Annotated in this window: 53 protein-coding genes (1 of these 53 cut by a window edge); 23 read left to right on the top strand and 30 right to left on the bottom strand. The window is 72.4% G+C overall.

Annotated features, from left to right (window positions below; all coding sequences use genetic code 11):
• A protein-coding gene (gene metH, locus E0504_RS26410) for a methionine synthase (protein WP_112104616.1) crosses the window boundary here: on the top strand, positions 1-2,054 show its 3' portion. Its footprint begins 1,720 nt before the window's first position; 2,054 of the gene's 3,774 nt are visible here — the last part of the coding sequence; its start codon lies beyond the left edge, outside the window; its stop codon occupies positions 2,052-2,054.
• Positions 2,055-2,178: 124 nt separating this feature from the next.
• Here metH and E0504_RS26405 read toward each other — a convergent pair whose 3' ends face one another.
• Together E0504_RS26405 and E0504_RS26400 are read right to left on the bottom strand one after the other, a co-directional pair.
• Positions 2,179-3,564 (bottom strand): permease prefix domain 1-containing protein, encoded by a 1,386-nt coding sequence (locus tag E0504_RS26405; protein WP_112104617.1) that lies wholly within the window; start codon positions 3,562-3,564, stop codon positions 2,179-2,181.
• Entirely contained in the window at positions 3,561-3,935 is a 375-nt protein-coding gene (locus E0504_RS26400) for a PadR family transcriptional regulator (protein ID WP_071060168.1), read from the bottom strand. Before E0504_RS26400 ends, E0504_RS26405 begins: the two co-directional genes overlap by 4 nt.
• A gap of 251 nt (positions 3,936-4,186) precedes the next feature.
• Here E0504_RS26400 and E0504_RS51410 point away from each other — a divergent pair, with 251 nt between their 5' ends.
• Positions 4,187-4,672, top strand: coding sequence for a hypothetical protein (locus E0504_RS51410; RefSeq protein ID WP_200835118.1), 486 nt, complete (start codon positions 4,187-4,189; stop codon positions 4,670-4,672).
• Positions 4,673-4,747: 75 nt separating this feature from the next.
• Positions 4,748-5,020 carry a hypothetical protein gene (locus tag E0504_RS54340; protein ID WP_373693938.1) on the top strand — a complete coding sequence of 91 codons (273 nt, stop codon included), beginning with the start codon at positions 4,748-4,750 and terminating at the stop codon, positions 5,018-5,020.
• Here the strand turns inward: E0504_RS54340 and E0504_RS26390 are convergent.
• Positions 4,998-5,333 (bottom strand): EthD family reductase, encoded by a 336-nt coding sequence (locus E0504_RS26390; RefSeq protein WP_112104618.1) that lies wholly within the window; start codon positions 5,331-5,333, stop codon positions 4,998-5,000. The two genes, E0504_RS54340 and E0504_RS26390, sit on opposite strands and share 23 nt — an antisense overlap.
• Before the next feature lie 56 nt (positions 5,334-5,389).
• Positions 5,390-6,211, bottom strand: coding sequence for an AraC family transcriptional regulator (locus E0504_RS26385; RefSeq protein ID WP_235013553.1), 822 nt, complete (start codon positions 6,209-6,211; stop codon positions 5,390-5,392).
• A gap of 176 nt (positions 6,212-6,387) precedes the next feature.
• On the opposite strand from E0504_RS26385, the gene E0504_RS26380 reads away from it, so the two are divergent.
• A complete protein-coding gene (locus E0504_RS26380) occupies positions 6,388-6,864 on the top strand; it encodes a ferritin-like domain-containing protein (protein WP_112104620.1) in 477 nt (158 codons plus the stop codon).
• A 22-nt stretch (positions 6,865-6,886) separates the two neighbouring features.
• Here the strand turns inward: E0504_RS26380 and E0504_RS26375 are convergent, their stop codons facing one another.
• Positions 6,887-8,437 (bottom strand): NAD(P)/FAD-dependent oxidoreductase, encoded by a 1,551-nt coding sequence (locus E0504_RS26375; RefSeq protein WP_112104621.1) that lies wholly within the window; start codon positions 8,435-8,437, stop codon positions 6,887-6,889.
• 130 nt (positions 8,438-8,567) lie between these two features.
• Between E0504_RS26375 and E0504_RS26370 the strand changes: the two genes are divergently transcribed.
• Positions 8,568-9,248 (top strand): TetR/AcrR family transcriptional regulator, encoded by a 681-nt coding sequence (locus E0504_RS26370; RefSeq protein WP_112104622.1) that lies wholly within the window; start codon positions 8,568-8,570, stop codon positions 9,246-9,248.
• A 100-nt stretch (positions 9,249-9,348) separates the two neighbouring features.
• Here the strand turns inward: E0504_RS26370 and E0504_RS26365 are convergent, their stop codons facing one another.
• The 5 genes from E0504_RS26365 to E0504_RS26345 all read right to left on the bottom strand — a co-directional run bounded on the left by E0504_RS26365 (position 9,349) and on the right by E0504_RS26345 (position 13,648).
• Positions 9,349-10,158: an adenylate cyclase gene (locus E0504_RS26365; protein WP_112104623.1), complete on the bottom strand. Its 810-nt coding sequence runs from the start codon at positions 10,156-10,158 to the stop codon at positions 9,349-9,351.
• Between the two features lie 228 nt (positions 10,159-10,386).
• Positions 10,387-10,581, bottom strand: coding sequence for a ferredoxin (locus E0504_RS26360; RefSeq protein WP_071060280.1), 195 nt, complete (start codon positions 10,579-10,581; stop codon positions 10,387-10,389).
• A 122-nt stretch (positions 10,582-10,703) separates the two neighbouring features.
• Positions 10,704-11,537, bottom strand: a complete 834-nt coding sequence (locus tag E0504_RS26355) for a TauD/TfdA family dioxygenase (RefSeq protein ID WP_071060161.1) — start codon at positions 11,535-11,537, stop codon at positions 10,704-10,706.
• Positions 11,538-11,610: 73 nt separating this feature from the next.
• Positions 11,611-12,183 (bottom strand): carboxymuconolactone decarboxylase family protein, encoded by a 573-nt coding sequence (locus tag E0504_RS26350; RefSeq protein WP_112104624.1) that lies wholly within the window; start codon positions 12,181-12,183, stop codon positions 11,611-11,613.
• Between the two features lie 562 nt (positions 12,184-12,745).
• Positions 12,746-13,648 (bottom strand): NAD(P)-dependent oxidoreductase, encoded by a 903-nt coding sequence (locus tag E0504_RS26345; protein WP_131626032.1) that lies wholly within the window; start codon positions 13,646-13,648, stop codon positions 12,746-12,748.
• A 268-nt stretch (positions 13,649-13,916) separates the two neighbouring features.
• Here E0504_RS26345 and E0504_RS26340 point away from each other — a divergent pair, with 268 nt between their 5' ends.
• Complete coding sequence (locus E0504_RS26340; protein ID WP_131626025.1) at positions 13,917-15,575, top strand: carotenoid oxygenase family protein; 1,659 nt, start codon at positions 13,917-13,919, stop codon at positions 15,573-15,575.
• 13 nt (positions 15,576-15,588) lie between these two features.
• Here the strand turns inward: E0504_RS26340 and sigJ are convergent, their stop codons facing one another.
• Together sigJ and E0504_RS26330 are read right to left on the bottom strand one after the other, a co-directional pair.
• Positions 15,589-16,491: an RNA polymerase sigma factor SigJ gene (sigJ, locus tag E0504_RS26335; protein ID WP_112104626.1), complete on the bottom strand. Its 903-nt coding sequence runs from the start codon at positions 16,489-16,491 to the stop codon at positions 15,589-15,591.
• Between the two features lie 21 nt (positions 16,492-16,512).
• Positions 16,513-17,208 (bottom strand): NAD(P)-dependent oxidoreductase, encoded by a 696-nt coding sequence (locus tag E0504_RS26330; RefSeq protein ID WP_112104627.1) that lies wholly within the window; start codon positions 17,206-17,208, stop codon positions 16,513-16,515.
• A 277-nt stretch (positions 17,209-17,485) separates the two neighbouring features.
• Between E0504_RS26330 and E0504_RS26325 the strand changes: the two genes are divergently transcribed.
• Positions 17,486-17,704, top strand: a complete 219-nt coding sequence (locus E0504_RS26325; protein WP_112104628.1) for a hypothetical protein — start codon at positions 17,486-17,488, stop codon at positions 17,702-17,704.
• Positions 17,705-17,815: 111 nt separating this feature from the next.
• Here the strand turns inward: E0504_RS26325 and E0504_RS26320 are convergent, their stop codons facing one another.
• The 4 genes from E0504_RS26320 to E0504_RS26305 form a co-directional block, all read right to left on the bottom strand.
• Complete coding sequence (locus E0504_RS26320) at positions 17,816-19,084, bottom strand: acyl-CoA dehydrogenase family protein (protein ID WP_071060155.1); 1,269 nt, start codon at positions 19,082-19,084, stop codon at positions 17,816-17,818.
• The gene (locus E0504_RS26315; RefSeq protein WP_071060154.1) at positions 19,081-20,220 is read right to left on the bottom strand and encodes an acyl-CoA dehydrogenase family protein; all 1,140 of its coding nucleotides are present in this window, start codon (positions 20,218-20,220) and stop codon (positions 19,081-19,083) included. Before E0504_RS26315 ends, E0504_RS26320 begins: the two co-directional genes overlap by 4 nt.
• A gap of 245 nt (positions 20,221-20,465) precedes the next feature.
• Positions 20,466-20,864: a PPOX class F420-dependent oxidoreductase gene (locus E0504_RS26310; RefSeq protein WP_071060153.1), complete on the bottom strand. Its 399-nt coding sequence runs from the start codon at positions 20,862-20,864 to the stop codon at positions 20,466-20,468.
• Positions 20,865-21,082: 218 nt separating this feature from the next.
• On the bottom strand, positions 21,083-21,982 hold the full coding sequence (locus E0504_RS26305; protein ID WP_112104629.1) for a hypothetical protein: 900 nt from the start codon (positions 21,980-21,982) through the stop codon (positions 21,083-21,085).
• A gap of 387 nt (positions 21,983-22,369) precedes the next feature.
• Here E0504_RS26305 and E0504_RS26300 point away from each other — a divergent pair, with 387 nt between their 5' ends.
• Genes E0504_RS26300 through E0504_RS26290 form a run of 3 tightly spaced genes read left to right on the top strand, consistent with a single transcriptional unit; the run spans position 22,370 to position 24,787 of the window.
• Positions 22,370-23,290 (top strand): enoyl-CoA hydratase, encoded by a 921-nt coding sequence (locus E0504_RS26300; protein WP_112106008.1) that lies wholly within the window; start codon positions 22,370-22,372, stop codon positions 23,288-23,290.
• 8 nt (positions 23,291-23,298) lie between these two features.
• On the top strand, positions 23,299-24,060 hold the full coding sequence (locus tag E0504_RS26295) for an alpha/beta fold hydrolase (protein ID WP_235013905.1): 762 nt from the start codon (positions 23,299-23,301) through the stop codon (positions 24,058-24,060).
• Positions 24,053-24,787, top strand: a complete 735-nt coding sequence (locus tag E0504_RS26290; protein ID WP_112106006.1) for a methyltransferase domain-containing protein — start codon at positions 24,053-24,055, stop codon at positions 24,785-24,787. The genes E0504_RS26295 and E0504_RS26290 overlap by 8 nt, the downstream gene beginning before the upstream one ends.
• Here the strand turns inward: E0504_RS26290 and E0504_RS26285 are convergent.
• Both E0504_RS26285 and E0504_RS26280 read right to left on the bottom strand, forming a co-directional pair.
• Complete coding sequence (locus E0504_RS26285) at positions 24,765-25,151, bottom strand: LysR substrate-binding domain-containing protein (protein WP_368672066.1); 387 nt, start codon at positions 25,149-25,151, stop codon at positions 24,765-24,767. The two genes, E0504_RS26290 and E0504_RS26285, sit on opposite strands and share 23 nt — an antisense overlap.
• Positions 25,152-25,207: 56 nt before the next feature.
• A complete protein-coding gene (locus E0504_RS26280; RefSeq protein ID WP_112106011.1) occupies positions 25,208-26,413 on the bottom strand; it encodes an RNA-guided endonuclease TnpB family protein in 1,206 nt (401 codons plus the stop codon).
• A 204-nt stretch (positions 26,414-26,617) separates the two neighbouring features.
• Here E0504_RS26280 and E0504_RS26275 point away from each other — a divergent pair, with 204 nt between their 5' ends.
• Positions 26,618-26,956: a nuclear transport factor 2 family protein gene (locus E0504_RS26275; RefSeq protein ID WP_112106010.1), complete on the top strand. Its 339-nt coding sequence runs from the start codon at positions 26,618-26,620 to the stop codon at positions 26,954-26,956.
• A 77-nt stretch (positions 26,957-27,033) separates the two neighbouring features.
• On the opposite strand, the gene E0504_RS26270 is transcribed toward E0504_RS26275, so the two are convergent.
• The 5 genes from E0504_RS26270 to E0504_RS26250 form a co-directional block, all read right to left on the bottom strand.
• A complete protein-coding gene (locus E0504_RS26270; protein ID WP_112106009.1) occupies positions 27,034-28,254 on the bottom strand; it encodes a low temperature requirement protein A in 1,221 nt (406 codons plus the stop codon).
• A 181-nt stretch (positions 28,255-28,435) separates the two neighbouring features.
• Complete coding sequence (locus E0504_RS26265) at positions 28,436-29,890, bottom strand: cell wall metabolism sensor histidine kinase WalK (protein WP_131626024.1); 1,455 nt, start codon at positions 29,888-29,890, stop codon at positions 28,436-28,438.
• Positions 29,883-30,644: a response regulator transcription factor gene (locus E0504_RS26260; protein ID WP_071060276.1), complete on the bottom strand. Its 762-nt coding sequence runs from the start codon at positions 30,642-30,644 to the stop codon at positions 29,883-29,885. Before E0504_RS26260 ends, E0504_RS26265 begins: the two co-directional genes overlap by 8 nt.
• Positions 30,645-30,763: 119 nt before the next feature.
• Positions 30,764-32,101: a DUF1501 domain-containing protein gene (locus E0504_RS26255; protein ID WP_131626023.1), complete on the bottom strand. Its 1,338-nt coding sequence runs from the start codon at positions 32,099-32,101 to the stop codon at positions 30,764-30,766.
• A gap of 97 nt (positions 32,102-32,198) precedes the next feature.
• On the bottom strand, positions 32,199-33,554 hold the full coding sequence (locus E0504_RS26250; protein WP_243657625.1) for a DUF1800 family protein: 1,356 nt from the start codon (positions 33,552-33,554) through the stop codon (positions 32,199-32,201).
• Between the two features lie 111 nt (positions 33,555-33,665).
• On the opposite strand from E0504_RS26250, the gene E0504_RS26245 reads away from it, so the two are divergent.
• The 3 genes from E0504_RS26245 to E0504_RS26235 all read left to right on the top strand — a co-directional run bounded on the left by E0504_RS26245 (position 33,666) and on the right by E0504_RS26235 (position 37,140).
• Complete coding sequence (locus E0504_RS26245; RefSeq protein WP_112106002.1) at positions 33,666-34,427, top strand: SDR family NAD(P)-dependent oxidoreductase; 762 nt, start codon at positions 33,666-33,668, stop codon at positions 34,425-34,427.
• A 294-nt stretch (positions 34,428-34,721) separates the two neighbouring features.
• Positions 34,722-35,888 carry an acyl-CoA dehydrogenase family protein gene (locus E0504_RS26240; protein WP_071060145.1) on the top strand — a complete coding sequence of 389 codons (1,167 nt, stop codon included), beginning with the start codon at positions 34,722-34,724 and terminating at the stop codon, positions 35,886-35,888.
• 37 nt (positions 35,889-35,925) lie between these two features.
• Positions 35,926-37,140, top strand: coding sequence for a CaiB/BaiF CoA-transferase family protein (locus E0504_RS26235; protein WP_131626022.1), 1,215 nt, complete (start codon positions 35,926-35,928; stop codon positions 37,138-37,140).
• A gap of 62 nt (positions 37,141-37,202) precedes the next feature.
• Here the strand turns inward: E0504_RS26235 and E0504_RS26230 are convergent, their stop codons facing one another.
• Positions 37,203-38,066 (bottom strand): alpha/beta hydrolase, encoded by an 864-nt coding sequence (locus E0504_RS26230; protein ID WP_131626021.1) that lies wholly within the window; start codon positions 38,064-38,066, stop codon positions 37,203-37,205.
• A gap of 16 nt (positions 38,067-38,082) precedes the next feature.
• Positions 38,083-38,934 (bottom strand): alpha/beta fold hydrolase, encoded by an 852-nt coding sequence (locus E0504_RS26225; protein ID WP_071060143.1) that lies wholly within the window; start codon positions 38,932-38,934, stop codon positions 38,083-38,085.
• A 308-nt stretch (positions 38,935-39,242) separates the two neighbouring features.
• Between E0504_RS26225 and E0504_RS26220 the strand changes: the two genes are divergently transcribed.
• Positions 39,243-40,307, top strand: coding sequence for a helix-turn-helix domain-containing protein (locus tag E0504_RS26220; protein ID WP_131626020.1), 1,065 nt, complete (start codon positions 39,243-39,245; stop codon positions 40,305-40,307).
• A 73-nt stretch (positions 40,308-40,380) separates the two neighbouring features.
• On the opposite strand, the gene E0504_RS26215 is transcribed toward E0504_RS26220, so the two are convergent.
• Positions 40,381-41,955, bottom strand: coding sequence for a WS/DGAT domain-containing protein (locus tag E0504_RS26215; protein WP_131626019.1), 1,575 nt, complete (start codon positions 41,953-41,955; stop codon positions 40,381-40,383).
• 658 nt (positions 41,956-42,613) lie between these two features.
• Between E0504_RS26215 and E0504_RS26210 the strand changes: the two genes are divergently transcribed.
• The 3 genes from E0504_RS26210 to E0504_RS26200 all read left to right on the top strand — a co-directional run bounded on the left by E0504_RS26210 (position 42,614) and on the right by E0504_RS26200 (position 46,962).
• A complete protein-coding gene (locus E0504_RS26210) occupies positions 42,614-45,118 on the top strand; it encodes a CoA transferase (protein WP_243657624.1) in 2,505 nt (834 codons plus the stop codon).
• 184 nt (positions 45,119-45,302) lie between these two features.
• Complete coding sequence (locus tag E0504_RS26205) at positions 45,303-45,833, top strand: SigE family RNA polymerase sigma factor (protein ID WP_112107933.1); 531 nt, start codon at positions 45,303-45,305, stop codon at positions 45,831-45,833.
• Positions 45,826-46,962, top strand: a complete 1,137-nt coding sequence (locus E0504_RS26200) for a hypothetical protein (protein ID WP_131626018.1) — start codon at positions 45,826-45,828, stop codon at positions 46,960-46,962. The genes E0504_RS26205 and E0504_RS26200 overlap by 8 nt, the downstream gene beginning before the upstream one ends.
• Positions 46,963-47,222: 260 nt before the next feature.
• Here the strand turns inward: E0504_RS26200 and E0504_RS26195 are convergent, their stop codons facing one another.
• From E0504_RS26195 to E0504_RS26180, 4 genes are all read right to left on the bottom strand, one after another.
• Positions 47,223-47,519, bottom strand: coding sequence for a hypothetical protein (locus E0504_RS26195; protein ID WP_112107935.1), 297 nt, complete (start codon positions 47,517-47,519; stop codon positions 47,223-47,225).
• The gene (locus tag E0504_RS51405; RefSeq protein ID WP_112107936.1) at positions 47,516-47,932 is read right to left on the bottom strand and encodes a hypothetical protein; all 417 of its coding nucleotides are present in this window, start codon (positions 47,930-47,932) and stop codon (positions 47,516-47,518) included. The genes E0504_RS26195 and E0504_RS51405 overlap by 4 nt, the downstream gene beginning before the upstream one ends.
• 102 nt (positions 47,933-48,034) lie before the next feature.
• The gene (locus tag E0504_RS26185; RefSeq protein ID WP_165938614.1) at positions 48,035-49,276 is read right to left on the bottom strand and encodes a CaiB/BaiF CoA-transferase family protein; all 1,242 of its coding nucleotides are present in this window, start codon (positions 49,274-49,276) and stop codon (positions 48,035-48,037) included.
• Positions 49,277-49,381: 105 nt separating this feature from the next.
• Positions 49,382-50,404, bottom strand: a complete 1,023-nt coding sequence (locus E0504_RS26180) for a phosphotransferase (RefSeq protein WP_112107955.1) — start codon at positions 50,402-50,404, stop codon at positions 49,382-49,384.
• A 1,199-nt stretch (positions 50,405-51,603) separates the two neighbouring features.
• Between E0504_RS26180 and E0504_RS26175 the strand changes: the two genes are divergently transcribed.
• The 5 genes from E0504_RS26175 (at position 51,604) to E0504_RS26155 (ending at position 57,276) form a co-directional block, all read left to right on the top strand.
• Positions 51,604-52,866 carry a thiamine pyrophosphate-dependent enzyme gene (locus tag E0504_RS26175; protein ID WP_131626016.1) on the top strand — a complete coding sequence of 421 codons (1,263 nt, stop codon included), beginning with the start codon at positions 51,604-51,606 and terminating at the stop codon, positions 52,864-52,866.
• Positions 52,867-52,877: 11 nt separating this feature from the next.
• A complete protein-coding gene (locus tag E0504_RS26170; RefSeq protein ID WP_112107956.1) occupies positions 52,878-53,855 on the top strand; it encodes an alpha-ketoacid dehydrogenase subunit beta in 978 nt (325 codons plus the stop codon).
• A gap of 4 nt (positions 53,856-53,859) precedes the next feature.
• Positions 53,860-55,287, top strand: a complete 1,428-nt coding sequence (locus E0504_RS26165; RefSeq protein ID WP_112107939.1) for a dihydrolipoamide acetyltransferase family protein — start codon at positions 53,860-53,862, stop codon at positions 55,285-55,287.
• A 59-nt stretch (positions 55,288-55,346) separates the two neighbouring features.
• On the top strand, positions 55,347-56,300 hold the full coding sequence (pheA, locus tag E0504_RS26160) for a prephenate dehydratase (RefSeq protein WP_112107940.1): 954 nt from the start codon (positions 55,347-55,349) through the stop codon (positions 56,298-56,300).
• A gap of 202 nt (positions 56,301-56,502) precedes the next feature.
• Entirely contained in the window at positions 56,503-57,276 is a 774-nt protein-coding gene (locus E0504_RS26155; RefSeq protein WP_112107941.1) for a hotdog domain-containing protein, read from the top strand.
• Positions 57,277-57,307: the final 31 nt, after the last annotated feature.

Genomic DNA, 57,307 nt, shown 5'->3' with positions numbered 1-57,307 from the left:
ACGCGCTGCCGCTGATCAAGCAGCGCTGTCCCGGGGTGCACATCAGCGGCGGCATCTCGAACCTGTCGTTCTCCTTCCGCGGCAACGACGTCGTCCGCGAGGCGATGCACTCGGCGTTCCTCTTCTACGCCGTGCAGGCCGGGCTCGACATGGGCATCGTGAACGCCGGCCAGCTCGCGGTCTACCAGGACATCCCCGCGGACCTGCTCGAGCTCGTCGAGGACGTGCTCTTCGACCGGCGCGACGACGCCACCGACCGGCTCGTCTCGTTCGCCGAGACGGTGACCGGCAGCGGCACGAAGCGCGTCGTGGACCTGTCCTGGCGCGAGGGGCCGGTGGAGCAGCGGCTCTCCCACGCGCTCGTGCACGGCATCGTCGACTTCATCGAGGCCGACACGGAGGAGGCCCGCGCCGGCGCGGCCCGCGCCCTCGACGTGATCGAGGGCCCGCTGATGGACGGCATGAAGATCGTCGGGGACCTGTTCGGCTCCGGGAAGATGTTCCTGCCGCAGGTCGTGAAGAGCGCCCGGGTGATGAAGCGCTCCGTCGCCTACCTGGAGCCGTTCATGGAGGCCGAGAAGCAGCAGGCGCTGCTGGACGGCACCGCCAACACCGACCGCAGCGGTAACGGCAAGGTGGTGATGGCGACGGTCAAGGGCGACGTCCACGACATCGGCAAGAACATCGTCGGCGTGGTCCTGGGCTGCAACAACTACGAGGTGATCGACCTGGGGGTGATGGTCCCCGCGAAGGTCATCCTCGACACGGCGGTGGCCGAGAGCGCCGACGCGATCGGCCTGTCCGGCCTGATCACCCCGTCACTGGACGAAATGGTCTCGGTGGCCACCGAGATGCAGCGCCGCGGGCTGAAGCTGCCGCTGCTGATCGGCGGCGCGACCACCTCACGCCAGCACACCGCCGTGCGCATCGCCCCCGCCTACGACGCCACCACCGTCCACGTGCTGGATGCCTCCCGTGTCGTCGGTGTGGTCTCCGACCTGCTGGACACCGACCGGGCCGCCGACCTCGCCGTCCGCAACCGGGACGAGCAGCAGCACCTGCGCGAGCAGCACGAGAAGCGCCAGCAGCAGCCGCTGCTCACCCTCGCCCAGGCGCGGGCGAACCGCGAGCAGGTCGCCTTCGACGAGCTGCCCGTGCCGGCGTTCACCGGCGTCCGCGTCGTCACGCCGGAGCTCACCGCGCTGCGCGAGATGATCGACTGGCAGTTCTTCTTCCTCGCCTGGGAGCTGAAGGGCAAGTACCCGGCGATCCTCGACCAGCCGGTCGCCCGCGAGCTGTTCGACGAGGGCAACACGCTGCTCGACCAGATCATCGCGGACGGCTCCCTGCGGGCCGAGGGCGTCTACGGCTTCTGGCCGGCCAACTCGGACGGCGACGACATCCTGATCGATCTCGGTGGTGGCGCTGACGCTGGCCCCGGTGCCGACGCGGCGGGCCGGCTGCGGGTGCCGATGCTGCGCCAACAGACCGCCAAGCCCGCGGGACGCCCGAACCGCAGCCTCGCCGACTACGTGGCCCCGGCCGGCGACCACCTCGGCGGGTTCGCGGTGGCCATCCACGGCGCGGACACGCTGGCGGCCGGTTTCGAGGCCCGCCAGGACGACTACCGGTCGATCATGGTCAAGGCCCTCGCCGACCGGCTGGCCGAGGCGTTCGCCGAGTACGTCCACCTCGAGGCGCGCCGCGCCTGGTTCGAGCCGGGGTCCGAACCGGCGCTGGCGGACCTGCACGCCGAGCGGTTCCGCGGCATCCGCCCCGCCTTCGGCTACCCGGCGAGCCCCGACCACAGCGAGAAGCAGGCCCTGTTCGACCTGCTGGACGCCGGCCAGGTCGGCCTGGGCCTGACCGAGTCCTTCGCGATGACCCCGGCCGCGGCCGTCAGCGGGCTGATCTTCGCCAGCCCGGCGTCGCGGTACTTCACCGTCGGGCGCATCGGCCGCGACCAGGTTGAGGACTACGCCACGCGACGCGGCCTGACGGTCGGCGACGTCGAGCGCTGGCTGCGCCCGAACCTCGCCTACGACCCCGAGTAGGGATCTCGTCCCGCGCGGCCGGCCAGAACCCGGCCGCGCGGGGCGCACCCCGTCTCTCTCCCCGCCTTACCTCGTCCTGCCTTCCCTTGTTCCGCCTTCGACGGCGGGCCCGGCGATGCCTCGGTCAGGCATAGCCGAACAACGGAGGAAAGGCGAGGACCACGATCCAGGCCCAGACGGCGTACACCGGCAGGTAGGAGGTCTGCCAGCGTTCGAGCGCCGCGAATGGCGTGTGCCGGCGGACCAGCCTCAGCAGGAGCCACGCCGACCAGGCGAGGTTCGCCAGCAGGATGACGTTCTCCCCGAGTGCCGCGGCCTTGTTGGGCGTGGTGCCGTACTCGGTGATGCGCCCGGTGATTGCCAGTAGGACCAGCACGTCGATGGCCAGCGCGCTTACCACCAGGGCGAGCTGCATTTTGTCGAACAGGTCGGGCGGGGCCAGCGGATCGCGGGCTGACATCGAGTAGAGCAGCAGCCCCAGGACGACGACCAGCAGCAGGTCGAACAGGATCAGCGCGTCACGCTCGACGTCAATGCCGGTGCTGGTCCAGCAGACGGCGACGAGGAAGGCCAGCAGGACTACCGTGAACAGCGGTGTGAACAGCCTGGTGAGCACCGGGGCGATGTTCTCGACCACGCTCTGCTTCGCCTCGACGAGCCACCCGGCCACGATGACCCCGGCTGCCGCTCCACAGGGAAGGAGCCACTGCGAGATGAAGTCGTCCGAGACGATTCCGATGGCTTCGAAGGTGCCGGCCGTGAACACGGTGAGCACACCGCCGCCGAGGGCGATGAGGACGAAGTAGACGAACCATTCGCCGGTGAAGCGGATGAAGTCCATACGTCTACGGGACGAGCGCCAGTCGTCCGCGGCGTAGGCCAGGCCCACCACGAGCCACAGTGCGATCGGGAGGTGGATGCTGGTGAGGGCCAGTGACTGCGAGTTGTCGGCGACGGGATAGACGTTGGCCGCCACCGCGCCGAGCGCGAACAGCGCCCCCATGATCCCGATCAGCGGGCGTCGGGCCTGGCGGCGCCAGGCGAGGAAGCCGGCCAGCCAGGGCAGCACGAACAGGCCGAGGTTCGGCCCGTAGAACGAGGCCGAGCCGTCATCGGTCATCCGTATACCGAACAGCTCCGGCGCCTTGACGGACGCCGCCGCACCCGCGGCACAGAGCACCATCACCCGCAGGTCCCGCCGCGACCGCGTGTCCGCGTCCGGGCCGCCGGTCAGGACCAGCTGCTTCCACAGCCGTTCCGAATGCTCCCGGGCGAACTCGCGGGACAGCTCGTCGAGGCTGCCCATCCGCTTGACCGCGACCAGGAACGCCTCGTCGGCGCTCAGGCCGGCCATGACGAGCTCGTCGACGGAACCGCGGAGATGGTCCTCGAGCTCGTCCGCGTCGGAGGACTGTAGCTCCCGGCGGCGCTGCGCGTAGTGCCGCCACTGCGCGAACTGCGCCTCCAGCGCCTGCGTCTCCACTGCCTCCTGGCCTTCCTGTGCTGTCATGCGTGGCCCTCCACTGGGATCACCGGCAGCGCGGCGCGGTCACCGAGGCCGGTCCAGATCTCCTTGAGCGCGTCGACGACGGTGTCCCACTGGCGGCGCTGCTCGGCCAGTTCAGCCAGGCCCCGGTCGGTGATGCGGTAGTACTTGCGCCGACGTTCGCCGGTGGCCGACCGCCAGCTGGACTCCACGTGCCCGAGGCGCTCGAGCCGGTGCAGCAACGGGTAGAGCAGGCCCTCGGTCCAGTCCAGCTCGCCACCGGACAGCTCGTTGATCCGCTTGAGGATCGCGTAGCCGTAGCTCTCCTCCTCCGCCAGGATGCCGAGCACGATCGGGGTCGCCGAGGCGGCCACCAGATCCTTGGCGACCTTCACGCTGCTTCCCCCCTCGGTAACCTAGAAGCTCGATGCATAGTACTGCCAGGTAATCATGGAGCACCACCGGGCCCGACGGCTGCGCTACGACCTGCGGTTCGAGATGGCCGGGGTCCTGGCGAGCTGAGCGGTCCCCCGCGGCCCGACCCTCGACCCCGCCGTGCGCCGGATGGCCGTCCACGTCGAGGACCATCCGATCGAGTACCTCGACTTCGAGGTGTCATCCCGAAGGGGCGGTACGGCGGGGGGACGTGATCGTCTGGGATCTCGGCACCTGGGCGCCGCACGGCACCACCGACCCGGTCGCGGCGGTCGCCGCCGGCGAGCTGCATGCCGACGTCTTCGGGCACAAGCTGCGCGGCCGCCTGGTGCTGGTCCGCGGCGACGGTGAGCAGTGGCTCCTGCTGCACACACGGGACGCCCACGCGGTGGCCGGCTGGGACCCGGAGGAGCATCCACGCCCGGCGCTCAGCGGCCGGACCAACGAGGAGGTCCGAGCCGATCCCGACCGGATGTGGCGCTCGGACCTGCCACCGGCGCTCGCGTCCGTGCCGGCTCGCGCGCCGTCACCCGGCGACACCGCGCGCGGCGCGATCGGGCCGCCCGGCACTCTCGAGGCGCTCGACGCGCTGGGCGCGGGCGGGGTGTGGGAGGTGTTGGCCAGCGGGTCCGGCTCACCAACCTCGACAAGACGCTGTTTCCGGGCCGGCCGGGCGAGCACGGCGAACCGGCGGTGACCAAGCGGGATCTGGCGCGCTACGCCGCGCTGGGAGAAACCGGATGCCATCCCCGGCCGGACCAGCACCCACCTGGTGGTCGACACCCCGGCCACGCTGGTGTGGGCGGCGAACTTCGGCGCCCTCGAATGGCACGCGTGGACGTCCACGGTCACCGAGCCGCGCCAGCCTTCCTACGCGCTCATCGACCTGGACCCAGGGACGGAGACAAGCTGGGCGGACGTCCTGGCGAGCACCTCGGGGTGCGGGCCAGTCCAAGGTCACCATCCGCTCGGTGCTGGCCCGGCTGGCAGACGCAGGGCCGACAGAGGCAGGGCTGACGGGGTCAGCTACTCACAATTTCGCTGATCTGCATGACGGGGGTGATCGTCGTGTAGTTCGACAGGTCGGCGCTGATGGCTGTGCTGTCGGCGCTCATCGCCGCCTGGAGCACCTCCGCCGACTCGAAGAGGAAGTGCGACGCCGCCACGTACGGCCCGCGGATGCCCTGGTCGACCTCGACCTCGGTGAGCCCCCACATCCGGCAGGCCATCGGGATGTGCTTGTTCACGTAGTAGTCGAGGTCGAACGTCGCGCCTTCGGTCCTCGGGTAGAACACGCTCAGCCGGATCACGGCCTCGACCTCCTCGTTCGCCGCGCCTGCCGGATGAGACGCGTTCATCCCAGCTTCTCCCAGAACACACCGCCCACGCACCCGTTGGCCGGAAACAGCGACGCTTACGTACTCGTCAGATGGCTGGGGTCGTCCAGGGCGGCGGTCGTGAGCCATCGGTCGCGGTAGGCGGACGGACTCTCTCCCGTCCACGCCCGGAAGGCACGTGCGAGCGCGCTCGCGCTACCGAAGCCCACCTCGGTGGCGATCTCGCCGACCGAGGTCGTCGGCGTGCTCAGCAGTGCCATGGCCCGGATCAGCCGGACCTGCCGCAGGTACTCCCGCCACGACTGCCCGAGGACGGCCGCGAACCGCCGGCGCAGCACCCGCTCCGAGATGCCGACGGCCCGGCACACCCGGGCTGCTGTGGCATCGGCCAGGTGGTCCGTGGTGTAGGCCATCACGTCCCGGACGACGGGATCGTCCGCGGTGGGCAGCGACAGGGGTGCCTCGTGCGCGAGCTGGCCGCGGACCACCGCGGCCAGCGCCCTGAAGAAGGTGTCGGCCTCGGCGTCGTCCTCGCCCCGGCCGATCGGCCATCGGGTCGCGTACCGCATCATCTCCCGCAGCACCGGCGGCACGGGAATGACGGCGGCCCGCGAATACGGGAAGTCGAAGACCGCGGGGTCGAAGAACACCGCGATCGTGGTCACGTTCCTGAGCAGGGGCGAGTGCTCCACCCCGGCCGGCACCCACGCGGCGTAGGACGGCGGCATCAGATAGTGGGTCGTCGGTGTGCGGATCTCCGCGAGACCGGAGACGGCGTACTCGACCTCGTGCAGGTCGTGCCGGTGCCAGTAGGAGATCAACTCGTCCGCCCGGTGCTCCACCGTGCCCGCGCCGACCGTCACGCACCGGCGCATGGGGAGAAATGGCACTGCCGTCACGCTGGAATCGTAGGCGACCAGCCGGTCCGGGCGGGGCCGCCGCGTACGCGGGCAGGCCGGTCCGAACTGGGCCGCCGCGGTACGTGGGAAGGCCGCTGCGGTCGCGCGCCGATGCCCGCGGCGTCCCTACAGTCAGGCCGGTCCGATGGCCACTGTTGCCGAGGAGGCGACGAAGAATGGACGAGCGGGACTTCGGTGCGGCCGCGCAGGCGCTCGCGAAACTGGACCACCTGGGTGTGCCCGAACTCGAGATCCTCTACAAGCTGGAAAGGACGTCGGGGCAGCTCTATTTCCATCTGGCGGACAACATCGGCAACGAGGAGGCCGCCGAGCTGCTTCGCCGCAACGGCCGCGAGGAACTGGGCCACGCCAACCGAATGGGACAGGCCATCGGCATCAAACTCGGACGCGCCTACGAGGCCTCGGCGGACCTGAAGGCGGGATATCCCGTCGCCGCGCCCACCGCCGTCGACGCGGCCCTGCTGAACGCCATCGTGCGCGGCGAACGTGCCGGCGACGCCGACTACCAGCGGTGGGCGGCGTCCGAGGCGGACGAGAAGGTCGCCCGCCTGCTCCGGATCAGCGGCACCGAGGAGTCCGCGCACGCCGACCGGGTGGCCCGCGCGATCACTCTGCTGGATTCGGCCGGCTGACGGCCGACGATCCGCAGGTGTTTCAACCGCGGCCGACGGAGCGGGGGGCTGAGGCCGGGCCGGCCACCGGACGGGGAATCACCGGCGCGTCCCGGCCGGTCCCCCCACCGCCGGCCCTGCCACGCTCACTCACCTTCTCCTCGTGGTATTCCTCCTCGACGTTCACCGTCCAGATGTCGTGCCCGGCGTCGTCGAGGATGTTCTCCACCGTGAGCATGGCGGTCAGCATCGAGTGATCGGCGTTGTTGTAGCGGTGCATGCCGTTCCGGCCGACCGGATGCACATTGGGAACATGTAGCGCCAGCCATTCCCGCATCACCTCCACGTTCCGCCGGTAGAACTGGTCGTAGGTCGGATACGCCTTGGGGACGCGGACGACGTAGCCCTTCTCGACCGCGCCGGGGCGGACCAGCCCGAGGGCCTCGAGCTCGGCGGTGCCCAGAGCGACCAGCTCGTCGTCCGGACGAACCCACATGTCGTCGCCCTCGAAGACGAAGAACTCGAGCCCGAGGCAGGTCCGGCCCTCCTTGACCAGGTACGGGGACCACGACCCGTAGTTCTGGATGCGCCCCACCCGCACCCCGGGGTCGTGGATGTAGATCCAGTTGTCCGGGAAGCTGAACTCCTCCGGCACGATGAGCGCGACGGTCAGGTAGTCGCGGTAGCGCAGATCGTTGGCCGCGTCGAGAACATGCGCGGGTGGCGGCGGATCCATGCTGGTGAGCAATGTCGACATCGGCATCGACGAGATGACGTGATCGGCCGGCACCCGCGAGCACTCACCGGACCGCGTCCGCACGGTGACCGCGACGGCCCGGCCGTCCTCATGGTGGATCCTGGTCGCGGACGTGTTCATCACGACCCGTCCACCGAGCTTCTCGACCTTGGCCACGGCCGCCTCCCACATCATTCCCGGCCCGTACTTGGGGTAGCGGAACTCCTCGATGAGGCTGGTTATCTTCTTCTGGTTGCGCTTCGGCAGCACCGCGTTCACGATGGCGGCGGGAAGCGACAGGCCTTTTACCCGCTGGGCCGCCCAGTCAGCCGGCATCTGGCTGACCGGTATTCCCCACACCTTCTCGGTGTAGGTCTTGAAGAAGGTCCGGTAGAGGCGCCATCCGAACCGCGCCACCAGCCATGCCTCGTAGTTCGTCGCCTGCCCCTTCGGCGGTCGGACGCACGCCCACAGGTACGACGCGATGGCGAGCGATGCCTCGGCCAGACCGAGGTTGACGAGCGCGTTGAGCGCCTTCAGCGGGTAGTCATAAAGCTTCCCGTTGTAGTAGATCCTGCTCATCCGGGGGCGTAGCAGAAAGTCCTCCTCGGGCAGGATCTCCCGCCAGAGTGCGTCCACCTGCGAGACCTTCGTGAAGAAGCGATGGCCTCCGATGTCGAAACGCCAGCCGTCACGCACGACGGTGCGGCTGATGCCGCCGACCACGTCGTCGGCCTCGTAGCAGGAGACCGGCGCCCCCCTGGTCACGAGCTGGTAGGCGGCGGTCAGTCCCGCCGGCCCGGCCCCGATCACGACGGTGTGCGGGTGGTCGCTGGGCGGGGTGTCGGGGTTGGGCACTCATCTCTCCTTGATCGGGAGCTGGGCCGGCGTGGGCGGCCGTCCCGCCCGCCGCGCGCGAGCCGGAAGGCAGGTTTGGACGTCTACGCCTAGAAAGTTGGACAACAGTGTCCAAGGTTAGCCTGACCCGATGCCAGGCAACGAAGGCGGGCCCCCGCGAGCGCGGCGCGGCCTTCCCGCCAAGCGCGAGGCGATCATGGCGGCGGCGCTCGAGCTCTTCGTCCGCCAGGGGTACGCGGCCACGACCCTCGACGACATCGCCACCGCGACGCCGGTCTCGAGGCAGACCGTCTACAACCACTTCGGCGACAAGGAGACGCTGTTCCGCGCGGTCATCGACACGCACCTGAACGCGACCCTCGAGGCGTTGCACGCCCCAACCGACCGGCCGACCACCGGCCCGGCCGAGCGCCCGGTGGACGCCGAGTCGCAGCTGAACGATCTCGCGAGACGCCTGACAGCGATCTTCCTCAATCCCCGGACCGCGTCGCTGCGGCGACTCCTCCAGTCGGAGGGCCCTCGCCAACCACATCTGCTCGAGCTGTGGCGCACCCGCGTCGCCGGCCCCGTCTGGTCGGAGGTGATCAGCCAGCTGACCCGGCTCACGCACGCCGGCGCGCTGCGCATCGACGATCCCGTCAGGGCCGCGAGCCAGTTCATCGTCCTGGTCACCGGCACGGCCTGGCAGATCACCGAGGTGGGCGTCTTCCTCTACCCGCCCCCGCCGGGCGTGGACGGCGAGCAGTTGGACACTGCGGTCCGCTCCTGCGTCGCGCTGTTCGTCCGCGGCTACCGGCAGACGCCCCAGTGACCCACTTGGCGTGAAGCTCCCAGAACCAAACCCGTCAGTACAATGAATGCTCGTCGGCCACCCGCGAGGGAGCGCCCGCCCGCCGCCGGGCCGGCCGCCCTCACCGCCGGGGGCCGGTCAGCTCGCCGGCGAAGAAATCCAGGGTGGTGCGGGTCTTCGTCTGCTGCGGCCCGCTGAGATCGACACCGTGCCGGCGCAGGACGTCCGCCGTGCGCCCGGCGACACGCAGCGCCTCGGCGGGCCGGCAGCGGGTGGAAAGCTCGAGGATGCGCGAGCCGTCCGGATACGTCCACCGCTCCGCGAGCAGCGCGCGGTCGTGACCGGCGGGGATGATTTTGACCCGGCGGGCGTCCACCGGGCCGAACACCGCGAGATCGTCGACGTTGAGCCGGGCCGGCAGGCGGGTGGCGAGCAGCCGCAGCTGCCGCGGGGTGAACAGCCGGTGCAGCGCCCGCCGCCGGGCCATCACCCGGTCGACGTCGGCGGCGTCCAGCCGGGCCCGCAGCGCCCCGGAGCAGACGTACCGGCCGGGCATACCGTCGATCTCGACGATGAAGTTGCGGGAGCGGCGCAGCCGCGGCGGGACCTCGGCCGGGACGACGGGCCGCAGCTTCACCACCGCGTCGTCGGCGCGGCCGGCGATGCTGCGGACCCGGGCCACCACACCGTTGCGGTGCAGCGCGCGCTCGGGAGTGTCCAGGTAGAAGACCCGCAGCACCCGGGCGCGGGTGAACTCGATGCCGAGCGCGGCGCAGGTCGCCTCGTGCGCGGCCACGGGCACGACCAGCTTCAGCTCGACCCGGTCGGCCTCGCCGGTCAGCGCCAGGAGGTCGTCGAGATCGGTGTCGGAAAGCTGCCAGAACCGCTGCGCGGCGTGCCGATGCCGGGCGGATCGGGCCCCGCCGGCCACACCCTCCTCGCCGACCCCAAAGCGGGTCCGGTCACGGGGACTGGAGTGAGCGCGGGACATCAACCGCCATGATAAGAGAAGGCGGCGTTCACTTGCCGGCCAAAAATCGTCCGCGTAACCGTCACCCCCCGTTCACGACACCGTGTCACGCCGCGGCGCCGCGGCCCGGGGACGGAACGCGGCCGACGCACCGGACGGTCAGTGGCCGCCCGGCGCCGACCTGTGCGCTCAGTCGTCGACGAGCTTGATGGCCTGCTTGGGGCAGGCGGTGACGGCCGCGCGGACGTCCTTGACGAGGTCCTCCTCGGGGTGCTCGTCCAGCACGTTCAGATAGTCGTTGTCGTCGAGCTCGAACACCGTGGGAGCGAGCCCCACGCACAGCGCGTTGCTCTCACAGAGCTTGAAGTCCACGACCACTCGCATGCTGACCTCCATCGGGCAGTTCGGACAGTGCGGACGTCCGTCGTCCCGCCGGCCTCGGCCTTGCCCGCGGGCCGACCGTCCGATGGACGTCAGAATTTCGCGCGGGGTGCCGCGCGCGGAGGTCAGGCTACGACTTCTTCGCCCACGAGGGTCGTTCGGTGCATCAACCGGTGCGACGTCGCCGTGTACGGGATCGCCCGGTGCAGCATGCCGGTGTTGTCCCAGATCACGAGGTCGCCGGGGTGCCAGTGATGGCGCAGGACGAACCGCGGCTGGGTCGACCATTCGAGGAGCCGGTCGAGCAGGGCGCGGCTTTCGTCCGCCGGCCAGCCGACGACGTGGTCGGTCGTCGCGCCGACCAGCAGCGACCTGCGGCCGCTGCGGCGGGTCCAGACCAGCGGGTGCTCGCGGGCCGGCACCCGTGCCCACAGCGCGCGGGTCCGCTCCGACGCGTCGGGCTCGGCCAGCGACTGCGAGGCCGCGAAGCTGTGCACGACGCGCAGCTTCGCGAACTGCTCCTTCTCGGCGTCGGAGAGCGCCTCGTAGGCGGCGTAGGTGTTGGCGAACTCGGTGTCGCCGCCCTCGTCGGAGACCTGGCGGGCCGTCAGCAGCGTGGCCTTCTGCGGCAGCTCGTCGTTGGCCCCGTCGATGTGCCAGAAGAAGGTTCCCCGCCGGTAGGCGGCCAGGACACTCTCGGCCGGGTCCAGAGTGATCTTCGAGATCTCGGGGTGGGTGTCCGTGCCGCCCACGGGGGCGACGACCACCTGGCCGAGCAGGCGGCTGAAGGCGACCAGGTCGTCGTCGCCGACGTGGGTCTCGCGGTAGACGACGACGCCGTGGCGTTCCAGCAGGGCCTGGCAGTCGGCCGCGACCGCCGGGTCGGCGAGCTGATGGCCGGCGAGGCCGGCGATCTCGACGCCGACCTCCGGGCTGATCTCGGTGACGGTCACGGCCATGACTACTCCTGTCGGGTCTGGGTGTGCCACCACCCCGTGGGGACGGCGCCGTGCCGGGTCGCTCGTCCGGCGGTCAGGTCTGGGTGAGGTCGTCGTCGAGCTCGAGCTCGAACGAGCGCATCATCAGCGCCAGGGTCTCGTAGGCACCGACCGTGAAGATGATGTCCAGCAGCTGCTGGGTGTCGTGCTTGGCCGCGAGGGTCTCCCAGCTGCCGGCGCCGATCGCGCCCTCGGTGAGGAGCTCGTCCACCGCGCGGATCAGCGCCGCCTCGACCGGGTCCCAGAAGGGCGCGTCCGGGCCCAGCGCGATGCGGGTGATCTCGTCGTCGGTCAGGCCGATGTCGTGGCCCATGACGACGTGCTGTGTCCACTCGTAGTAGCACTTGCGCAGTGCCGCCACCCGCAAAATGATGATCTCCCGCTGGCGCAGCGTCAGCGTCGTCGCACGCTGGATGTGGCCGTTGAACGTGAAGAAGGCGTGCGCCAGCGTGGGGTGGTGGGCGAGCGTCCCCAGCGTGTTCAGTGCCTTGGGCTTGCCCTCGGAGGGCATCGGAGGGTGCAGCGGCACGGGCGGCGTCAGGGCTGCCAGGGCCGGACGCATCTCCTTCGGCCATTCCCTGAGGGGAAGCGGGTCGATACGTGCCATATCAGAGGTTCCTCCGCCCTTGAACCGGTAAACACCCGGCAACCGATAGTGATACCGATCACACAGCAGGTCAATAGTACTGTGATAACCGGTGCGAGCCGTCCGAACCGAACGAATCCCAAAAAATGCCTATCACCTGACGTTGGTCCGGTCAAGACCCGCAGATCAATTCCGGCCGGCCGATCACCGCCTCCGACACCGCGTCACGGACGGTATTCGACCTCCCGGAATGCCGGCGCCACCACGAGGCCCGGAAAACCTTATATGGCGTACCCGAGAACCACCTTACCGCCCACAACCCCCCCTGGTGATGCCCCAGGACAGGACCCGACCTCCGAACTGGCCTGGCCTGGCCGCTGGTGGGCGTGAGCGCCGCCAGCCGTCGATTGCACTTTTTAGTAATCATCCTCTCCTCAACAGAGAGGATGATTTTCGATCATCAGCGATAACCAACCCGGCCCGGATTAGTTTCTGAACACCCGATTTACAAGACCCCGGCCCCAGGAGGCTCCCCGGCCGGGAGACAGTGCGGAGATACTCGGAGCAGGCGTCCGGCGGGCAGTCAGGTTCCCTTCACGAAGGGATAGATCCGGGTGAAGTCGGCACCGGGTGCCGCGGCCGCGAACCGCTCCCACACCGATGCCGTGACCGCCCCGATCCGCGAGCTCCGCGAGTTCGGTGAGTTCTGTGGGCTTCGCACGGCGCCGTCGCGCTCCTGGACGGCCGCCAGATAGAGCGCGACGTCCTTCGCCATCAACGAGTTGGTGAAACCAGCCGCGTAGCGTTCGGCGAGTACGTGGTTGGGGAACTTGTCGGCGGTCGCCGAACTCCGGCCGCTCGCGCCGTTCAGCACGTCGAGCATCGTGGCCATGTCGAGCCCGGCCGAGGTGCCGAAGGCGATCGCCTCGCTGGTCGCCGCCAGCGCCGTCGCGGAGAGGAAGTTGTTCGCCAGCTTCAGCGCCTGGGCCAGGCCCGGCTCGTCGCCCACTCTGGTCCGGCGGTCACTCAGGCCGGCCAGGACGGGCGTGACCGCCGCGCAGTCGGCGTCGGACCCGGCGAACATCACCGCGATCGTGCGCGCCCGGGCGCCCGCCACACCACCCGACACCGGCGCGTCGACGTAGCCGACACCGGCGCCGGCCAGCCGGCCGGCGATCCGGCGCGCGGCGGCCACCCCGACCGTCGAGGTGTCGACGACGTACGCCGCCCGCCGGCCGGCCAGCGCGACGATCTCACCGGCGACCTGCTCGGACACCGCCCCGTCGGGCAGGCTGAACACGACGGTGTCGGCCCGGCCGGCGACCTCGGCGACGTCGGCCGCGCCGACCGCTCCCACCGGGACCCGATCCGGGCCGGCCGCGTCGTGGGCGACGACGTCGAACCCGGCCGCGACCAGGTTCGCCGCCAGGGCGCCGCCCATGCTCCCCAGGCCCACGAATCCGACCGTCGCCCTCGTGCCCGCCATCATGCCCATCCTCGTCGCCGCGACCGCCTCGCCCGGGCGGCGGCGGCCCGGTCGGGCCCGGGACCTTCCCCCGGCGCCGCCACGAACGGTAGCTTCGCAGAAAGTAGACTGATGCGTCTACTTGATTCACCGGCGCGATCGAGCCATGGGCACAAACCCGGCGGGGGCGCTTTCCCGCGGCGTTCACCCTGAGTCCACCGCCCGGCAGCCGCAGGCTCCGAGAATTTCTCTCAGCCGCTCCTCCGACGGGTCGGCGGGAGGTTTTCTCGTGGACCACGCGGTTTACCACGTGCTCGAGCAGAGCCGGGAATACGAGGTCGATCTTGTCGTCACCGCCGGCCAGTGGCCGGACGGGCTGACCGGGTTCGCATTTGTCGTCGGGCCGGCCCAGCCGACGGTGCTGGACTTCGCGCCGAGCGGGCCGGGAATGCTGACCCGGGTCGATCTGGCGAAACGCGTCTGGCGGACCCGCCGGGTGGTCACCCCGGACCTGGCGATGCTGGGCGGGCTGCGTGCCGCACTGGCTCCGGAGGAGCTCCAGCGGCTGCTGACCGGCGCCCGCCCGTCACTCAGCCACACCGCGCCGCACTTCTTCGGCGACCGGCTGCTGCTCACCGCCGACCGACAGCGGCCGGTGGAGCTCGACCCGGTCACGATGACCTACCGGACGTTCCTCGGCGCGGTACAGGAGTATCCCCAGGTCGGGGCGCATCCGCTGTTCCCCGGGGTGCAGACGACGTCCCACCCGGTGGTCGACCCCGACGAGGGCTGCCTGTGGTGGAGCAACATCCACCTGCGCCCGCGCGGCCGGTCGACCACCGACGCGGAGGGCCCACTGTCGGTGGTGCGCTGGGACGGCCACGGCGAGCTGGAGACCTGGGAGGTCCCCGGGGCGCGCATCACCCAGGGCACCCACGAGATCGCGGTGACCCGCGACTACGTCATCTTCACCGAGATCGGCTTCCAGCCGGAGCCCGGCAGTGTCGCCGGCCGCGGCCGCACCAAGCCGCACCTGCCGTTCACCGACATCTACCTGGTCGCCAAGCGGGCGCTGACCCGCGCCCGGGTCGGCTCCGCGGTGCCGGTGACGCACGCGCGGGTCCCGTACGAGTCGTTCCACGAGTTCGCCGACTACGGCCAGAACGGCGACGACGTCACGATGTACGTCGCGCACTCGAACGGCTGGGACATGAACTACGCCATCACCCGCTCGGACATCGTGTGGCGCACCGGGGACAGGCTGCGCAGCTGCCTGTCCGGGTTCATGCCGACGCCGGTCGACGCCGCACCGGTCGGGCGGCACGTCATCGACGGCCGTACCGGGCAGGTGCGGCAGAGCAGGTACTTCCTCGACCCGCAGCGGCACTGGGGAACCCTGCTCTACGCCCGCGACACCCGCCCGGCGGCGCTCGAGCGGGGCCGCCACCTGTGGCAGGCGTACTGGGGCGCCACGCCCGACACGATGGTCTCGGCGATCGTCGAGATGTACGCCGACCATCCGTTCCGGGTGGTCGACGTCGACGACCTGCCCACGACCGAGATCCCGTCGTCGCTGGTCTGCATCGACCTGGAGTCGATGACCGAGCAGTCGGCGTGGACGTTCCCGGCCGGGACGATCTGCGAGTCCCCGGTCTTCGTGCCGGACAAGGCCGGCGGCGACGGCTGGGTGGTGGTCTTCGTCAAGCATGCGGACCGCACCGAACTGCAGGTCTTCGACGCCCTGGCGCTGGATCTCGGCCCGTGCGCCGTGGCGACGGCGCCAGGCCTGCGAATGCCCGTGCTGTTCCACTCGGGCTACACGGAGACCATCCGCTCCCCCGGTACCGACTACCGGCGCTCGTTCGCCGCCGACCTCGGCACCGGATGGCGCGACCTCTCCCCGGCCGCGCGCGCCATCGTCACCGAGATCGTGGAGGCGTTCGGCTAGGACGCGCATCGCATCAGTCGTTGACTTTCACGGCGGCCAGCCTGTCGGGGTCGAGAATGAGGTCGATCTCGCTGATGCGGCCGTTGACGACGATGAATCCCACGACTGCGATCAGCCCGGCTCTGCCACGCGCGATCATGCCGGCGGCGCCGTTGACGAGGGCGGGTTCCCAGGGGCCGGCGAAGCGTGGGCCCTGGACGGCGGCGTGGCTGGCGACGTCGCGTGCTCCGGTGAGCAGCGGTGGGGCGAGCCAGGTGCGGGGCCCGGTGTCGACCCGGAGTCTGACGTCCGGGTCGAGGAGTTCGACGAGCGCGGCGAAATCACCGTTGCGAGCAGCGGCGAGGAAGGCTTCGGCCACGCGACGTTGGGTGGGGAGGTCGGGATCCGGCCGGGTGCCGCTGCCCTGGACGCGACGACGGGCGCGACTGGCCAGCTGCCGTGTCGCCGCCGGACTCTTCTCGAGGATGGGAGCGATGTCGTCGAACGGGACGCCGAACATGTCGTGCAGCACGAACGCGAGCCGCTCCGCCGGTCGAAGACTGTCCAGGACGACGAGGAGCGCCAGGCCGACCGAGTCGGCCAGCAGGACGCGTTGTTCGGGATCGGGGGTGTCTGCCTCGGTGATGACCGGGTCGGGCAGCCACGTGCCGGGCAGGTCCTCGCGCCGCGCCCGGCGGGCGCGCAGCATGTCGACGCAGACGCGCCCGACGACGGTGGTCAGCCACCCGGCCAGGTTGTCGATCGCCGTCTCGTCTGCTCGGCTGAGCCGCAGCCAGGCTTCCTGCACTGCGTCGTCGGCGTCCGCGAAGGATCCGAGCATGCGGTAGGCGACGGCGCGCAGCTGGCGACGTTGGCGTTCGAACTGTTCGGCGTACCAGGCGGCGCCGTTCGCGGGGGACGCGGGCTCGAAGGTCATGACAGGTGGTCGGCGGCGGGGTCAGTCACGGCCGAACGCCTCCCGCCGGATCACCTGTAGGAGTGTCGGGGCGTTCTCGCTGGTCGTGATCTCGACCGTCCGGCCGACGAACCGCTTCCCGGTGGCCTGCGTCAGCAGGCAGTGGGCCAGGTCGGCACGGCTGGTGAAGACTCCGTCCAGCGGGCCGTCGCTGACGGTGTAGCGCGAGACGTGGTCGGCATCGAACAGCCCCGAGGATCGGATGATCGTCCATTCCGCGTCACTCTCGCGGACGATCTGCTCCATGGCCCGCATGTCCGCGTACGTGGTCCTGCCGATCGTCCTGACGATCATCGGCTGCATGACCCGGTTGAGCAGGAACCCGCCCTCGCGGTGGGGGTGGGGTTCGACCGCCGTCGAGCTGACGACGGCCAGCCGTTTCACACCGTGCCGCGTCATCGCCTCGAGAATCTTCGCGGCGCCGCGGCTGTAGACGGTGATCGGGCCACGGATGAACGGCACCCCCAGGCTGGACAGCACCGCGTCGGCGCCCTCGATCGCCGGCGCGAGGGCGGCCCCGTCGGACACATCGCCCCCGATGACGGTGAGCTGCTCACCGGCCAGCGGGAACTCCGCCGGGCAACGCGTCACCGCCGTCACGGCGTGGCCCGCGTCGAGTGCCTGTCGCACCACGAGGCGCCCCGTGGCCCCACTGGCTCCGAAGATCGTGATCTTCATACGCTTCCGTCCTTCGCCTGTGCTCGCGTCCGCGTGGCGGCGCGGTCTGGTTCCTGCGCGCTGCAGGCACCCTGCGGATACGTCGAATCCAGGCAGGTCGGATGTGACAGATTCGCGGTGGATCGGCACTCCACCGCGCTGAGCGTCCCCGCGGACGCCAGCGTCGCGGACCGGAACCCGCGCTACCCCGACCACCTGCAGCGGCGGCTGCTCGGCGCCGGCATCCCGGTCTCCGTCGTCAACGCCGGGATCAGCGGGAACATGCTCCTGACCAGCGGTGAGCCGTCGCAGGCGGGGCGCAGCGGGCTGCAGCGCTTCGACGATCACGCCCGCGTCCAATGCCGTCATCGACGGCACCGGCACCGCCCCCGACAGCGAGAACTACCGCCAGCGGATCAACTCCTGGATATGCGGCCAGCGCCTCGCCGACGGGTTCGTGGACTTCGACGCGGCGGTGCGCGACCCCGCCGACCCGTCCGCCGGCTGCCAGCGCTGAGCCTCCCAGCCGAACGAGAGCAGACGAGCGACAGCCGGACGAGAGAGCCGGACGAACGACAGCGGCCGGGCGCGTGGGTACGCGCCCGGCCGCTGTCACGGATCGGTGGGGTCAGCCCCGGTTCGAGGCGCCCCGCGGGACGTCCCGGAAGGCCACCCCGCGGTCCTTCGCCGGCTCGCGGGGCATGCCGAGCACCCGCTCGCTGACAACGTTGCGGGCCATCTCGGTGGTGCCGCCGCCGATGCAGCTCACCTGCCGCAGCAGGAAGTCGTTGCCGCACTCGGCGGTGGCGCCGTCGTCGTCCGTCCAGGCCGCGCTCGCCCCGCCGGCCAGGTTGAACGACAGGGTCGTGGTCCGCGCGGCCGTCACACCGGTGAACAGCCGTCCGATGGCCGCCGACTGGTCGGGCATCCGGCCGGACCGCAGGCCACGGGACAGCCGGCCCTGCAGCGCGTGCGTGACGAGGTCGAGCATGCGGCCCTCACCGATGAGGTCACGGGCCAGCGGGTCCTCGAGCCGGCCGGCGTCGCGCGCGATCTCCACCAGGTGGGTGGCGCGGATCGTGCCGCGCGCCCCGTCGGCGGGAATGGTGACCAGCGGCGAGTTGTGCAGCATCCGCTCGTGGAACATCCACCGGGTGCCCACCGTCCAGCCGTCGTCGACCTCGCCGATGCGGTCGGTGTCCGGGACCCGGACGTCGGTGAGGAACTCCTGGCAGAACTCCTTGTTGCCGTTCAGCATCTCGATGCGGTGCACCTCGATACCCGGCTGGTGAATCGGCAGGATGAACACGGTCAGCCCACGGTGCTTCGGGACGTCCCAGTTCGTCCGGGCCAGGACGAGGCCCCAGTCCGACCACCAGGCGCCGGTCGTCCAGATCTTGGACCCGTTCAGGATCCAGTCGTCACCGTCGCGGACGGCACTGGTCAGCGCGGCGGCGACGTCCGAACCGGCGCTCGGCTCGGACAGGAACTGCATCCACAGCTCCTCGCCCTTCAGAATCGCCGGGATGTGCTGGCGCTTCTGCTCCTCGGTGCCGAAGTCGAGCAGCACCGCGGCACACGGCGAGAATGTCGGGGCCTGGATGTCGGCGGGATACTCGTAGCCCGAGATCTCCTCGCTGAAGGCCTTCTGGTGGTCCGCGGTGAGCCCCTGGCCGCCGTATTCGCGGGGAAAGGCGATCCCGGCGAAACCCGCGTCGTAGAACATCCGCTGGATCTCGCGCTGGCGCGCGACCGCGGCGAGCTCCGCCTCGTCGCTTTCACCCGCGCGCATCACGCCGATCCCGCTGCCCGCCGGGAGCGGCGCCAGGTTGCCCCGGATCCAGTCCCGCGCCCGCTGGCGGAAGGTCTCGACGTCCTCGATGTCGCCCGTGCTCATGCCCGCTCCTTGAGATGTTCGACCACGCCGGCGATCCGCTGCCGGTGCTCGGCGGGGGTGCCGTACAGCGCGCGGTCGAGGACGACCCGGCGCAGGAAGAGATGCAGGTCGTGCTCGAAGGTCACGCCGATCCCGCCGTGGATCTGGACGCAGTCCTGGAGCAGCTCGGTTCCGTACTCACCGATGAACGCCTTCGCGGCGCTGACCAGCTCGGGGGCGTCCGGCGACTCCGCGTCGACGGCGCTCGCCGCCGTGTCGCTGATGGCGTGCGCCGCCTCCAGCCACGACTTCATGTCCGCGAACCGGTGCTTGAGCTCCTGGTAGGAGGCCAGCGGCCGGCCGAACGAGTAGCGCTCGAACGCCCACTGCACCGTCATGTCGAACGCGGCCTGCATCGAGCCGACGCTCTCCGCGCAGAGGATCACCAGGGCCAGCTGGAGCTGACGCTCCACCTGCTCCGCGGCCCCGCCGAGCTCACCGACCAGGGCGCTCGCCGGCACCCGCACCCCGTCGAACCGGACGGTCGCGAACCGGCGGGTCAGGTCGACGGTGCGCAGCGGCTCCACCGTCAGGCCCGGCGTGTCGGTCGGGACGAGCACCTGGGTGAGACCCGCCTCGCTGCGCCCCGTGACCAGCAGGAACTGGGCCACGCCCGCCGACTCGACCGGGCGCTTGACCCCGTCGAGGACGATCTCGTCGCCCTCTACCCGGCAGGTCAGCTCCACCGTGCCGAGACGATCGTTCGGCGCGGGCTCGCCGTAGCACCACGAGGCGATCGCCGTGCCTTCCAGCAGCCCCGCCAGGACGGCCTCGTGCGCCGCGCCGCCGACGGCGCTCAGCGCCGCCGCGACGACGTTCGTCGGCACCAGCGGTCCGGGCGCCGCCCGGAGCCCGAACTCGTGCGCGGCCACGGTCAGGTCGACCAGGCCCGCCCCACTGATAGAGCCGCCGCCATTCTCCTCGGACACCAGCAGGGACGTCCAGCCGAGCTCGGCGCCGGCACGCCAGTAGTCCGCCTCGAACCCCGAGGCGTCGTTCCGCAGCCGCCGGATCGTCTCTGTGGGCACCCGGTCGGTCAGATACCGAGCCGTCGCCTCCCGCAGGACTTCCTGATCGGGATCCAACTCCAGCAGCACAGTCTGTTACCTCCACGACGCTTGAGGCCCTCGCGCGCCACGTGGCACCGCAAGAGGTCAGACTGAAAACGTATAGCGATTTTTGACAGAACTTCAACAGTTACCCCGTTACCGCCGCGAACCCCCGATCCAGCCCACCATGTGGTGACGGAGACCGGCTTGTCCGGCTGCGTCTGGGCCGGAATGCGACGGCCGGTGGCTGGGCGGTCGCCGGACGAGGCCGGCGACCGCGGGCGGCGCGGCGGTCAGGAACCGGCGTTGTAGACGACCTTGCTCGGCGTGATCCGGACGATGATCCGCTGCTCGCCGGGCTTGCGGAACGGGTAGCTGTCGACCCCGAGGTACTTCTTGGCCAGCCGGTCGATGTGGGCGTCGGCGCCCTCGGTGTCGAGCGTGGCCGTCCCCGTCACGCTCACCAGGTGGTAGCGGTCTTCCGGGTCCAGCACGCCCACGGACACCCGCGGGTCCTTGCGCAGGTGCTTCTCCTTGACCCGGCCGACCGCGGTGTTGAACAGGACATCGTCGCCGTCGACGTCGACCCAGACCACCGTGCTGTGCGGCGAGCCGTCCGCGGTCAACGTGGTCACCCACCCGTGGAAGGGCTTGTCCAGCAGTTCCTTCGCCCCGTCATCGAGCTTGCCCATGTCCTACCTCCGTCGTCGCGAGGCCGTCGATACGGCGGCATCGACCACCGCACGCGACGCACCTCTCCTGGACGACGCCACCCGTCGTGAACGTCGCCACCCGCACGCTCAGCGGCGCCGGACCATCGTGATATTCCCGCACCCGCGCCACCCACCCGACGCCCGCCGGTCCGGGACGGCCGCGCCCGGCCACCGCCCCCCTTGCGCTCTCGGTGCGCTCACCCGGCGGTGTCCCCGCGGACGTCACCGGTGACGTCCGTGGTTCTCGCGGTGACCTCCTCGGTCCCGTCCTCGGTGATGTCGAAGTCGTACTCGAGCGGCACGATCAGCCGGTAGGGCAGGAAGGCCAGCTCCTCGTAGGCCCCGCGGTGCGCGGGGAACCGGCCGACGGCGCGCCAGTACCGCTTGGCCTCCTCGATCCGCCCCATCACCAGCTCGGGCGGGTCCTCGCAGAGCAGCATGTGCAGCACGAGATCCGACCCCGGTGCCGCGTCGACAGCCTCGCCCCCGCCGGCCTCGTCTCCGCTGGTCTCGCTCCCACCGGCCTCGCCCCCGCCGATCTCGTCCGCCCACTTCAGCCGGACGGCGCCGAGGAGGCCGGGCACGGCCGCCAGGTCGGGCAGGTGCACCCGCTCCCACCAGTCCACCGCCTCGCCCAGCCGGGCCGCCGACGGCGCCCGCCCGAGCGCCACGATCACCCCTCGGTGCGCGAGATACGGGACGGCGACGGGGCGCACCAGGCACCCCGGGCGGCTCCAGGCCGCGGCGACCCGCCACCGCGAGCTGTGACGAGGCCGCCCGATCCGCCAGAAGCGCCCGCCTTTGAGGAGCGTCCGATCCAGGGCGAGCCAGCCCTCGCGGGCCTGCTCGCTGGTCATCTCCAGCGGACCGCCGAACCAGTAGGTGGTCAGGTACGGCGGATACCCGCCGAGCAGGTCGGACCGGACGACCCCCGGTGCTTCCCGCAGGTCGCGGGGCGCGACGTAGCGACGTCCCAGGAGCACGTCGGGCTTGGCCAGGTGCTCGGGCATGTGGTCGAGGTCGTACCACCGGTTGTACTCGACCGTGCACTCAGCCGGGATCTCCAGCAACGCCAGCATCATCCCGTCGATCTCCACAGCCAACCGACCCCCTCGCGTCCAACGGGACACCATCAAACCGGGCTCCAGCCCCCAGAGCACCTCACCCACCCGAACCCGGCCATCCAGCGACTTCCGCAACCGCGGCTACCAGGGACCGGGCCGACTCCGGGAGGACCGGACCAGGGCTGGGAGCTGGGGCCAAGGACTGAGCCGGGGGCTGCGGTTCGGGGCTGCGAGTGGGGTGAGAAGTGGCGCAGGGGTGGCGGGAAGCATGGGGTGGGGGCGAGGCTAAGGGTGAGCGTTGACCTTTTCCGACTCCCGTGGATGAATATTGATGTCGACGTCGATGTCGGACAGCTTCCCCCGGGCTCCCGTCGACCGCGGTCCCGCTCCCGTCCGCCCAGCACCGGCGAAGGAGACCCGATGCATCCCGACAACGCGACCGACAGCCCGACCCTGAGCCCGACCAGCAACGCGAGCGACAGCCCGACCACAAACCCGACCGGCAGCGCGACGCGGCCAGAGCAGGTCGGCTACGAGGCCGAGCACGTCGACTACGAGGTTGTTGACGAGCACATCGCCGTCATCACCCTTAACCGGCCGCAGGCCGCCAACGCGCAGAACCCCAAGGTCCTGCGCGAGCTCGACGAAGCCTGGCAGGCCGCCGACGCCGATGCCGAGGTCCGGGTCATCATCCTGAGATCGACCGGGAAGCACTTCTCGGCCGGCCACGACATGTCCGGCACCGAGAGCGACGTCCCGCGTCCGGCCTGGACGCCCGACAGCGGCTACGACTGGGAGACCCGGCACTACCTGCACTATGCGAAGACCTGGCGCGACATTCCGAAGCCGTCGATCGCCGCCGTCCAGGGCAAGTGCATCGCCGGTGGGCTCATGCTCTGCTGGCCCTGCGATCTCATCGTCGCCGCCGACAACGCCGAGTTCTCCGACCCCGTCCTGCACATGGGCATCGGCGGCGTGGAGTACCACGGTCACACCTGGGAGCTCGGGGCTCGCAAGGCCAAGGAACTGCTGTTCACCGGCGGTCCCGTCACGGCCGCCGAGGCGCTCGGGCTCGGCATGGTCAACAGGGTCGTCCCGCTCGACGACCTGTACCCGGCCACCCTGGAGCTTGCCCGCCGCATCGCCCGCCAGGACCCGTTCGCGCTGCGCATGGCCAAGCGCGCCGTCAACCACACCCTGGACGTCCAGGGTTTCAGCACCGCCGTCGACTCGGTGTTCGACATGCACCACCTCGCCCACGCCCGCGCCGCGCTGCGGAACAACGGGACTCCCTCCCTCGCCGGGCTGACGTCCATGAAGAACCGCGGCAGGTCCTCGTGACGGCGGCCGTGACCGAGCCTCGTGGCGCCGGGGCGTCCGTCTTCGTCAGCAACGGCGGGGTCCGGTTACACGCGCTCGACAACGGGCTGCCCGGCGCCGCCGCGCCGCCGGTCGTGGTGGTGCCGGGCATGGGCGAGTCCGCGGCCGAGTACGGCTGGCTGCTCGACCAGCTCGGTGAGCGGCGGGCTGTCGTCGTCGACCTGCGCGGGCGGGGTGGCAGCGACGCGCCGGCCAGCGGGTACGCGTGGGAGGACCACATCAGCGACCTGGGCGCGGTCATCAGCGCGCTCGAGGTGGAACGGCCGGTTCTCGTCGCGTTCTCCCGCGGGTCGTCCTACGCGCTCGGGTATGCGCTCGAGCATCCGGAGCAGGTGCGTGGGCTGGTGGTCGGCGACTACGGGGCACGGCACGTGCGCCCGCCCGACGCCGTCGTCGAGCGGCAGCTGCGGGCGGAGATCCGCGGCGTGCCGATGATCGACCGGATGGCGGAACACGCGGCACGGGCGGTCTTCACCGAGAGCCGGGACGTACCGCTGTGGGACCGGCTTTCCGGGCTGAGCTTTCCCGTCCTGGTGATCAGGGGCGGGCGCCGCAGCACGGTGGTCACCGACCAGGTCGCCGACCAGTGGCGCCAGGCGCTGCCCACGGTCGAGATCGCGACCATCCCCGGCGCCGGCCACGACCTGTGGAGCGGTGATCCGGACGTGTACCTCGCAGCCCTCCTCCCCTTCCTGAACCGGCTCACCGACGTCGGCCGGGACGGTGCATGAGCGCATAGCGGACCTCGCCGACCCCGGGCCGGCGGACACGCTGGTCGACCTGGGCGCCGGCCACGGCGACACCCTCGCCGCGATCACCCGCCGGTCCCCCTCGGCGCGGCTGATCGGGCTCGACCTGAACCCCGAGCCGCTGCGCCGCCTCACCGCCGCGCTGCCCGGGGCAGGCGCCGTCCAGCATGATCTGAGCGGGGCCCTGCCGTTCGCCAACGCCCGCGTCGACGTCGTGATCTCCAACAACACGCTCGAGTGCCTCACCGATCCGGCGGCGCTGCTGGAGGAGATCGCCCGCGTCCTGCGGCCGGGTGGGCGGGCGGTACTCGGCCACACCGACTTCGAGACGATCGCCGTCGCGATCGCGGACCGCGGCCTGGCCCGCCGGGTGCTGCTCACCTACGCGGAGCTGCCGGTCCCCTACGAGTACATGGCGGCCACCGACCCGCAGCTGGGACGTCGCCTCGCGGGCCTGGTGCGGCGCAGCCCGCTGGCGCTCGAGTCCGTCGAGGCGCACACGACCGTCTCGCCGACGCTCGCGGAGGCCATGCCGCTCCGGCTGGGCGAGATCCACGACGCCGTCCACCGCTGCGCGGACCGCGGTTTGGGCCACGTGAGCCTGGACGAGCTCGCGGAGTGGAGCCGCCAGCTCCGGGCGGCCCAGGACGACGGCGACTTCCTGTTCAGCGAGACCGCGTACATCGTCACCGCCCGCCGGGCCGGGTGACCTTGTTCCGTCGTGCCGGGGCTGGACCGCCGTTCGGGGAACCGTCCGGATCGGGGACGGCGAAGGCCCGGCGGGCGTGGGCGAGCAGTTCGCGGACGGCGGGGCTGGCCGGGACGCCAGACAAAGGTGAGCAGCGCTGGCGACTCAGGCCGTTCACGGGCAGCGCGATAAGCCGGTCACCGTACGCCGCCGCCATCGACATGCTGAGGACGGCCACGCCCAGGCCGCGGCTGGCGAGGTCGGCGATGGCGTCCGGCGCGCTGGCCTGCAACGCGATCCTGGGATGAAGGTCGCGGGCCTGGCAGGCCCGGTCGAGCACGGTGCGCAGGCCGGTGCCGGGCGGCATGCACACGACCGGGTGCAGGCACAGGTCACGCAGGTTGACGTCCTCCCCCGCGTGAGCGCGGGGGATTCCAACTCCTACACACCCACTGGAAGGGGTGCGCAGTGTTGAGGTTCGCGGTTCGCGGGCACGGCCAACGCCGCGCCTCCCCGCGCAGTCACGGCCCGTCCGGCCGCGATGTTCCCAACCGCGATATTCATCGCCGCGTTCACGTCGGCGTTGGCCGTGTGCCCGCAGACGACGCACCAGAACACCGCTTGGCTCTCGCGGTTCCCGGGCGCCACCTGCCCGCAGGCAGAACAACGCTGACTCGTGTACGCGGCAGGGACCTTCTCGACCCGGCCAAGGGCCTTCTCCTCCAACCGGCGGACGAGCAGACCCCAACCGTTGGCCAGAATGCCCCGGTTCAACCCGGCTTTCTGCCGCACGTTCCTCCCCGGGGCCTCGACGGTGCCCCGGGCCGAGCGGGTCATCTGCCCGATCCTCAGGTCCTCGACGCGGATCACGTCGAACCGGCGGGCGAGGTCGGTGCTGGTCTTCTCGACCCAGTCCTTGCGCCGGTCAACCTCCCGGGCACGCAGCCGTGCGATCTGCACCTTGAGACGCCCGCGCCGGTGCGACCCACGCCTGGCCCTCGACAATCGGCGTTGCAGCCGGACCAGCCGCGCCTGCTCCCCGGCTCGCAGACCGGGACAGGACAGGAGCTCCCCGGTCGACAGCGCCGCCGACACGACCACCCCACGGTCCACCCCGACAACCCCGCCCGTACCCGGAGCGGGAATCGGGTCCGGGGCCACGGCGAACGCCACATGCCAACGACCCGCACGATCCCGCGTCACCCGATACGACTTCGCGCCCGGCGCAGCACGGGACCAGCGGAACCTCACCCAGCCCGCCTTCGGGACACGCACCCGCGCCCAACGGCGGTTCACCCGCCGGACGTCTTCTGGTCTCACCGCCACAATCCGGAACCCCTCGTTATGGCCACGCCTACGGAAAGTGGGCCTGCGATGCGAACCACGGAAGAAGTTCGCCATCGCCGTCGCGAAGTCACGCAAAGCCTGCTGCTGCACGATGACACTGCCCGCCGCAAGCCAGTCGAACTCGCGTCTAGCTTCGGTCAACTGCCGGTTCTGCTCCGCATAGCCGGGTGCCGGGCCGCGCCACGGCCGGTACCACGACTGCTGTTCACACGCGAGGTTCCACACGAACCGGGCATGCCCACAGTGCACCAGCAGCGCCTGTTCCTGCGCCGCGTCGGGATACAACCGGAACCTGGACACGGCCACACCCTAACATCACCGCACAACGACGAAGAATCCGAACAGCACTATCTCGGGGGACCCGCTCACCCACCTCGCCGAAATCACGAAAGAAGACATCTACTTTCTCAACAGCGAGATCATTCATCTGTTGCATTGCACTTTTCGACGGCGGTTCGCCTCGCGGCGGATCGCCTGCCCCTGCCCCGCTCCGCGGGAGACCGGATTCCTCCCGGCCTGAAGGCCGGGGCATCCTCCGGGAGCTCTGGTGACGCCACCGGCGTCGCCGCGCTCTACGAGGAGAACGCGGTGCTGGCCTACCCGCCCGGCGGACGGACGGTGGGCCGGGAGGCCATCCGGGAGCTGTGGGCGACAGTGCTGGCCGGCGGCCCCCGCTTCGAGCCGGAGCAGCCGTTGCCGACCCTGGTCAGCGGCGACATCGCGCTGACGTCGACGCCCCCGAAGGACGGGGCCGGCGCCAGGGCACAGGTCGTCCGCCGCCAGCCGGACGGCAGCTGGCTGCGGCTGATCGACCAGCCCGAGTTCGCCCCGCCGGCACGCTGAGCGCGTAGGCCCACGCCCACGGGCGGTCAGGCGTCCACGGTGGTCATCCGGACACGGTGGTCATCCGGACACGGTGGTCATCCGGACACGGTGGACGTCCGGGCGCGGCGGTCGTCCACGATGACCTGGAGGGCGATGGCGGCCCAGATCGGCAGGTTCAGGAGGACGACGGCCCAGGGCAGGGCGAGGCCGGCGGCGGCCGTCCAGGCGATCACGGCCAGCGCGCCGCAGGCGGCCACGACGACGCCGAGGTAGGTGACCGGCGCGGCCTCCAGCGGCGCGTGCAGGGCCCAGAGCAGCAACAGGAACGCGATCAGGGGCAGCGCGACGGCGAAACCGGCGACGCCGTCCGAGGCGTGGATGTCGTGGACGAGTGTCTCCGCCGTGACCTCGAGGCCCGCGCCGAGCGCGGCGAGCGCGGCGAAGATCCCGTAGTGCCCGTAGCCCCAGTAGAACGACATCCCGCGGTGGGTGGCCAGGCCCCGGCCGGCGGGCGCGGCGAAGTACAGCCACCAGCAGCCGAACAGGGCGGCGAGCCCGCCGCCCCCGAGCAGGACGGCGTCGGTGGTGACGCCGGCCTCGACCGCCGGGGTGAGCGCGCGGGACGCCGCGAGCACGCTCTCACCGAGCACGATGATGGTGAACAGGCCGTACCGCTCGGCGATGTGATGCGGGTGCCAGGTGGTCCCCGTGTGCCGCTCGGCCCACAGCGGGACGGCCAGCTCCAGCACGACGAGCACGAAGAAGCCGACGAACCCCGCGGTCTCGGGCAGCGCCAGCCGGGCCAGCCAGCCGGCCTGGATCACGACGGTGCCGGCGGCGTAGCGGTAGGCGGTCGCCCGACTCGCCGGGTCGCTGTGCCCGGCGCGCAGCCACTGCGTCACCATCGCCGCCCGCATGATGACGTAGCCGGCCGTCACCGCGGTGAAGTCGGAGTCCTCGAACGCGGCGGGCACGCCCGCGGCGAGCACGAGCACGCCGCCCATCTGCAGCAACGTCAGCAGCCGGTACGGGACGTCGTCGCAGTCGTAGGCGGAGGCGAACCAGGTGAAGTTCATCCACGCCCACCAGATGGCGAAGAAGACCATCAGGAAGCTGACGAGGCCGTCCCCGACGTGGTCGTCGGCGACGGCGTGCGCCAGCTCGACCGCGGCGGCCGCGACGGCGACCACGAAGGTCAGGTCGAACAGCAGCTCCAGCGGGGTCGACGCCCGGTGGCTCTCGTCGGCGGAGCGGGCCCCCATCGGCACCCGCCATCGGCGCCCGACGGGGGCGGTCAGCTCGGACGTCTCCGGCACGGTCGGCCCCTTCGTGATCGTTCGCGGATGGCCATCGGCGAGCATGACCGTTCAGGTGGGAGCGCCGGAGATCACCCGGATCGCCGCCGCGCGCCTGGCGACATTCTGCGTGCATCAAGCACCAGCCGCCCAGGTCAGAGAGCCACCATTCCCCCGCGCGAGGTCAGCTCCCCGCGCAGGGTCAGCCGGGCGGCAGCCGGATACCGAAGACGGCGCCGCCTTCGGGGGCGTGCCCGGCGAACGGCTCACCGCCGAGGCGGCGGGCCAGCCCGGCGACGAGCGCCAGCCCGACGCCGGTCGAGACGGGCCGGCGGCCCCGGTAGCGCTCGAACAGCGCCGAGCGGTCGAAGGCCACGGCGAGGTCGTCGGCGGTGAGGCCGGGACCGCCGTCCCGCACCTCGAACACCGCCTCCGGGGGGACCATCACCCCCTGAGGGACCACTGCCCCCTGGGGACCGCCGCCCAGCGCCATCACGATCGGCGCGCCGGCCGGGACCACCCGCAGCGCGTTCTCGGCCAGTCCGTCGACGATCTGCCGGAAGCGGACCGGGTCGGTGACCACCGGCACCGGCCCGTCCGGCAGCTCGACCCGCAGCTCGACGCCGGCCGCCGTGCACCGCGGCCGCCAGACCTCCACCGCCTCGGCCACCAGAGCGCCCAGGTCCACGGGCGCGAGGTCGACCCGGAAGTCGTCCGCGCCGAGCCGGGCGAGGTCGAGCAGGTCGGTGACGAGCCGGTCGAGACGGCGGGCCTCCCCGAGGATGATCCGACCGGTGCCGGCGGTGTCGGCCGGCTCGGTCACGCCGTCCGCGAGCGCCTCGGCGAAACCCTGGACGGCCGTCAGCGGGGTGCGCAGCTCGTGCGAGACGGACAGCAGGAACCTGCGCTGCCGGTCCTCGCTGACGGCGAGAGCCGCGGCGAGGCCGTCGAGGGCGGCGCCGACGTCCGCCACCTCGGCCGGGCCGCGCGGACCGCCGGTGCCGACCCGGATGTCGCGCCGGCCCGCGGCGAGCTGGTGGGCGGCGTCGGCGAGGCGCCGCAGCGGGCGGGCGAGCCGGCGCGCCAGGACGGCGCCGGCAACGGTCGCGGCGGCCAGGCCGCACACCAGCGCGATCCCGAGCCGCCGCAGGACGGCGCCGGCGAGCTCACGACTCTCGGACGCCGGTTGCACGAGCGCGATCGCGCCGCCGTGGGCGAGCGGCCGGCCGACGACGATCACCCGCCGGCCGCCGACGGTGTGGGCCGTACCGACCTCCGCACCGGCGGCGACCCGGGCGAGGACGTCGGCCGGGAGCTCGAGGCCCCTGCCGCCACCGGGCCCCTGGCGCGCGGTCGGACGGCCGTCCGGGGCGACCCGGACGAAGGTCACCCGCTGGGCGGCGATCGTCCTGGTCACCCCGGCGCGCAGGTCGGCGGTCGCGTTGGGACGGTCGTAGAGCGCGACGACGACGTCCGCCTGCCGGCCGAGCGCGCGGCGGGCCTCGTCGTCCGCGGCTCCGCCGACGAGACCGGCGAAGATCGTGCCGGTGAGCAGGACCGCGAGCGCGGCGACGGCGGTCGTCGCCAGGGCGATCCGCACCGCCAGCCCGGCGGGCCGCCGATTCCGCGGGTTCGGGCGGCTCCCGGGGTCAGGCATCGGCGGTGTACCCGACGCCGCGGACGGTGCGGATCGGGCTGGCCGGGCCGAGTTTCGCCCGGACCTGGGCCACGTGCACGTCGACGGTCCGGGTGCCGGCGCTCGCCTGGTAGCCCCACACGTCGGCGAGCAGGCGGTCCCGGGTGTGGACCAGGCCGGGACGGCGCAGCAGGGCCGCGAGCAGGTCGAACTCGGTGGTCGTGAGGGTCACCTCGCGGTCGCCGGCGAGCACCCGCCGCCGCCCGACGTCAAGCACGACGGCCCCGGCGCGCAGCACCGGGCCGCCAGGACCGGCGTCAGGACCGGCACCGGCACCAGGACCGGCAGGCGCACCGGCGGCGTCGGTCGACCGTGCGAGCGCGGCAGGCCCGCTGGTGCGCCGCAGGACGGCGCGCAGCCGCGCGACCAGCTCGCGGGGCGAGAACGGCTTCGTGACGTAGTCGTCGGCGCCCAGTTCCAGGCCGACGACGCGGTCGACCTCGTCGTCGCGGGCCGTCACCAGCAGCACCGGCACCCAGTCACCGTCGGCGCGCAGGGCCCGCAGCAGCTCACGGCCGTCCAGGCCGGGCAGGCGGACGTCCAGGATGACCGCGACCGGGGTGAGGGCACGCGCCGCCGCCAGGCCGGCCGGACCGTCGGCGCGGACCTCGACGGCGAACCCCTCCCGGACGAGGTACATGCGGATCAACTCGGCGATGTGCGCCTCGTCCTCGACGACTAGGACAAGCTCGGGAGCGTGGGCGTCCGCGTCCATCTGCGTGTGGGTGTCCACCTCAGTGAGTGTGCTGGTCACAGGAACCGGAGCCGGCCGGCCGGCCGGGGCGGAATCGCGGAGCCGGGCCGCTCGCGGGCCAGGCCACGCCTGGGACACGGTCAGAGAAACGCGAGGCGGGGGAAGCTCTCGTCGGACCCGAGCACGGTGCCCGCCTCCGTTCCCAGGACGCGCTCCAGCAGCGTCGCGTACACCGAGCGGAAGTCCGTGGTGACCCGCAGGTCGCCGTCGTCGAGATCGGTGAGGGGGGGCTGGTCGCCGAAGAAGCCGCCGCGCACCGGCCGGCCCAGGAGCAGGACGGGACCGGCGGTGCCGTGGTCGGTGCCGCCGCTGGCGTTCGCGGCGACCCGCCGGCCGAACTCCGAGTAGACCATCGTCGTCACCGCGCTCCCGCGGGGCGTGGCGGCCATGGACCGGTGGAAGCGGGTCAGCGCGGCATCCAGCTGGCCGAGCAGGCGGGTGTGGGTGCCGTCCTCGGCGGCATGGGTGTCGAAGCCGCCCAGGCTCACCGAGTACACCCGGGTGGGCACCCCGGCGGTTATGGCACGGGCGACCACGTCGAGCTGGGCGCCGAGCTCGCCGCCATCGCCACCGCCTGCCCCGGGGTCCCCGCCGTCGAGCTGGCCCTGGGTGCCGGCGTCGCGTTCCGGGACGTCGGCGAGCACCGGGGCGAGCGCACCGGCGACGGTGAACAGGTCCGCGCCGGATGCGGCGGCCCGGGCGGCCAGCGGGCTGTCGGCCGGGTCGGGGCGGTAGAGCGCGTGCAGGTCGGCTTCCAGCCGACCGCTGGGCGCGGCGAAGCCGCCGGTGGGTACCGCCGAGCCCACCGTGTGGTCGCCGACCAGCAGCGGCGGCAGCGTGGGGCCGATCGCCAGCGCCCGCAGCGGATCGGCGCCGCCCGCCTGGCCACCGGCCGAACCGCCCGTCGGGCCGGCCGTCGAACCGCCTGCCGGACCGCCCGTCGCGCCGTCCTTCGCGGCCAGCGCGTCGAGCCAGCGCCCGATCCAGCCGGACGTCGACGCCGTCCGCGGTGACGCCGTCTGCCAGATGGCCATCGACCGGAAGTGGCTGTGATCCGGCTCCGGGTAGCCGACGCCCCGCACGACCGCGAGGCGGCCCTCCTTCCACAGCCCGGCGAGCCCGGGGAGCGCCGGGGCGAGCGCGAGGCCGTCGGCCAGCGGGTGGACGTCCGGCTCGGCAGGCGCGAGGTCGCCGCGTGCCTGCCGGTAGGCCGGGTCCTGGAAGGGGATGACGGTGTTCAGGCCGTCGTTGCCGCCGTAGAGGGTGACGACGACCAGCACGCCGGTGCCCGCGGCCAGCGGGCGGTCGGCGGCGGCGCCGTGCAGGGCGTCCCAGCTGAGCACCCCCGCGCCCGCGGCGAGGGCCCCGGCTCCGGTGACGCCGGAGGCGATGAGGAAGCGGCGGCGGCTGAGCGGCATGGCGTTCTCTTCCTTCGGATCGGCCTCGGATCGGCCTCGGATCGGCCTGGGCCCGGAGGCGTTCCGGGTAACGGACGGGGCGCACGGGCCTGGCGCGTCAGGTGACGAGGTACTCCGGGGCGAGCAGGGCGAGGGTGACGAGCCGGGGCGGGTCGGCGGCCGCGGCGGACAGCGCGGAGCGGGTGCGCGCGCTCCATGCCGGCACGGACAGCAGCCGGGCGACGGCGTCCACCCGTTCCGCGGCCGGGACGTCCGCCACGGCCGAGATGTCGGCCGCGTCCACGACCGCCGCCGCGAAGCGGGTCCGGACCAGGCTCGCCGCGGTCGTCAGCCACGCGCCGCCCGCCGGCCAGCCGCCGACGCTGGGCGGCGCGAACGGGACCTGGCCGAGCCCGCGCAGCACTGTGGCCAGGCGCGCCGGCGCGGCGGCACCGCCCGCCCCGGGCGCCGGGACGGTGATCCGCAGCGCGCGGAGCACGCCCACCACGTAGTCGATCGGCGGCGCCACCAGACGCCCGGCGGTGGCCCGGAAGCCGGGCGCGAGGAGCATCGCCCGCAGCGCCGCGCCGGTGTCGAGCCCCGGCCCGTAGGCGGTGAGCAGCGGAGTGAGCGCCTGGTCGGCGGGTGCCACCGGCGCGGCGTACCGGCTCCACAGCCGGGAGCACACCCAGCGCGGCGAGGCCGGGTCGTGGGCGAGCAGGCTGACGACGTCCTCACCGCCGAGATCACCGGTGTGGCCGAGGATCGTCTTGGTGCCCGAGTCGTGCTGCGCCGCGGCGACGGTGAAGCGGCCGGTGCGGCCGGCCCGCCAGCCGGTGAACGCCCGCGCCGCCTCCCGGACGTCGCGCTCCTCGTAGTTGCCGATGCCGAGGGTGAACAGCTCCATCAGCTCGCGGGCGAAGTTCTCGTTCGGGTGCTCCCTGACGTTGCGGCCGGCGTCCAGCCAGATCAGCATCGCCGGGTCGCGCGCGACGGCGAGGGTGAGCGCGTCGAACGGCCCGCGGCCGGACCGCCGGAAGATCTCGTTCTGGGCGAGCATCAGCGCCGGCGAGCGCACCTTCTGGATGGACGTCGCGAAGTGGCCGTGCCAGAAGAGCGTCAGCTTCTCGGTGACCGGGTCGGCGGTCGAGACCATCCGGCCGAGCCACCAGCCGATCAGCGCCTCGGTGCGCTCACGCAGCCCGCGGGCGTACGCCGCGCGGGCGGCCCGGTCGGACGCGGCCGGTGGCCGGCGGTCGGCCTTGGCGTCGAGGGCGGGCGGGGGTACCGCCCCGGGGTCGGGGCGGTCGTGCGCGTCGAGCAGGCCCCGGGCCGCCGCCTCGTAGCCGGCCCGCTCGGCGGCGTCGAGCTCGTCGGGACGGGCCCCGAAGCCGGCCCGCCGGTACAGGAGCGCGAGCTCGGCCCGCACCCCGGTGGGGCTGTCGGTGGTGACCGCGGCTGCCATGACGACCATGGTGGCGTGCAAAGGTCAGCCGCCGGCGAGCGTCCTGTACGAATCGTGTAAGGATCCGCGCCCGGCCGGCGGACGGTGGCGCCCCGCCGCGGAACTGTGGGAGAAGCGGTTATGGACGGACTACAAGGAAAGATCATTCTGGTGGCGGGCGCGGCCACCGGGCTCGGGGCCGACTCGGCCGGGCGGCTGGCCCGGGAGGGCGCCAAGGTCGTCGTCGGCGACCTGGACCTCGCCGGCGCGGAACGGACGGCGGCGGCCATCCGGGAAGCCGGCGGCGACGCGGTCGCGGCGGGCTTCGACATCTCCGACGACGCCTCCGTCGCGGAGCTGGTCGCCCTCACCGTGCGCACCCACGGCGGCCTGGACGCCGTGCACGTCAACGCCGGTGACATGGGCGCAGTCCAGAAGGACAGCAACGTCGTCGACATCGACCTCGCGATCTGGGACCGCACGGTCGCCGTGAACCTGCGCGGCCACATGCTCGTCAGCCGGCACGCCATCCCGCGGCTGCTGGAGCGGGGCGGCGGCGCGATCGTCTACACGTCGTCCATCGCGTCGTTCACCGGCGAGCCGCAACGGCCCGCCTACGCGGTGACCAAGGCGGGCATCAACGCGCTCGCCCGGCATGTCGCCTCCCGGTGGGGCACCGAGGGGATCCGTGCCAACGCGATCACGCCCGGCCTGATCCTCACCCGCGAGATCCGGGACGGCGCGCCGCCGGACATGCTGTCCGCGATGCTGGCCCGCACCCGCAGCACCCGGCACGGCGAGGCGCGGGACGTCTCGAGCATGGTCGCCTACCTGCTCTCGGACGAGGGATCCTGGATCAACGGGCAGGTCGTGAACGTCGACGGCGGTACGGTCCTGCGCTGAACGCGGCAGGAGACGTGGCAGGCAGCGGCGTCAGGTACTCGGGCACCGGCACCGGCACCGGGCTCGTGAAAATTCGAACAGGCCCGCGACCAGAGGCACGGCCGCGTGCCAGTGTGTTAGCGCCACCTAACAGCAGTCCGCATTGACGCAGCGCGACGTAGTCACCACGTTCGCGACGCGCGGCGTCGTCGGAGCCCGCTCGCGGTCCCGTCCCGCACGGAACCGTGCACGTCACGACGTCCCCGCGGCAGGCGACTGCCGTCCCGCCCACCTCGTCCAGTGGAAGGTCAGCCGATGCACTTCGAACTCACTCCGGATCAGGAGCAGCTCAGGGCCGGGGCGCGGGAGCTCGCCCGCAGCTTCGCGGACGACTACTGGGCGGAGAAGGACCAGAAGGGCGAGTTCCCGTGGGACTTCTACAACGCGTTCGCCGAGGGCGGCTGGCTCGGCATCGCCATCCCGACGGAGTTCGGCGGCGGCGGGCTGGGAATCGCCGAGGCGTCGCTGCTGCTCGAGGAGATCGCCGCCTCGGGTGCCGGCATGAACGGGTGCAGCATCATGCACCTGACCATTTTCGGCCTGAACACGATCGTCAAGCACGGTAGCCCGGCCCTGCAGAAGGAGATCCTGCCGTCCGCGGCGGACGGCTCGCTGCACGTGTGCTTCGGCGTGACCGAGCCGAACGCGGGGACGGACACCACCCGGATCACCACCTTCGCAGAGAAGGTGGACGGCGGCTACCGGATCAACGGCCGGAAGGTGTGGATCACCAAGGCCGGCGACTCGCAGAAGATGATCCTCATCGCGCGGACGACGAAGCGCGAGGAGAGCGCCCGGCCCACCGACGGCATGTCGCTGTTCCTCATCGACATCGACCGGAAGCACATCGACCTGCGCGCCATCCCGAAGATGGGGCGCAACGCGGTCTCGTCCTACGAGGTTTTCATCGACAACTACTTCGTGCCCGAGTCCGCGCGCATCGGCGAGGAGGGCAAGGGCTTCAAGTACCTGCTCGACGGCCTGAACCCCGAGCGCATCCTGCTCGCCCACGAGGCGCTGGGCATCGGGCGCGCCTCGCTGGAGAAGGCCACCCGCTACGCCAAGGAGCGGATCGTCTTCGACCGGCCGATCGGCCAGAACCAGGGCATCGCCTTCCCGCTGGCGGAGGCCCAGATCCGGCTGGACGCCGCCGAGCTGATGGCACGCAAGGCCGCCTGGCGCTACGACCAGGGGCTGCCCTGCGGGCCCGAGGCGAACATGGCGAAGTGGCTGTGCGCGGACGCCGGATTCAAGGCCGCCGACCAGGCCATCCAGACCCACGGTGGCATGGGCTACGCCCGCGAGTACCACGTCGAGCGTTACTTCCGCGAGTCGCGGATCATGCGCCTGGCGCCGGTCAGCCAGGAGATGGTCCTCAACTACGTCTCCCAGCACGTGCTCGGCCTGCCGAAGTCGTACTGAGACGACGGGCGCGGATCGACGACGGCGACGACGACGGATGACCGACCCCGGTGGGAGCCTGGACGGGCTCCGTGTCCTCGACCTCTCCCGGGTTCTCGCCGGGCCGCTGTGCGCCCAGCTCCTCGCCGACCACGGCGCCGAGGTGATCAAGGTGGAGCCCCCGGCCGGGGACGACACCCGGGCCTGGGGCCCGCCCTTCGTCGCCGACGGCACCAGCGCCTACTTCACCGGGATCAACCGCAACAAGACGAACATCTGCCTCGACCTGAGCACTCCGACCGGGCACGACGTGCTCGGTCGGCTGCTCGGGGAAGCCGACGTCCTGGTGGAGAACTTCAAGGTCGGGACACTGGCGCGCTGGGGTTTCGACGACCCGACGCTGCGGGCGCGCCATCCCCGGCTCGTCCGGTGCCGGATCACCGGTTTCGGCCCCGACGGGCCGATGGGCGCCATGCCCGGATACGACGCCGCGGCCCAGGCGTACAGCGGTCTGATGAGCATCAACGGCGAGGCGGACCGGCCGCCGCTGCGGGTCGGCGTGCCGATCGTCGACATGGTCACCGGCATCTACGCGTTCGCCGGGATCCTGCTCGCACTGCACGCCCGCGCCCGCACCGGCGTGGGCCAGCTCGTGGACTGCACGCTCGTCGACACGGCCGCCTCCCTGCTGCATCCCCACTCGGCGGCGCACCTGGCGGACGGACAGGTGCCGATCCGGACCGGCTCGGCCCACTCCGCGATCGCTCCGTACGACACCTTCGACGCCGCGGACGGCCCGATCTTCATCGGCGCCGGCAACGACCGGCAGTTCGCCGCGCTCGCCACCGCGCTGGGCCGGGACGAGCTGTCCGGGGACCCGCGCTTCTCCTCGAACGCCGCCCGGGTCGCGAACGTGGCTGCGCTGCGCGCGATCCTGCGTGAGGCGATCGCGCCCCGCGCACGCCACGGCCTGGCCCGGGAGCTGCTGGCCCGCGGGGTACCCGCGACGGCGGTGCACGACGTCGCGCAGGCACTGGCCGACCCGCACCTGCGGCACCGGAACATGGTCGTGGAGCTCGACGGCTATCGCGGGATCGGCATCCCGATCAAACTGTCCGCCACGCCCGGCTCGGTGCGCCGTCCCCCACGGGCGCAGGGAGCCGACACCCGGCGCATCCTGAGGAACCTGGGCTACACGGACGCGGAGGTGGACGCTCTGATCGCCGCCGACGTCGCCCGCACCCACGACGAGCCGCCACCCACCGGAGTGTGATCGCCACCGGGCGACAGTAGGGCGACAGCGGGCCCGCGGACGAGACCCGCTGCCGCGGGGCCTCAGCCAGCTGCTGTCCTGGACGGGCGCTGGCCGGCATGCTCGACGGCCCACTGCAGCGCGTGGTCGGCGACGGCCTCCCAGCCGGGCTCGGCGCAGGTCCAGTGCGACCGGCCCTCGAACTCGAAGTACTCGGTCAGCGCGGCGGAGTTGTGGTACTTCTTCGCGTTCGCCTTGTTCACCGACGCCGGCATGATGTGGTCCGATCCGCCGCCGATGAACAACAGCGGCGCCCGGTCGTCGCGGTCGTAGTCGACCCAGGTCTCCTGGTGTCCCGGCTTGAAGTTGGCGATAAGGCCGTAGACCCACACCCAGTTTCCCGGGGCCGGGATGTGGTAGCGCTCGTGGACCTTGTCGGACTCTTCCCGGCTGAGGGTGTTCGCGAAGGCGTAGTGGAACTCCTCCGGGGTGAACCCGACCGCCTTGTGGAAGTTCCCGGGATGCTTCAGGATCGGGAAGAGCGACTTCACCTGGGACAGCGGGGTGACGTGCACCCCCTCGGTCGGCGCCGAGTCGACGACGACCCCCGCGGCGCCGAGGCCACGGGCGAGCAGCAGCTGGGTGAGGGTGCCCCCGAACGAGTGCCCCATGATGATCGGCGGGGTGTCGAGGCCCTCGATCACCGCGGCCAGATGGTCGACGGTGGCCGGGACGGTGAGGTCGGCGATGACCTGCGGGTCCGCCCGCAGCGCCTCGACCTCCACCTCGAAGCCGGGGTAGGCGGGCGCGATGACCCGGTACCCCTTCTCCTCGAACCGGGTGATCCAGCCCTCCCAGCTGCGCGGGGTCATCCACAGGCCGTGCACCAGGACGATCGTGTCGGGTTTGCCGGAGCCGGCCGGGCCGGCCGCGCTGTCGATGCTCATCGTGTCTCCTTGTTGGTCAGGCGGAGGCGGGGGCGGAGGTGGGGTGAGTGGCGAGAAAAGCCAGCAGGTCGGCGTTCAGCCGGTCCTTGTGCGTCTCGGTGATGCCGTGCGGAGCACCTTCGTACACCGTCAGCTCGGCGCCCTTGACCAGTTCCGCCGAACGCCTGCCGCCGACCTCGATCGGGACCACCTGGTCGTCGTCCCCGTGGATGACGAGCGTCGGCACGTCGAACGCGGCGAGATCAGGCCGGAAGTCGGTGGCCGAGAACGCGGCGATGCACTCGAACGCGTTGCGCGCTCCGGTCTGCATTCCCTGCAGCCAGAACGAGTCGCGGATGCCCTGGGAGCGTTCCTGCCCGGGACGGTTCGCGCCGAAGAACGGGCCGTCGGCGAGATCCCGGTAGGCCTGTGAACGGTCGGCGAGCGAGGCGGCACGGAGGCCGTCGAAAACCTCGGCCGGAACGCCGCCAGGGTTGTCGTCGGTCTTCAGCATGAACGGCGGCACGGAGGAGACCAGCACGATCTGCGCGACACGGTCCGTGCCGTGCCGACCGACGTACCGGGCCACCTCGCCGCCGCCCGTCGAGAACCCGACCAGCGTGACCTCACGCAGGTCCAGATGACTGATCAGCGCGGCGAGATCGTCGGCGTAGGTGTTCATGTCGTTGCCGTTCCACGGCTGGGACGACCGCCCGTGGCCGCGGCGGTCATGCGCGACGACGCGGTAGCCGTTCGAGGCCAGGAAGAGCATCTGGGCCTCCCAGCTGTCCGCCTGCAGCGGCCAGCCGTGGCTGAGAACCACGGGCCGGCCCTCGCCCCAGTCCTTGTAGTAGATCTCGGTGCCGTCCAGCGTCGTCACGGTCGCCACGATGTCTCCTCTCGGCGGCCCCGGGGGCGCAGGAACATCCCTGGCGCCGGCCGTCAGCAGGCGTCCCCTCACGTCCACGCTAGGCGGATCGGGTCGGCCGTGCTGGTCTCTGCGCGCACGGTTCTGGACTCTCCGTGCCACATCCGCGACCCTTGGGACGATTGGTCGGGCCGCCCTCGGACGATCAGGCGACGAGCAGGCGACGAGCAGGCGACGAGCAGGCGACGAGCAGGCGACGGACGATCAGACCACCGGCGGGGCTTGGGACGGCCCGCGTCCGCCGCGCCGGCCGGACGGGAGGAACACCGGTGGCGACGGTTCTTGATCTCGACCACCTGCCGGCGCACCGGCGCGCCGAGGTCGCCCGGGACGCCATCGTCGCGCTCACCGTCACCAGCCGGTTCAGCGTGCACGCCCAGCACGACATCCGGGGCCGGATCGAGTCGTGGAGCTTCGGCGAGGTCGGCCTGATCCGCACGACCGTCAACGCCGGCCAGCACATGATCCGCACCGCCCGGCACGTGCGCCAGGACAGCGCTCCCCCGGTGCTGTCCTTCGCGCAGCGCCGGCACGGGCGCGCCGTCCAGGAGCAGTTCGGGGTCCGCCGCGAGCTGGCCGTCGGCGAGCTGTACTGCACCGACCTGAGCTCCGCGTTCGAGTACGCCAACGCCGAGGGCGGATGCGGCCAGGGCCTGCAGGTACCGCTGGCCTCGCTCGGCCTGCCCGGCGAGGTCGTCCGGCGCGGCGCCCCGAACCTCGCCCGCAGCCCGCTCCACCCGCTGGTCACCGACCACCTCACCGCGCTGGCCCGCGACGCCGCGGCCCTCGAACGGGACGAGTCCGCCGCGGGCGTCGGCACCGCGACCGTCGAGCTCCTCCGGGCGTTACTGGTGAGCGCGGCCCGCGGCCCCGACGACGCCCCGGGAGCATCGGCGGAGATCACGCTGGCCCGCGTGCGTCACCACGTGCTGGCCCACCTGGCCGATTCCGATCTGAACGCGGACGGCATCGCGGCCGCGGTCGGGGTGTCCGTGCGTCACCTCTACCGGCTGTGCCGGGAGGCGGAGTTCAGCCTGGAACAGTGGATCGTGCGCAACCGACTGGAACGGGCCCGCGGCGCGCTCGCGGCCCGGGACGCGCGCGGCCGCAGCATCGCCGCCATCGCGCGCGCCAACGGCTTCGCCGACCCCTCCCACTTCAGCCGCCGCTTCCGGGCCGCCTACGGCACCACCCCCCAGGAATGGCGCCGCCACCACACCCCCCACCACACCCCCCCGCCGCAAACCCCCACCCCGGAGCCCGGGTCGGGGCCCGCCCCCAACCCGGACTCAAGGTCATCTCGCGGTGCCGGAAGGTGCGTGGCGGGTGAGTGAGTCCATGGACTCACTCACCCGCCACGCTTCGCTGGGCCCGACGCGGGGCCGGTTCCGACAGGTCGCGTGACAGTCACATGGCGGGGGCTGCCGGGGTGGTGGGGCGGCGGCGCCAGGGGCGGATGAGGGCGCCGACCTCGGTCCGGACGGCACCGGTCACCGCACCCGAGACGGCACCTGAGACAGCGCCGGGCCCCGCGCCGGCCATGACGGCCGTCACCGCGGCCGATGCCGAGGACAGGCGCTGGGTCGGCACGCTCACCCCGACGGGCGAGTCGGACCGGCCCAGCGCGGCCAGCTCGGCCAGCCACAGATCGGCGAGCCGGGCGTGGTCCGGGACGCTCTCGCTGGCCACGAACGTGACCCCGACCCGGTCGTCCACGCCGAACATCGCCACGGCCAGGTGCTGACGTCCGACGAGCAGCGGGCCCATGCCGATCAGCCCGGTCATCCGGCGGCCGGCGATGGAGAGCGGGCCGCGGATCGACCGGGCGTTGGTCGCCACCAGCGCCATCTTGTTGATCTGGGCCGGGTAGCTGCCGACGTTCGCGAGCATGCGCTGGGTGGCCTTCGCCGCCATGAGCGGGAAGTGGTGGCGCTCCACCAGGCCCAGCCCGCCCTGCTTCATCCGGCGGGTCTCCGCCGCGATCATGGCCACCCGCCGGGCCGGGTCGGGCTCACCGCAGAACAGCGGGACTCGCGCCCCGGTGCTGTGGTTGGACAGGACGTCCTGTTCGGCCGCGGAGCGGATGCTGATGGGCATCAGCGCGTGCACCTGGCGGCCGCTGCGCTCCCACTCCGGCAGCGACCAGGCGCGCAGTGCTCCGGCGAGCGCCGCGAGGTAGACGTCGTTCACGGTGACGCCGTGCCGGCGGGCCACCGCGCGCAGCGTGGCGAGCTCCGTGGTCACCCAGGTGTGCCGCGCCGGGCCGCTCGGCGGGCCGCCCCAGGACTCGAGGCGCCGGGTCGGCAGCAGGCAGGAGATCCCGCGGCCGACGAACCGGGCGTAGTCGGCCGGGCGGGGGCGGCGGATCGTCGGAGCCAGCCCGAGATCGACCTCGTCGCTCTCGCCGAACAGCAGGTACATCACCCGGTAGAGCGCGAAGCCGTCCTGCTGGACGTGGCTGGAGCGGTAGACCAGCGCGGTGCCCGTCGCGCCCGGGGTCGGGTCGCGCAGGAGGTAGAGCATCCACGGCGGCCGGGTGAGGTCGATCGGCCGGGCGACGATCGCGTCGACGGCGGCCCGCAGCCGGGCGTCGTGGGACGCGTCGGCAGCCTGCCCCGCCGCGGCGGCCCCGTCGGCGGGGGGCAGGTCGAAGGCGACGACGTGGTCGTCGAGGTTCATGTCGGGGTCGGAGACCCAGCGGGTCTCCTCGGCCGACGCGCCCCGCTCGGGGGACCAGACCCGCACCGTGTCGAGACGGTCGGTCAGCATCCGGGCCCGCGGGTCGCGCAGCCGCTCGGCCACGTGGGCCCGCAGGGCCGGCAGGTCCAGCGGGGGGCCGTCGAAGTGCAGCAGCGCGCCGATGTCCTGGTACTCACCGGGATTGCGCCGGACGAAGGCGAGATAGGCGCGGTCGCCCGGGGTCAGCGGGCGGACGTGCGCCGGTGTGTGACCCATGTTCGTGATCGCGTCGAGCAGACCCATCAGACGCTTCCCCAACCCGTCCGCGGGCGTTGGGTACAGGCCGAAACCAACTGATCAACGGTCCTGGCGGATCGGCGCAACTGTGCGCGAGAGATACCTATACCCATGCATCGATTACTGCCCGTACTGATAGGAACATCCGCAGTTGTGGCGGAGGTCTCTCGCCGCGAATCCGGGACGCACAGCAAGCGGGTGGCAACCAGGAGCGATCAACGGGGATGACCAGCGGATACACCGCGTCCGGCTATGACCACGGTACATTCGGCCACGCGCACGAAAGTGCCACAAAGCGGTCGAACCGGGTGAATCGGGTGAGCTGCTCAGGCCACCGCAGGTCACGCCAGCGTGGCACCGCAGGTCACGCCAGCGTGGCACCGCAGGTCACATCGCCGGCCGCCGCAGGTCACGCCGGCGGCGCATCGCAGGTCACGCCAGCGAGGCATCGCAGGTCACGCCAGCGAGGTGCCGCACGCACTGCGGGCCATGGGGCGGGCCCCTGCTGGTCAGAGCGGCGAGCCTCGCAGGTCAGGCCACCGGGAGGTCGCGGACGGCGGCCTTGCACACCGCCCCGCCCACCGGAGAGAGTTGGCCGACGTCTACGTCGAAAATCTCCCTCGGCTGGCGGGTCCCGCCGGCCGCCACCGGTTGGAGGGGCTCGATGAGCACGGCAACATCACGATCGGACTCGGAGTTACCGCAGTCGGCCGACGGGACCACCGGCACCACGAGCACCACGAGCACCATCGGCGCCGACAGCGCCGCTCCGTTGGCCGGGATCCGGGTGGTCGAGGTCGCCCTGGGGGTCAGCGCGGTCGGCGCGGGGCTGGCCGCCAGCCTCCCCGGCGCGCTGCTGCGCGACTTCGGCGCGCGGGTGACGCGGGTGCGCTCGCGCCGCCGTCCCACCCTGGACGCGGGGGTGGAATTCAGCCGGGTCTGGGATCACGGCAAGCAGATCATCGAGGTGGACGAGGGTGAGCCCGCGGCAGCGGAGACCATCGCCGCGCTCACCCGCGACGCCGACGTGGTCTTCCTGGCCGGGCCGGAGGAGGCGATCGAGCTTCGGGGGCTGGGCAGCGCGGACCTCGGCCGGGCCAACCCGCGGCTGGTCGCCGTCCGCGTCGGGGACGGTTTCAACGCGGGGGGCGGAACCGAGGGCCTGGAGATCCTCCTCGCGGCCCGGTCCGGCCTGCTCACCCAGATCAGGGCGAACCGTCCCGGCCCGGCGTTCGCCGACCTCACCGTGGCCAGCGCGGGCGCCGGTCTCGCGGCGACGGTGGGCGCCCTGGCCGGGCTCTACGAGCGGGAGTCGACCGGCCGCGGTGGCTGGGCCGAGACCTCGCTCGTCGACGGCCTCCAGGCGATCCTCCCGATGATCACCGGGCGGGTGGAGAACTCCTCGCCGTCGGTCAGGCTGCTCTGGAAGGAGCAGGGGCCCGCGGAGACGCTGGCGTACCGGTGCGCCGACGGCGGGTACGTCCAGCTGTGGTTCGGTGCCAAGGGCGCCTACGAGGCGTTCCTCGAGCACATGAACGAGCCGCCGAGCGAGCAGGGCTACACCGCCGACCTGGTGTCCGGCGCGATGGCCGACCGCAGCGAGCGGTGGGCGCGCGCGTTCGCGACCCGCGACCGGTCCTGGTGGCTGCGGGACCTCGCCGGGGCGAACTTCCGCTGCGAGCCGGTGCTCCGCCCCGGCGAGGCGCTGCTGGACCCGCACGTCCGGCAGATCGGGCTGAGCGTGGAGCGCGACGACCCCGACCGCGGCACGATCACGGCACTGGGGCCGGTCGGCCGGGTGAAGCCGTGGGGCACCGCGTCGACACCGGGCACGGCGTCGGCACCGGGCGCCGCGTTGACACCGAGCGCTCAGACCGGGGCGGGCGCGGCGGGCGGCCCGAGCCGGCCCGACCCGGGCGCGCGGCTGCTCACCGGCGTCCGGGTCCTCGACGTGTCGGCCTACCTCGCCGGGCCGATCGCCCCGCTGATCCTCGCCGAGCTCGGCGCCGACGTGATCAAGCTGGAGCCGGGCACCGGGGACGTCCACCGCGGCATGGAGCCCATGTTCGCCGCCGGCCAGCGCGGCAAGCGGGCCGTCGCGATGAACATGAAGGCGCCCGGCGCCGCGGACGTCCTCGCCCGGCTGTTCCGCTGGAGCGACGTCGTCCACCACAACTCGCGGGTGGGCCTCGCCGACCGGCTCGGCTACGACGAGGCGACGGTGCGCGCCGTCAACCCCGACGTCGTCTACAGCCACTCCAGCGGGTTCGGGGCGACCGGCCCCCGCGCCCTCCTGCCCGCCAATGATCACCTGATGCAGGCGCTGTCCGGCGTCGAGGCGTCCCAGGGCGGGACGGGCCAGCCGCCGACGTTCCTCGTCTGGGGCGCGATCGACGTCACCAGCGGATGGGTGGCGGCCTGCGCGGTGCTCGCCGGCCTGTACGCGCGCCGCCGCGGCGGCGCGGGCCAGTCGGTGGAGACGTCCCTGCTCGGCGCGGCGCTGATGCTGAAGTCCGGCGCGTTCGTCGCGGACGGCGCCGTCGTCGAGGGCCCGGTCCTGGACCACGACCAGACCGGCTACGGCGCGGCGTACCGGATCTACCGGTGCGGCGACGGCGGGTGGCTCGCCCTCGCGGTGCCCGACACGGCGGCCTGGCAACGGCTGCGCGAGGCCGTGGCGGACGGGTACGTGGCGGACGGCGGCGGCGTGGCGGACGGCGGCGCCGCGGACGGCGGCCTGCCGCAGGACCCGCCGCCGCTGCGGACCCGCCGCGGCGAGCGCCAGCCCGCCGAGGTACTGCTGGAGACGGTGTTCCGCACCGGTGCCGCCGCGGACTGGGTGGCCCGGCTCCACGCAGCTGGGGTACCCGCGGAACTCGTCGCCGAGGTGGACCGCACGGGGTTCATCGCCCGGCTGGTCGACGACCCGGTCAACCAGCAGCTCGGTCGGGTCGTCAGCTTCGACTGGGGCGAGCGGGGCCGGCTCGACCAGCCGGCGTTCCCGCTCCGGTTCGGCCCGGCGGCCCGGCCCGCCGCCCAGCGCACCATCCCCCGGCTGGGCGAGCACACCCACGAGGTGCTCGACGCTCTTGGCTTCGACGCCGACGAGCGGGCCGCCCTGGTCGCCGCCGGCACCATCCCCCGGCCGGAGGCCATGCCCGTCGGCTGACCGTGGCCGTCGGCTGACCGGGTGCGGACGGCCCCGGTTTCCCGTCCGGGGCCGTCCGCACAATTTTTTCGCATTTCCTCGGGTCGCATGTCCACCGATTTCCCACCCGCCGGCGTCTTGAAGGTGACCGACGTTCCGGCGGCATCCAGTGGGGAGCCGAGGACGGCGGCTGGGAGGGACATCCATGGCGGAACGCTCCGCCTCGAAGACGGCGACGTTCGAGCTCTTCGTCGCCACCCGCGGCACCGCGATGCTGCGCACCGCCGTCTTCCTGGCCGGTGACCCGCACACGGGCGAGGACCTGCTCCAGGACGTCCTGCTGCGCGTCTACCGACACTGGCGCCGCGTCGACGACCCCGACGCCTACGTGCGCCGCGCGCTCGTCAACGCCGCCGCCAGCCGGCGACGCCGGCGGCGCTTCCGCGAGGACCCGCTCGACACCGCCGCGGAGCCGATCGCGGACAGCGCCCCGGACGGCACGGACGCGCTCTCCACCCGCGACCAGCTGTTCGCCGCGCTGCGCCAGCTCCCACCGCGCCAACGCGCCGTGATCGTGCTGCGCTACTTCGACGATCTCACCGAGACCCAGATAGCGACCGCCGTCGGCTGCACCCCGGGCAGCGTCAAGACCCACGCCGCCCGCGGACTGGCCCGGCTGCGCACCGTCCTCGGCCCCGAGTACACCCCCGCGGAAAGGAGCGGCGCCCATGACTGACACAGACGCGGACCCCGGCTTCGAGCTGCGCCTGCGGGCGACGATGACCTCGGCCGCCCGGATCATCCACCAGCCCCCCGGCCTGGCGCAGCACGTGATCGAACGTGGACGCCGCCACCGCCGACGCAAGGCGCTCACCGCCGCCGTCGCACTGGCGGTCGCGGCCGTCGGCGCGGTGGTCGTCCCGCAGGTCCTCCCCGAGAAGAAGTCGGCGATGTACCCCGCCGACACCAGCATCCTGCGATCACCGCTCGACACGGTGTACGGAGTGGACGTCCACTGGCTGCCGGACGGGTACGGCGTGCGTTCCCGCGAGGCCCAGAACCTCTGGGGATCGGCTTCGGACCTCGACCGGTTCCAGATCGTCACTACCTACAACAGCCTTCCGACGACCGCGAGGTTCGCACCCCACCAGGTGCGCGACACACCGGAGAGCCGGGGCTACACGGTGGCGGTCGGCCGCGGTCCCGACCTGGATCTTGAGGCCAGGATGCGGCGGATAACCGAAGCGATCGGCGAGGCCGATGTGGCGAAACCGATCCGGGCAGCGGATGTGCGCGGCCACCCGACTTATACGTACGCGCCGCCTGCGCATGGGGCTTACACCGGAGAGGATCTGACCTTCTGGTTGACCTGGAGTCCGGAGCCGGCGGTCGTGCTCACCGTGTGGGGGCCGTCGGAGGCCGACACCCGGAGGATCGCCGAGAGTCTCGTCGTCGGGCCGGAGCCGGACATCTCCCCAGACCCGGGACAGTCGCTCCAGGTCGAGCAAGTGGTGCACGGCGCCTTCACCACCGGCCCTGGAACGGACCCGCAGGACACCCTTGACCGAGTGGAGGGCGGCGAGGGCCTACGCACCTCCATGGACGGGGCGCTACGGACCAACCGGGAGCTGCTGGAAAGCATTCGGGTCGCGTCAACCGGGCCGGTCACCTTCCTGAACGAGACCGAAGCCGTGCTCGCCTTTCAGGTGGAAGCCCAGGAACAGGCGGTCGGCGGGGTGGCGAAGGTCTCGTGGTACGGCTCGGTCCGCGTAATCCGGACCGCCGACGGGTGGAAGGTCAGGAAACAGGACTACTGTGCCAGCGCGACCTGGCTGCTGACCTACCCACCGGTGACCATCTCGTGACCGGGAGACATCGGAGGCATCCCGCCGACGGGCCTCAAGGAGTCACCGGCGGTGGTCGGTGGCTCCGCGGGTTACCCGTGGTCGGCGCGGCCGCAGTGACGCTTGCCGCGCTCCTGGCCGCCGACGCGGTCGTGGCGGCGCCGCGCGACTGGCCGCGGCATCAGCGGCCGAGCCGGCTCAGCACCGCCGACACCGTCGAGATCCGGGAGCAGGTCTGGGGAGTGCGGGTGGGGTGGGTTCCCGCCGGGTTCCGCCGGCAGTCACGCGAGGGCGAGTACTTCCGGGACGTCCGCGGCCCGCGGCGCGACCATTTCGAGGTGCGGGTGGTCTACGCCGCCGCGCCCGCCGACCGCGCGGGCGCCCGGCCCGCGAGTGCCCGATCTGACGACGCCGACGCCAGCACCGGGAACGCCAGCACCGGTGGGGACCTCCCGGTGGGGCCGGCGACATACGGGATCGGTGTCCGGCGCGGCCCGGCGGTCGACCTGGCCGCCGAGGTCGCGCATGCTCCAGGCGCCGGCTGGGAGACGGTGCTGCCCGCCGTCGTCCACGGTCACGGCGGGTTCCTCCTCAGCACCGGGATCGGTGACCGACGGTCGTTCTCGCTGCTGTGGAGTCCCGGTCCGGGTCTCGTGCTCAGCGTCGGCGGGGGCCGGGCGGACGAGGTCGCCCGGATCGCGGACAGCCTCGTGGTGGGCTCGGTGCCGCCGGGCCCATCCGACGCGGCGGGCGCGCGCAGGTCGGTCGAGGCCGCGGTGCGGGTCTGCTTCGGCGCGGGGAGATCCGCCGGTGGGGTCGCGGGTCTCGCGGTGGACCGGGTCACGCCGGTCGTCTTCCTGAGCGGGACCGAGGCCATGGCGGGGTACGAGCTGCGCGACCCCGCCGCGCCCGCCGGGGCGCCGCGGGCGGGCACGACAGTGAGCGGCGTGCTGGAGCTCGTGGCGACGCCGTCGGGCTGGCGGCCGGCCACCGGTCCCGGAACCGGAACCGGGGCTTCGGTGCCCCGGTCCGCGGGATGCGCGAGCGACTCGGCCGACTCGGCCGGTTCAGGTGACTCGGCCGGCTCGGGTGATCACGTCGGCCCGGCGTCGCTGGGCGTCTCGCGGGTCGGGGCCTGGAGGGCCGCGCCGGAGGCGAGCAGCGCGTCGAGGTCGTCCTGGGCGAAGCCCCAGTCGAGCAGGACCTCCCGGGTGTGCTGGCCCGCGGCCGCCGGTGGCCCGCCCGGCCCCGCCGGGGTCCGGCTGAACCGTGGGGCGGGTGCCGGCTGGACGACGCCGTCCACCTCGACGAAGGTCCGCCGTTCGACGTTGTGCGGGTGGCGGGTGGCCTCCTCCATCGTCAGCACCGGGGTGAAGCAGGTGTCGGTGCCCTCCAGCTCGGCGGTCCACTCGGCCAGCGTGCGGGTGCGGAAGACCGCTTCCAGCGCGGCCCGGCCCGCCGGCCAGGTCGTGGGGTCGCCCTGCTGGCGCAGCAGCTCGTCGCCGAGGCCGAGCCGCTGGAGCAGCTCCGCGTAGAACTGGCTCTCGCCCGCCCCGACCGCGACGTACCGGCCGTCGGACGTCTCGTAGACGTTGTAGAACGGCGCCGCCAGGCTGAGGATGTCCGACCCGGGCTCGTCGGACCACAGTCCTTCGGCGCGCATCCCGTGGAACAGAGTGGTCAGCAGCGCCACCCCGTCGACCATCGCCGCGTCGACGACCTGCCCGAGCCCGGACCGGGCGCGTTCGACCAGCGCGCCGAGCACGCCGAGGGCCAGCAGCATCCCGCCGCCGCCGAAGTCGCCGAGCAGGTTCAGCGGCGGGGCCGGCGGCTGGCCGGGGCGGCGCAGCGGATCGAGCGCCCCGGCGAGGGCGACGTAGTTGATGTCGTGCCCGGGGCTGCGGGCGTAGGGGCCCTCCTGCCCGAACCCGGTCATCCGCGCGTACACCAGCCGGGGGTTGCGCCAGAGGCACTCGTCCGGCCCCAGCCCGAGCCGCTCGGCCACCCCCGGCCGGTACCCCTCGACGAGGACGTCCGCCCGGTCGACCATCCGCAGGACGGCCTCGACGCCGCCGGGATGCTTGAGGTCGAGCGCGACGGACCGGCGTCCGCGGGTCAGCAGGTCGATACGGCGGTGCCCCTTCAGGGAGCGCTCGGTCGCGCTCTCCTCCTCGCTCGGCGCGACGTCCTCGAGCCGGGCGACGCGGACGACCTCGGCCCCCAGATCGGCGAGGATCATCGCGCCGAAGGGCCCCGGCCCGCGGCCGGCGAGCTCGACGACCTTCACGCCCGCCAGCGGCCCGCTTCCCGGCTTACCGTCCTTGCGCTCAGACAACGGATGCACAGTTGATAAGTGTACGTTCACTTTTTTATGGCCCGCAACGACCGGGCGCCGCCGGCGCGGGTGCTCAGGGGCGCCGGGGCTCAGGGGCTCAGGGGCTCAGGGGCTCAGGCGATCCAGCGCCGCCTCGGTCTCCAGCTCGACGAACGCCGCCCCGTACCGCTCGGCGAGGGCGAGCGAGACGTCGCGGCGCTGCCAGCCGTCGGTCCCCAGCGTCGACAGCCACACCGCGAGACCGTAGGCCGCCGAGGCACGGTAGGACAGCCAGCCGGCCTCCAGCGACGGGCGCCGCTCCCCCGGCAGTTCCAGCGCCCCCAGGTACTCCGCGACCAGGTCGGCCTCGTGCTCACGCCGGTCCGCCACCGTCAGCGAGCCCACCAGGAAGTAGCCGACGTCCTGCGACCAGCCGCCGCGCCGCGCCACCTGCCAGTCGAGGAACCCGACGTCGCCGTCGGGCAGGACGTAGGTGTTGCCGATGTGGGCGTCTCCGTGCAGCAGGGTCGGCGGGTCCGCGGCCAGCGACTCCACGTAGCGCCACCACAGCCCGACGAGCTCGTCGGCGCTGCGCGACCTGACCTCGTCGGGCAACAGGTCGATGCCACGCTCGACCCCGGTCGGCACGCGCGTGCGCAGCGCCCCGGCGAAGCCCTCGGTCGCCTCCCAGGTCCGTACCCAGGCCAGCTCCGGGTTCGTCTCGCCGGAGAACCCCCAGTACCGGCTGTGCAGCCGGGCGAGCCCGCGCAGCCCGTGCGCGACCTGGTCGGGTGTCATCGGCCGGGTGGCGTCGCGAGGATCGGCACCGCGCCCAGTCACGTCCTCCATGACGATCACGTAGTCCTCGGCCGGACGGTCGATGACGACCAGGTACGAGGCGGGATGATCGACCGGGAGGGGGGCACCGGACGCGAACAGGTCCGGCTCGTTGAACATGTTCCCGTTGTTGCGGTGCAGCACCCGGTGCTCGCCGAGGCCCTCCGCCTTGCAGAACACGGCGTCCGGGCCGGTGCCCGCACTGTAGGTGACGCCGAACCGGGCACGGCGGTTGTTGCCGTCGTCCCGGAGGACCAGCCTGACCTCGCCGACCTCCGAGCCCGGGTGCCGGCTGGCGAGCGCTGCCGTCATCCAGCCGGGAGTGACGTCATCCCAGTCCGCCGGTATCGGGAGTGCCCTCGGTTCCGGCCCGCCGTTCCCACCGTTCGACATTCGGGCGAGTATGCGTTCACTCAGCCAAGCCGTCAAGATCCGCCTCCCCACCACCACCCCCCGAACAGCGAACACCGACAGCCCACCAAGCGCACACGTTCAGCCACACACCTCGACTCGGCGGGCACCCCGGAGTGTGCGCAGTTGATGTGTGGCGAGTCAGCGAGCCTATGGACTCACCCAGCCGCCACGCTTCTCCGCCGCACGCTTCTCCGCCGCCACGCTTCGATCTTGCTCTGGGGCCGGGTGCGGACGGCGACACCTGCACGGGGGCAGAAGCAGCACTCGGAGCGACGGCGGAGCCATTCAGCCGGCCGGGCGCTTTGGCTCGTCCGTCCCAACCCAATAGGATCTGAAACGGGTCCGGACGGCAGGACGACAATCATCGAGGGCACTTTCGGCGGCCCCGACGGAGACCCTGGTCACAGGTCGGGAGGGCCGAAAGTCCGGCGGATTCAGGCGGCGCCGCGGCCGCCCGGAAATTGGACATCCGGCCCGTGGGAGCACTGCGCGTCACGGCCAGCGGATACCGTGCCGCACTACTCACATCCACTGCGGAAAATTCCGGCCGACAGATTTCGATCATGCCTCTGACCAGGCAAAACAGGAACAGAAACGAGTCTGATCGGCAAGCACCGACCAGCCCTTGAAATGCCACCACCATTACCGGAAAACCGGGTAGTCAAGGTGTCACGCGGAGAACAACCGCAAGATTCTGCCCGTGTTTCCCTACGACATGACCCACGCAGCTGATGCCATACCCGAACCCCCAGGGTGATTCTGAACACGGTCCAGCCGTCGAGCAGAGGCGGAAAATCGGTTGGCAGCGGCCGGCTACCGCCTGGATACCGTCAACGGGAAGCCGCGAAGCCCAGCCAGTGCCAAGAAGTCGAGCGGAGAAGGATCGTGATCACGGACAGCGCCCGAACCGGGCATGCCGGCGAACCTGAACAGCTCGCGCCCGGCCACCGCTGGCCACATCTCGTTTCCTGAACGTCGGACCTCGCGTTGGCGGCTCACCAGGGTGGTGAGGGGCACCGCCGCGTCTCGGTCGGGCTGCAGAGCCGGCGACGGGCCGCATTCGAACCCTTTCCGCCGCCAACCGCCGAAGGTGGACCATGACGATCCTCGACGCCAGCGCCGCGTCCGGCCTCGCCGGGCCGCCAGGCTCCCACGGCCCGACCGACCGCGGTCCGGTCTACCACGGTCCGCGGCGTGACCCGGGGCCGTTGCTGCCTGGTCCCGAACCGGCCCGGGTGCTCGGCACGCCGGCGGCGCGGGCGCTCGACGCCGAGCTGCTGCGCGCGCTCCACCGCCGCCTGGTGCTGGGACGTCGTTACAACCAGCAGGCCACCACCCTGGCCCGGCAGGGCCGCATCGCGGTCTATCCGGCCTCCACCGGGCAGGAGGCGTGCCAGATCGCCCCCGCGATGGTGCTGCGGGAGACGGACTGGCTGTTCCCGACCTACCGCGACACGCTGGCGGTGGTGTCGCGCGGAGTGCGGCCGGCGGACGTCCTGGCCATGATGCGGGGGCACACGCACGGTGGGTACGACCCGCGGGAGCACCGGATCGCGCCGCTGGCGACCCCGCTGGCCACCCAGGCCTGCCACGCGGTCGGGCTGGCGCATGCCGCCCGGCTGCGCGCGGCGTCGGATCCGGGGGCGCCGCGGGACGTCGTGGCCCTCGCCCTCGTCGGCGACGGTGCCACCAGCGAGGGTGACTTCCACGAGGCGCTGACCTTCGCGGGGGTGCTGAACGCGCCGGTGGTGTTCCTGGTGCAGAACAACGGCTACGCGATCTCGGTGCCGCTGGCGCGGCAGTCCGCGGCGCCGACGCTGGCTCACAAGGCGGTGGGCTACGGCGTCACCGGACGTCTCGTCGACGGCAACGACGCGCCGGCGGTGCACGCCGTGCTCGGCGCCGCGGTCGAGCACGCGCGGGCGGGACGGGGGCCGGTGCTGGTCGAGGCGGTCACCTACCGGCTGGACGCGCACACCAGCGCCGACGACGCGACCCGGTACCGCACGGCGCAGGAGGTCGCCGCCTGGCAGGCCCGGGATCCGGTGACACTGCTGGAGCGGCATCTGCGCGACGCCGGCCTCCTCGACGACGCGGCGGGGGCCGCCGTGGCCGCGGCGGCCGAGGAGCTCGCCGCCGAGATGCGCTCCGAGTTCGGCGCCGAGCCCCCCGCGGTGGACCCGGGCTCGCTGTTCGCGCACGTCTACGCCCGTCCGACCAGCCAGCTGCGGGAGCAGGCCGCCGAGCTGGCCGCCCGCATCGCCGCCGAGACCGACCCCGCGGACACCGACCCCGCGGACACCAACCAGGCAGGCAGCAACCAGGCAGGCACCGGCCCGGCCGGGGGCGAGGCCCGGTGAGCGCGGCGACGATGGTGCAGGCGCTCAACGCCGCGCTGCGCGACTCGCTGCGGGCGGATCCCGACGTCCACGTGCTCGGTGAGGACGTCGGTGCGCTCGGCGGCGTGTTCCGGGTCACCGACGGCCTCGCCGCCGAGTTCGGGACGCAGCGCTGCCTCGACACCCCGCTGGCCGAGGCGGGCATCCTCGGCACCGCGGTGGGCATGGCGATGTACGGGCTGCGGCCCGTCGTCGAGATGCAGTTCGACGCCTTCGCGTACCCGGCGTTCGAGCAGCTCGCGTCGCACGTGGCGAAGATGCGCAACCGCACCGGCGGGGCTGTCGGGCTCCCGATCACGATCCGCGTGCCGTACGGCGGGGGCATCGGCGGCGTGGAGCACCACAGCGACTCCAGCGAGGCGTACTACGCGCACACCCCGGGGCTGCACGTGGTCACCCCGGCCACCGTCACCGACAGCTACGGGCTGCTGCGCGCCGCGATCGCGTCCGACGACCCGGTCGTCTTCCTGGAACCCAAGCGGCTCTACTGGTCCACCGAGGACGGGCTCTCCCCCGCCGAGGTCACCCGCGCCGAGGTCGGGCCGATCGGACGGGCGGCCGTCCGCCGGCCCGGCACCTCTGCGACGCTGCTGACCTACGGCCCGGCGCTGCCGGTGTGCCTGCGGGCCGCCGAGGCCGCGGTCGCGGAGGGCTGGGACCTGGCGGTCGTCGACCTGCGCTCGCTGGTGCCCTTCGACGACGAGACGGTCTGCACGGCGGTCCGGGCCACCGGGCGCGCGGTCGTGGTGCACGAGGCCGCGGGTTTCGGCGGCGTCGGCGCGGAGATCGCCGCCCGGGTCACCGAGCGGTGCTTCCACCACCTGGCCGCCCCGGTGCTACGGGTCACCGGGTTCGACATCCCGTACCCGCCACCGATGCTCGAGCATCACTACCTTCCCAGCGTCGACCGCGTCCTCGACGCCGTCGCCCGACTCCAGTGGGAGCAGTGACACCGTGGCCGCGGTACTCGAATTCGCCCTCCCGGACCTCGGCGAGGGGCTGACCTCCGCCGAGATCGTCCGCTGGATGGTCGGCATCGGGGACGTCATCGTCGTCGACCAGCCGGTGGCCGAGGTCGAGACGGCGAAGGCGGTCGTCGAGGTGCCGTGCCCGCACGCGGGCGTCGTCACCGCGCTCGCCGGCCCGCCCGGCACCGCCGTCCCGGTCGGCACCCCGCTGATCACCGTGACGGTCGACGAATCCGCGGAACAGCCGGCGGACGGCCCGAACGGCCTGGACGGCGCTCCGGGGTCGGCGGGCGGAGGGTCCGGCAGGGTCCTCATCGGCTACGGCCCCCGCGCCGAGCCCGCGCCGGCCAGCCGTGCCGGCCGCGCGAGCCGCGCCAGCCGCGTTGACCGGTCGCTGGTCGGTACGACCGCCCCGGAGTCCCTGCCGTCGACGCCACCCGTGCCGATGCCACCCGCGCCGATGCCGACGGCGCGCGACGCCCGGCAGGCGGTCAAGGTGATCTCGCCGCTGGTCCGGCGGCTCGCCCGGGACAACGCCGTCGACCTGCGTGAGCTCACCGGCACCGGCCCGGACGGCCTGATCCGCCGCCGGGACGTCGAGGCGGCCATCACCGCAGCCACCCGAACCACCCCGGCCGCGCCGGCGGACCTGGCGACCCCAGCCGCACCAGCCGCACCGGCCGCACCGGCGGACCTGGCCGGCCCGGACGGCGCGGACGTCGTCCCGTTGAGCCCGCTGGCGCGGCGCGCGGCGGAGGCGTTCGGGCGCAGCCGGCGCGAGGTGCCGGACGCGACCACCTGGGTCGACGCGGACGCCACCGAGCTGCTCGCCGCCCGGGACGCCCTCAACGCGGGCGGCGCCGAGCCCCGCATCGGCGTGCTGGCGCTGCTGGCCCGGGTCTGCGTCGCCGCGCTGCGCCACTTCCCCGACCTGAACTCGACCGTCGTCACCGACGCAGACGGCCGCGCGACCGGCGTGCGCCGGCACCGCGCCGTCCACCTCGGGTTCGCCGCGCAGACCCCGCGTGGACTCGTCGTCCCGGTGGTGCGCGACACCCAGGGCCACACCACCGCCAGCCTCGCCGCCGAGGTGACCCGGCTGACCGCCGCCGCCCGGGCGGGCCGGCTCACCCCCGCCGAGCTGACCGGCGGCACGTTCACCCTGAACAACTACGGCGTCTTCGGCGTCGACGGCGCCACGCCCATCGTGAACCATCCCGAGGTGGCCATGATCGGCATCGGCCGGATCCTCCCCAGGCCGTGGGCGGTGGACGGCGAGCTGGCCGTCCGCCGGATCACCCAGCTCTCGTTCACGTTCGACCACCGGGTCTGCGACGGCGCCACCGCCGGTGCCTTCCTGCGCTTCGTCGCCGACGCGGTCGAGAACCCCACCACCCTGCTCAGGCACCTGTGACCGCCGACCTTCACCCCGCAGGCGACGACCGCCGCCTAACCGGTCCCAGGAGACACGTCTTGCCTGCCCACGCCCCGCACGCCCGTCTCACCTACCTGGGCCCCGAGGGGACTTTCACCGAGGCCGCGCTGCGCACGCTGCCGGAGGCGGCCACCCACGAGCTGTTCCCGTCCATGTCGGTGGCGGCGGCGCTGGACGCGGTGCGCAACGAGGACGCCGCCGCGGCGCTGGTGCCGATCGAGAACTCCGTCGAGGGCGCGGTGACCGCCACACTGGACGAGCTGGCGACCGGCCGGCCGCTGGTCATCCGCCGCGAGGTGCTGCTGCCGATCAGCTTCGCGCTGCTGGTGCGGCCGGGCACGACGCTGGACGACGTCAAGACGGTCACCGGCCACTCGGTCGCCCAGGCCCAGGTGCGCCGGTGGCTGGCGGCGAACCTGCCGCACGCGGAGTGGGAGTCGGCGGCGTCCAACGCCGAGGGAGCCAGGCTGGTTCGGGACGGGCGGTTCGACTGCTGCTTCGCCGGGGAGTTCACGGCGCGGCGCTACGGCCTGGAGGCGCTGCTGACCAACGTCAACGACGCCGCCGACGCCACGACCCGGTTCGTCCTGCTCGGACGTCCCGGCCCGACGACCGCGCCGACGCGCGCGGACAAGACGTCCATCGTGGTGTGGCCGACCGAGGACGAGCCGGGCGCGCTGCTGGCGCTGCTGCAGGAGTGGGCGGTCCGCAAGGTCAACCTGATCCGGATCGAGTCCCGGCCGACCGGTGAGGGGCTGGGCCGGTACTGCTTCTCGATCGACGCGGAGGGGCATGTCAGCGGCCGCGGGGTCAGCGAGGCCCTGATGGGGCTGCACCGGATCTGCCGGAAGATCCGGTTCCTGGGTTCCTATCCCCGTGCCGACCGGCCCGCCCCGCCCGCGGGCCAGCGGCTGACGGGGCACGACTTCGTCGAGGCCGCGGACTGGCTCTCCACCTGTCTGACCGGCGACGACGGGGACTGGGAGCCCTGACCGTGGCGGCCACGTTCCTTTGATTGTGACGTCGATATTTGCTTAGTGTGGTGCGCGGAGCACCTGCTCCGGCGGCCGCCGGGGAGGACGAGGCCAGCGACGGCGCGCTCCGGCCGTCGGGCGTGACATCGAGGTCACGTGCCCCCGCCCCTCCCCGTCCCGTCCCGTCTCGTCCCGTCCCCGGACCAGGAGCGTGGCTTCCGTGAGCAGTGACAGCGACGTGCGCCCGAGCACGCACATCCTGTCCGACCTCGGTTTCGAGCTGACCAGGGTCGGTGACGAACTGCGCGGCTCGGCGGCGATCGTCCCCGAGATGTTCGTGCCCGGCACGCCGAGCGTCCGGACCTCCATTCTCGCCGTCTGGGCCGACACCGCGTGCGGGCATGCCGTCATGGCCGCCGTCGCCCCGCGGGTTCCGGTCACCCTCGACCTCGACGTGCACGTCTACCACCCGCTGCACGAGTCCGGGACCATCAACACCGTGGCGCGGCTGGTCAAGGCAGGGAAGTCGGTCTGTGGCGTCGAGGTGGTCTTCACCGGCACCGGCGGCGACGAGCTGGCGTTCTGCACCGCGTCCTTCATGGCCGCCCCGAACCCAGAGATGATCATGCCATCGGCGCAGACCGGCCTGGCCTCCCGCCCCCGCGGAGGACGGCTCCAGGTCCCGCTGGCCGAGCGCGCGCGCTGCGAGATCCGCGAACCGGGCATCGCCACGCTCCCCCGCACCGAGGACGGGCTGAACTCGTCGCAGACGGTGAGCGGCGGGCTGATCGCCCTGGCCGTCGAGGAGGCGGCGCTCTCCCTGACCCCGGGCACCTCGCTCTCCTCCCTGGCCCTGCGCTTCCTGCGCCCGGTGCACACCGGCCCCGTCGTGGCCACGGCCCAGGTACGGGACGGTCTCGGCCGCGTCGAGGCCCGCGACGCCGGCGGCGACAACCGCCTCGCCGTCCTCGCCACCACCAGGGTGTTCGGCTAGTGGTCGTCTCCGTTAGTTCGTCGGTGATGGG

The organism is Parafrankia sp. BMG5.11, from assembly GCF_004337455.1.
This window is presented reverse-complemented; position numbering and strand designations above follow the sequence as displayed.

Bases quoted from the DNA above. Each gene is read 5' to 3' on its own strand.
- E0504_RS26405 (WP_112104617.1), bottom strand. From the start codon at position 3,564: ATGACAGCACAGGAAGGCCAGGAGGCAGTGGAGACGCAGGCGCTGGAG.
- E0504_RS26390 (WP_112104618.1), bottom strand. From the start codon at position 5,333: ATGAACGCGTCTCATCCGGCAGGCGCGGCGAACGAGGAGGTCGAGGCC.
- E0504_RS26380 (WP_112104620.1), top strand. From the start codon at position 6,388: ATGGACGAGCGGGACTTCGGTGCGGCCGCGCAGGCGCTCGCGAAACTG.
- E0504_RS26370 (WP_112104622.1), top strand. From the start codon at position 8,568: ATGCCAGGCAACGAAGGCGGGCCCCCGCGAGCGCGGCGCGGCCTTCCC.
- E0504_RS26360 (WP_071060280.1), bottom strand. From the start codon at position 10,581: ATGCGAGTGGTCGTGGACTTCAAGCTCTGTGAGAGCAACGCGCTGTGC.
- E0504_RS26355 (WP_071060161.1), bottom strand. From the start codon at position 11,537: ATGGCCGTGACCGTCACCGAGATCAGCCCGGAGGTCGGCGTCGAGATC.
- E0504_RS26350 (WP_112104624.1), bottom strand. From the start codon at position 12,183: ATGGCACGTATCGACCCGCTTCCCCTCAGGGAATGGCCGAAGGAGATG.
- E0504_RS26345 (WP_131626032.1), bottom strand. From the start codon at position 13,648: ATGGCGGGCACGAGGGCGACGGTCGGATTCGTGGGCCTGGGGAGCATG.
- sigJ (WP_112104626.1), bottom strand. From the start codon at position 16,491: ATGACCTTCGAGCCCGCGTCCCCCGCGAACGGCGCCGCCTGGTACGCC.
- E0504_RS26330 (WP_112104627.1), bottom strand. From the start codon at position 17,208: ATGAAGATCACGATCTTCGGAGCCAGTGGGGCCACGGGGCGCCTCGTG.
- E0504_RS26320 (WP_071060155.1), bottom strand. From the start codon at position 19,084: ATGAGCACGGGCGACATCGAGGACGTCGAGACCTTCCGCCAGCGGGCG.
- E0504_RS26310 (WP_071060153.1), bottom strand. From the start codon at position 20,864: ATGGGCAAGCTCGATGACGGGGCGAAGGAACTGCTGGACAAGCCCTTC.
- E0504_RS26300 (WP_112106008.1), top strand. From the start codon at position 22,370: ATGCATCCCGACAACGCGACCGACAGCCCGACCCTGAGCCCGACCAGC.
- E0504_RS26265 (WP_131626024.1), bottom strand. From the start codon at position 29,890: ATGCCTGACCCCGGGAGCCGCCCGAACCCGCGGAATCGGCGGCCCGCC.
- E0504_RS26260 (WP_071060276.1), bottom strand. From the start codon at position 30,644: ATGGACGCGGACGCCCACGCTCCCGAGCTTGTCCTAGTCGTCGAGGAC.
- E0504_RS26255 (WP_131626023.1), bottom strand. From the start codon at position 32,101: ATGCCGCTCAGCCGCCGCCGCTTCCTCATCGCCTCCGGCGTCACCGGA.
- E0504_RS26250 (WP_243657625.1), bottom strand. From the start codon at position 33,554: ATGGTCGTCATGGCAGCCGCGGTCACCACCGACAGCCCCACCGGGGTG.
- E0504_RS26245 (WP_112106002.1), top strand. From the start codon at position 33,666: ATGGACGGACTACAAGGAAAGATCATTCTGGTGGCGGGCGCGGCCACC.
- E0504_RS26240 (WP_071060145.1), top strand. From the start codon at position 34,722: ATGCACTTCGAACTCACTCCGGATCAGGAGCAGCTCAGGGCCGGGGCG.
- E0504_RS26235 (WP_131626022.1), top strand. From the start codon at position 35,926: ATGACCGACCCCGGTGGGAGCCTGGACGGGCTCCGTGTCCTCGACCTC.
- E0504_RS26230 (WP_131626021.1), bottom strand. From the start codon at position 38,066: ATGAGCATCGACAGCGCGGCCGGCCCGGCCGGCTCCGGCAAACCCGAC.
- E0504_RS26215 (WP_131626019.1), bottom strand. From the start codon at position 41,955: ATGGGTCTGCTCGACGCGATCACGAACATGGGTCACACACCGGCGCAC.
- E0504_RS26210 (WP_243657624.1), top strand. From the start codon at position 42,614: ATGAGCACGGCAACATCACGATCGGACTCGGAGTTACCGCAGTCGGCC.
- E0504_RS26205 (WP_112107933.1), top strand. From the start codon at position 45,303: ATGGCGGAACGCTCCGCCTCGAAGACGGCGACGTTCGAGCTCTTCGTC.
- E0504_RS26200 (WP_131626018.1), top strand. From the start codon at position 45,826: ATGACTGACACAGACGCGGACCCCGGCTTCGAGCTGCGCCTGCGGGCG.
- E0504_RS26180 (WP_112107955.1), bottom strand. From the start codon at position 50,404: ATGACGGCAGCGCTCGCCAGCCGGCACCCGGGCTCGGAGGTCGGCGAG.
- E0504_RS26175 (WP_131626016.1), top strand. From the start codon at position 51,604: ATGACGATCCTCGACGCCAGCGCCGCGTCCGGCCTCGCCGGGCCGCCA.
- E0504_RS26170 (WP_112107956.1), top strand. From the start codon at position 52,878: ATGGTGCAGGCGCTCAACGCCGCGCTGCGCGACTCGCTGCGGGCGGAT.